The sequence below is a fragment of the Legionella waltersii genome, from assembly GCF_001468085.1.
Taxonomy (GTDB): Bacteria; Pseudomonadota; Gammaproteobacteria; order Legionellales; family Legionellaceae; genus Legionella; species Legionella waltersii.
The window spans coordinates 184,528-242,198 of the sequence record NZ_LNZB01000015.1 but is presented as its reverse complement, the minus strand read 5'-3'; the positions used below and the strand labels follow the sequence as shown (position 1 = coordinate 242,198).

Genomic DNA, 57,671 nt, shown 5'->3' with positions numbered 1-57,671 from the left:
TTTAGGGAATGGTTGTATCCGCTCCCTTACGGTCGTGGCTCTGTTGACAGGGTACTAACCGAGATGCGACCGTAAGGGAGCGGATAACGATACTAAATAATACTCCAAATTCAACCCGAAAATGCAACTGGAAACCCACTCCAACACTTCATATAATCCAATTGCCGTTGTGGATGATGCAAAGCCTGATCGGTAACCAACCAATAGTCCCGTGTTTCAAACATGAAAGCCAAAGAATCAATGTAGCTTGGCTTCAGTTCCTGATTGGCGGCAGCCTCATAAGAGTCAAAGTCAGGCCCATGTGGGGTCATGCAGTTATGAATGCTAATGCCACCAGGTAAAAAACCCTCCATTTTAGCATCGTAGTTACCGTAAACTAAACCCATTAACTCATTCATGTAATTTCTATGAAAATAGGGGGGTCTAAAAGTGTGTTCCGCTACCATCCACCTAGGAGGAAAAATAACGAAGTCTAGGTTGGCAATTCCTGGGCTTTCACTTTCTGAGGTCAGTACTGTAAATATAGATGGGTCTGGGTGGTCAAAACTAACGGTGTTAATCGTATTGAATAAACTGAGATCATAACAGTATGGTGCATAGTTTCCATGCCACGCTACAACATTGAGTGGAGAGTGCTTGCTTTCTGAAAACCATAGTTTATTCTGATTTTTGCATAAAACAATACAGTCAATTTCCTTGGTTTCAAATGCTGCTGTTGGGTACATAAAATGCCTAGGGTTAGCTAAGCCATTGGCTCCGATTGGCCCGAGTTGTGGTAGAGTTAATGGTGCTCCAGCGTTTTCACAAACATAACCAGCAGCTTCATCGCTCAGGATCTCTATTTTGAATTTAACGCCTCGGGGGATGACGGCTATCATTCCCGCTTTTAAATGCATAAAGCCAAATTCGGTAAAAAGGTTCAACTCTCCGAGATAAGGTACAAACAGTAATTCGCCATCGTAATTCGCAAGATATTTATTGTCCATCGATTGGTTACAAAAATAAGTGTAGGCATTGACGAAACGGCTACCAGCTATATGGTAGAGTCCATCAACAAAATCACAGTTTACTTGAGAGTATTTTAACGGTGACCATCTTAAGGGGTTCGGTGATTGCTCATTTGCGAAAGAACTGCTGATATTGCCTGCGTAAGGATAATAAGTCCCTTGGGCTACTGAGGGGAGTATTCGATATAGCCAACTTCTGTAATTACTATATCGTGGTCGGGTAAATGCTGTGCCACTGAGCTGTTCTGCATACAATCCAAGGCTACATTTCTGAGGTGAGTTTTGGTTGGGTGGCAAAGCTCCTGGTACAGCTTCACTGTGATGATAGTTACCAAATCCTTGCAAGTACACGACAAGTTCTCCTGTAAGATATTATTATCTGTCGCTAGAATAGACTATAAAAGTGAAAAATGTCGAGTACAGAATAGGGTTTAGACGTTCTTTTTGCTCCGAGAGCATTGTATAATCTATCCTAAAAATTTCGGTATTGAGGTGACAAATGGCTGGGCATAGTAAATGGGCTAACATTAAGTTTCGTAAAGGCGTACAAGATGCGAAACGAGGAAAAATCTTTACTAAATTAATTCGAGAAATTACCGTTTCCGCACGAATGGGTGGTGGTGATGAGTCAAGCAATCCTCGTCTAAGAGATGCTGTTAAGAAAGCATTAAATGCTAACATGAAGCGTGATACGATTGACAATGCTATTAAACGTGGAGTTGGTGGTCTTGATGGGCAAGACATGGTTGCAATGCGTTATGAAGGTTACGGGCCAGGTGGAGTAGCAGTCTTGGTAGATTGTTTATCTGACAACAAAAATCGTACTGTTTCTGAAGTAAGACATGCTTTTACTAAACATGGGGGAAACTTGGGTACCGATGGTTCTGTAGCCTACTTGTTTACTAATCAAGGTGAGATTTTAGTGGCAGCTGGCCAATCAGAGGATCAAGTGATGGAGGTGGCTATTGAAGCAGGCGCATCAGATGTACTTGTTGAAGATGGACAGGTTGAAGTAATTACTCCTGTGGAAAACTATCATAGCGTTTTAAATGCATTACAAGATGCTGGCTTGGAGGTAGAGCAGTCTCAATTAACCATGAGAGCTCAAACATTAGTATCAATCAGTGAAGACACTGCAGAGAGTTTAGTTAAAATGATCGACATGTTGGAAGATTTGGATGACGTTCAAGAAGTTTATAGCAATGCTGATTTTTCTGAAGATTTATTAGAATCAATGAACTAATGGCTATTATTCTAGGGATAGATCCGGGGTCACGGATTACAGGATATGGAATAGTTCATGAAACCAACAGTCGAATTGAATATATTGATAGTGGATGTATTCGCACTGATACTGATGGAGAATTAAAAGATAAATTACTGCAAATTTATAATGGGATTTGTCAGTTAATGGATGAGTATTCTCCTAATGAAGTGGCCATTGAGCAAATTTTTATGCACCAAAATGCAAGTGCTGCACTAAAACTAGGGCATGCAAGAGGTGTGGCTATGGTGGCTGCTGCATCTCACCGTGTTCCAATTAGTGAGTATTCTCCGCGAGAAATTAAACAAAGTGTCGTTGGATATGGTGCTGCTGAAAAAACTCAAGTTAGCCATATGGTTGTTCAACTTTTATTGTTGAATAAAGCACCGCAAAAAGATGCTGCTGATGCTTTAGCGATAGCCATCTGTCATAGTCATATGCGTAATGGACTTGTAGCACGTATAGGACAAAAGGGACTAAGAGGAAGGAGAACAAGATAATGATAGGTTGGTTGCATGGTCAAGTAGTCGATAAACATCAGCCTGGGAAATTAGTGATAGATGTTCACGGAGTGGGTTATGATGTGGAGACCTCTTTAAATACTTTTTTCCAAATAGACAGTCATGAAAAAGCTCTTGGACTTCATATCCATACCGTAGTTAGAGAGGATGCTCTGCTTCTTTATGGTTTTATTGATAAATTAGAGCGTTCTTTATTTAGAGCACTGATTAAAGTCAATGGAATTGGTCCTAAATTAGCGATGACTATTCTTTCTAGCATATCTCCTAATGAGTTCATTCAATGTATCCATCAAGAAAATGCGGCCTTGTTAACGAAATTACCAGGCATTGGTAAAAAAACAGCTGAACGCCTTGTTGTGGAAATGCGAGACAGCATTAAGCAACTTGGGGAGCCTAGCAGTGAAGTAGTTTCAAAATCAGGAACTATAAGTGTTCGGAACCAGGATGAGGCGGTTAGTGCGTTGGAAGCTTTAGGCTATAAACACCAGGAGGCCTTTAAAGTCGTTAATAAAATTGACGATGGATTAAAAACGTGCGAACAGCTAATCCGCGAAGCATTACAAATTCTAGCAGCCAGGTAAAGAGGATTGTGTCTTGCCCTGATATGCTTTATGCTACTTAGGCTGTAATTTGTGAGCGCCTCAATGAGTTATTTGACTAACCAATAGGAGAAAACATGAAACAAGTTATTGGTATTATCGCGACTTCCTTAGTTGCGTTCTCAGTAAATGCAACTGAAGTTCGAGTTAATGCTGCAGAAACAGCTGTTACACACTCAAAGGCAACTACAACTACTTCAATTGCTCAAGCAAATACTACAACTTCCAACAAACAATCTGCTCATATCAAAGCAGCTAAATCTCATGCATCGCAAGCTAAAGCCAATGCAGCTCACAGCAATATAGCACATGCTAATGCAACTCAAGCCCATGCTGCTCGTACCAATTCTGCTCACACAAACGCAGTCCAAGCTAACGCTGCTCAAGCTAACGCTGCTCAAGCTAACGCTGCTCAAGCTAATGCTGCTCAAGCTAATGCTGCTCAAGCTAATGCTGCTCAAGCAGCCGGACATCGTAGTGCTGCTAAACAAAACAGTACTGCTTCTCAAGAATCTCAAACTACAACCAGGAACACTAAAACAGATTCTGCAAGTTAATTTTGTACAGCTAGTTTGATAGGGGGCTTCAATTATCGGCCCCTTTCTCATTCCCGGATGCGCCAATTATTTTTGAGCTTGTAAGGGTTTTGATTTTAGGGTAAGAAAAATCAAGCCTTTAAGATAAATGCTTGTTTTTATGTTTAATGGGTAGATGTACTCTAATAATTAGCCCTGTTCCTTGTTTTGGTGAGTCAAGAGTAACGCGACCATTATGTAAAGAACTAATTTGCTGAACTATGGCTAGTCCAAGACCACTTCCCGTGCTCTTATTGCCTAAAACTCTAAAGAAGCGTTCAAATACTCTATTTTGAAGCTCTTTAGGAATACCAGGGCCATTGTCTGAAACCTCAAAAATGACTTCATCATTTTGACTGACTACACGTACTATCACTCTTCCATGTTCACTACAGTATCGTATTGCATTATCGACTAGATTTCGTATCAATATTCCTAGAGCTGTAGGATTTCCTTCTACTTTTGGTATTGACTCATCCGCTTCGAATTCTAGCTCAATTTGCTTTTCGAGTGCTGATGGTACCAGCATAGCTAGAGTTTCTCGGGTTAACTTACTTAAGTTAACTTCTTCCAGCTCATTTAACTCAATTGCTTCAGGGACCAGTTTGCTCATTGTTAAGAGCTGTTGAACAATATGAGTGCTACGATTTACACTAGCAATGAGTTTATGTAAGGCTTGGTTTTTTTCATTAACGTCATTCGTATTGAGTGCTACTTGCGCTTGAGCCTTAAGGGCTGCTAATGGGGTTCTTAATTCATGTGCAGCATCTGCAGCAAATCGCTTTTCACGTTCAAAACCTTCTTTTAGCCTAAAAAATAATTTGTTTAATTCATCGATAACTGGTTTTATCTCTTCTGGAACCTCCTTTAGATCAAATGGTTCCAGATGAGATGGAGCCCTGTTAGCAACTTCCTCGGCTACTTTTTCAAGGCTATCTAAACCTCGACCAATAATAATCCAAATCAATAAACCGGATAGGGGAAACGTAAGAAGCATAATATAAAGATCATCTTGGGCAATTTTATGACCTAACTCATTTCGTGTATCGTATCTTTCACCCAATACAGTTCGAATTCCGGCTTTATCATTGTAGGTTGTGAATACTCTCCAGTTTTGATCAGAAATAGTTTTGTCACTAAACCCATCTACTTCAGCGGTGAGGGGTATTTTAGGGGCGGAAGAGGAGTGTAATAGCAATTTTCCACCATTTGTCCAAACTTGAAAGTTAAATTTATCAAGGTAGGTTTCTTGGGACTCTTCATTCAAATACCGCTTTTGATAATAAGTATTTATTTTTTCAGGAATTGTATCTAACGCATCTTGCAATTTGACCAGAGGGCGTCTATGAAGATCATCCCCTAATAATGCTTGATAAGACAGTGCAGAGATTGCCATTAAGGTATCAAGATGATCTTGAATATCCTTTTGGTCCAAATAGTAGTTACCAATAGCAGTAAGAGTTGTCGTTATAGTAATTGCAAGCAATAAATTAATGAGTAGGAACTTTCTTATTGAGGACTTCACGATACACTAGAGCCTTCATTTTTTTCCGCCATATAACCAACTCCTCGTATAGTGCGGATAAAGTTCGCATTCAGTTTTTTGCGCAAATTATGGATGTGTACTTCGAGCGCATTACTATCAACGTCTTCTTCCCAGCCATAAATACTTTGCATGAGTTGCTCACGAGATAATACTTGCCCGCTGTTTTCCAATAGTTTTTGTAATAAGGCGAACTCTCTTCTGGGAACGTTCATTAATACATCGTCCACAAATACTGAATGTGCTGCAGGATCAAGAGTAATATTTTTATATTGGAGCACAGCGTCTGCTCGACCTTGTGAACGCCTTACTAAGGCACGAATTCTTGCGCTTAATTCATTTAAATCAAAAGGTTTAACAAGGTAATCATCAGCGCCACTATCTAATCCCTTTACCCGATCTTCAATAGAATCACGAGCCGTTAAAATAATCACTGGAGTGCTGTTGCCATCATTTCTTACATGTTGCAACAAGGCTAAGCCAGAAAGTTTAGGTAAACCAAGATCAAGAATAATTAACTCGAAGGACTCAGATTTAAGAGCAGCACGTGCACTTTCGCCATCTTTTAGCCAATCAACAACATACCCAAATTGAGTAAGACCGGCTTTTACTGCATCGCCTAGAAGCTCATCGTCTTCAACTAGTAATAGCCTCATTGTTGCTCCTACTTTATAATTCACCTCAAGCGGTGATGATTATGGTTATTGTTTCTCCAAACTTTTTTCATCCATATGTTTAGTTAAATAAAAGGCTTGGATCAAAACAAACAGAAAAGTAAAACCAACTCCACCAAATAATTTAAAATTAACCCACGCATCTGTATCAAAATTATAGGCAACATATAGATTTAATGCACCCATCACTATAAAGAATAACGACCAAGCGTAATTAAGTCTATACCAAATTTTAGAGGGTAATGTCACATTACTGTCCATCATTTTTTGGATTAATGGCTTTGTTCCTATGTAGGCTGAAGTATAAAATATTAAAGCGGATAACCAATAAATTCCGGTTGGTTTCCATTTAATAAACCACGGATTTTGAAAGAACAAAGTTGCTGCACCAAGCACTAAAATGATTGCCAAACTGATCAGGTGCATTTTTTCAAAATGTTGGAATTTGAGCCTGTAAAAAAGAACTTGGGTAATTGAAGCGACCATTGCAACGGCTGTAGCAATATAGATACCATATATCTTATATATGATAAAAAACAACACTATTGGAAAAAAATCGAACAGTAATTTCATGATCTTATTTCTATTAACAACCTAGTTTTATTATAACACATTTTTTATTTTTCTCTTGCAAGGTTTATACCTAAATTCATGTCTGAACCTAATTTTTAAATGACTTATGAAAAAAAACCATTTCCATGGTTAGAACTAGTATTTAGATCGGTCATTTAGTGCATCTAAACTCACTCATTAAAACCCCACTATCCTTTGACCAGGAATTCTTTTTAGCCTAGTTTTAGTGGGATAGGTTAGACATAGGTTCTTATGCAATTTGAATTTTTCGCCCTAACTTTAGAATAGTTGTTTTTTTAAGACCTGGATTCAGGCTAATAATGATTTTCACTTTTGTACGGTTTCGTTTAGCAATAGCGCTCAAGCTATCCCCTCGTTTGATGGTGTACAATTTCTTTTTTGTTGAACGTTGTTGATAGGAGTTTGTTCTATCCACATCAGGTTTTGTTGAGGGTTGGTCACTTTGCGCCAAAGCTACGATTCCTTGGCTTTTGGGGATCAGTATAGATTGATTTTGTTTAACGGTATTTCCAGTCAATTGATTGACACGCTTAAGCATGTTAACAGTCGTATTATAACGACCTGCAATACTATAGAGATTATCGCCCTTTTTAACGTGGTGTTTAGTCCATGTCGTTCGCTTATTTTCAGCTAGATTGGATAAGTTTAAATTAAAGCGTTTGACATTGTCTGCAGGAATCAGGAGCTTATAGGGTTTATGAGGAGGGGTAGTCCAGCGATTTAAGCCTGGATTTAATTTTTTTATTTCTTTATAACTAACTCCTGCAAGTTTTGCTGCGTGATTTAAATCAAGCTGGGTTCCAATATTGACCTCTTCAAAATAGGGTAGATAATCAATGCTTGGTAGGTTAATTCTATATCGCTTTGGATTATTAATTACCTCTGCCAAAGCCAATATGCGGGGTATATATAATTTGGTTTCTCTAGAAACAGGTAAATTCCAGAAATTCACAGGTCGTCCTGGACGTGTTGTCGTTTTGATCGCTCTCGCAATGGTTCCTTCTCCTGAATCATAGGCAGCAAATGCTAAGATCCAATTTCCATTAAAGAATTTATTTAAATACACAAGGTAATTCAATGCAGCATCAGTAGATGGCCTAATGCTCTTTCTACTATCCAGCCACCAATCCTGTTTTAAACCTAGATCTCTACCCGTTTTCGGCATGAGCTGCCATATACCAGCAGCACCTGCACCGGAATACACAAAGGGATCATAAGCGCTTTCAACCATAGGCAACAACGCGATTTCGCCAGGTAGTTTCCGTTTTTTTATTTCACCAATAACATGATAAATAAAAGGTTCAGATTGGCGACTCACTTTATCAATATAACTAGGATGGGCAACTAACCATCGAATTTGCTCTTGCACTTCAGGGCGAGTTACCTCATGACTTACTCGGAACTCTTTGCGTAAAACATCCCATACATTGGATGCTGCTCGTAAGGAATTGCTTGTTAACAACCCAAGTAAAATGAAACTATAAATTATAAAACCTTTTATTATGAATAAGTTATTTTTCAAAGGCAGTACCTATAATCCTAATTGGCCGCTCAGTTTACTAAAAAAAATTATTGATTTAAACCCTTTTTGATATTGAACGATACATTCTGAGTGGAATTGTGTCACAAAATCCCAGTATTAGAAGTTGTTTTTTTCGTGCCTAAGTACTTTAAATACTTCAAGGGAGTCGAGGGAGCGGGCACCATGCTGGCTGGCAAAGAGTTTTACTTCATCTGTTTGAGTCCTTAAAAAAGGATTAATTGCTAACTCTTTGGAGAGTATCGATGGAAGTGTACAGCTTGGTTTGTTTTTCTTAATTTGTGAGAGATAGGTGCTAACTTCCCTATTATTTGGCTCAACGGTGTGTGCGAATTTTAAATTTTGTAAGGTATATTCGTGCGCACAATATATTTTGGTGGAAGTAGGAAGTGATTTAAACAGCTGCATGGATTGATGCAACTCCTCAATAGTTCCATCAAATACTCTGCCACAACCGGCTGAAAAAAGAGTATCCCCACAGAATAACCATTCTTTTTGATCTTCATAGTAGCTAATATGACTAGAGGTATGTCCAGGGTTGAACATAACTTTGAAATTCAATGGGCCAATGGTTATTGTTTGTCCCAGCTTGACTCTGTTTGTTGCTATTGGAATCCTCTGATCTTCTGGGGCATAAATCAAGCAATGTGGCCATAGTTTTGATAGTTCGTCAACACCACCAATATGGTCATGATGGTGATGTGTCAATAAGATTGTTCTAAGCTTTAAATGATTAGAGCGAAGAAAATGGATAACGGGCTCTGCATCTCCTGGATCTACGCAATCTATGGTCTTTTGAGTATCATCCATAATTCCCCAGATGTAATTATCCAAGAAAGCAGGGATACAACAGACTTTCATGTCAGGTCCTTCATTCAAACTGAAAAATTATCGATAGTATAGTATGAGTCAACAGGATTAAAATAGGATTTTAATTGAGTTAATGCCGTTTTCATTTCTAGAGCAAAAGTATAGGGTGGGTTAATTACCCATAGACCGCACCCCGTCATTCCTTCATGAGTCATTGATCCTAAATTAAATTCTATTCTGAGGCAGTTTTTTGCTTTGATAGAATGAAGACCTCTGAGTAATTGATTGGTCCATGCTTTGTTGACTACTGGGTACCAAATACAAAAAACCCCAGTGGAGAAGCGTTTATATGCTTTCTCTAGAATCTCAGGTATTTCTTTGTATTCTTCTTTTTGCTCATAAGCAGGATCAATAAATATCAAGCCTCGTTTCTCTTGGGGAGGCAACAAGGATTTAAGTGCATCCAAACCATCTGTATTACTGTAATGAACCCTTTTGTTCCCCTGTGACAGTTTTGACAGTGCATCAAACTCTTTTGGATGTAATTCACAAAAATACAATCTGTCTTCATGGCGTAATAAATGAATAGCAAAATAGGGGGAGCCTGGGTACGATCTTAAAGCGTTTCCATGGTTAACTTGTGCAACGCATTTAAAATAATTCTCAAAGACTGTATCCAATTTGTTTCGATCTGGCCAAATTAGCTGAATACCCTCTTTATATTCCCCTGTTTTTTGAGCTTGTCTATCGTATAAATCGTAGAGTCCCTTTCCAGAATGCGTTTCTAGGTAAAAAAGAGGCTTTTCCTTTTGTATCAGGTAGCTTATAAGCCTTGTAAGTCCAATATGTTTTACAACATCGGCAAAATTGCCAGCATGATAACCATGTTGATAGCTAAGCATATAAGAAGAATATAATGAAATAACGTTGAATATTATTAGAATACATTATTTTAAATTTGTGCACTATACTTTTTTTAGAGGGGAACGAATTAGGAGATCAAAATGGGTTTGCATGAAGACTTTGAAGATCAATACTTTTCTGATTATAACTACGATGAAGAAGTCGATGATCATGTTGAAGATCTTGATCAAAAAAGAAAAGTTCGCCGAATGCTTGAAGAGAGGTTAGAGCGTAAGCGATTACGTGAAGAGTTTAAAGACGATTTTGATGAGCTAAATGGTGAGTTTGATTGGGACGAACTGGATAAGTAATTGCTATAGTTGTAATCCACTCGCCGACAACAATGTATTTTCAAGCAAGGTTACAATGGTCATTGGACCAACTCCCCCTGGAACTGGAGTTAACCAGGACACCTTATGAAGGGCTATCGAAAAATCAATATCTCCACGAATGCTTCCATCAGGCAATCGATGAACCCCTACATCAATGACTACCTGTTTTTGCTGAAGCCACTCAGCGTTTACAACATCCATTTTTCCGGTAGCAACAATTAAAAAATCTGCTTTTTCAACGTATTGCTGGAGATTTTGGGTAAACTTATGGCAAACAGTGACGGTAGCGCCTGCTAACAATAACTCAAGACTCATGGGTCTTCCGACTATGTTAGATGCTCCAACAACTACGGCATGTTTTCGTTTTACATCAAGTTTATAATGGCTTAGTAGATTCATAATGCCCAATGGGGTGCATGGTCTTAATAAGGGATTTCTCTGTGCCAGCCTGCCTATATTGTATGGATGAAAACCATCTACATCCTTTTTGGGGTTTATACGTTCTATAACTATACGTTCATTAATGTGTTTAGGTAATGGCAATTGAATGAGAATGCCATCAATGTCAACGGATTGGTTAAGCTCATCGATTAATTGCAGTAGTTCGCTCTGAGTGGTTTGGGCTGGAAGATCATAAGATTGCGACCTAATTCCTACCTCTTCACACGCTTTTCGCTTATTATTCACATAAATTGCTGAAGCGGGATCATCACCGATAAGGATCACAGCAAGTCCAGGGGCTCTATTGCCTTCGGTGGTATATTGTTCTAATCGTTTTTTTAAGTTGGCTCTACGTAGTGAAGCTACTGATTTACCATCAATCAACGATGCTGGCATAGAATTCTCAAACATCTTAAGATGATAAATTATGAATGACTGAAGATTTGATTGCAACAAGAGCTTTAAACAAAAGTCTACTAACTGGTGGCATCAGGATAATCAGGATAAGATTAATCCTAGTACTATTTAAAATCATTCAGGAAATAGGATTAAATGACAGACAAGAACGGGGGGCGCGCTTTGGGTAAGTACATCAAGGAGTTTTTTTTAGTGCATTACTAGTTTATTTAAACAGTTCATACAGTGCTAATGAGACTAAACCTATAGAGTTACTTATTAAGAAATATTCTGTAAAGGTTCATGGTAAAAACAGCAATTTAATTCGAATTGAACAACCAGATGGCACTTGGGGATTTAGAGGTGAAAAAGGACAGCTCTTTGATGCCATTGTGAAAAACACACTAGATGCTCCTACTGTAATTCACTGGCATGGATTAATTTTACCGAATAACCAGGATGGAGTACCTTATGTAACACAGCCTCCAATACCAGCTAAAGGCTCCTATCATTATCGTTTTAAACTTGTTCAGGCTGGAACTTATTGGATGCATTCTCATGCAGATTTACAAGAACAAAGGTTTTTATCAGCCCCTTTTATTATTAATGACCCGAATGAACACATAGCTGATAAAGAGGTTGTTATGATGATTGGTGATTTTAGCTTCAAAGAGCCAACTGTGATTCTCAAAGATCTCCGTAAAAGCAACAGGATGCCAATGAACATGTCTCAGGGCAAAATGTCTATGTCCTCTTCAATGTTAAAAAATTCGAAGTCTTCACAACCGGATTTGGTTGATGTGCACTATGATGCCTTTCTAACGAATTACAGGACGCTGCAAAACCCAGAAATCATTCCTGTAAAAGAGGGAGAGAAAGTTCGACTACGAATCATTGCGGGTTCTGCCATGACCAACTTTTTTATTCATACAGGCCAGTTAAATGCAGAGGCGATTGCAGTTGATGGCGAGAGAATTAAGCCCATTCTAGGAAATCAATTTCAGTTAGCAGTAGGACAGAGAATTGATTTATTAGTGACTATCCCAAAAGGAGAGGGTACATATCCAATTTTAGCCCAAGGAGAGGGAACGAATATGAGAACGGGTTTAATATTGGCCACTGAAAACGCTAAAATTGTCTTACCCAACGAAAAGATTGCAACTAAAGCTGGTGCCTTAAACTATGATCAAGAATTTAAGACAACGGCCTTACATCCATTGAGCCCTCAAAAGCCAGGGCAAACTCTTACTGTTACGTTGGATGGATCAATGGCCACTTATACTTGGCAGATCAATAAACAATCTTGGCCAATTGTTAACCCAATTGAGGTTAAACCAAATAAACGAATTGAAATGGTGTTTGTAAATAATACCGGCATGGAGCATCCAATGCATCTTCATGGACATGTTTTTGAGGTAACAGAGATTGATGGCAAACCACTTAAGCAAGGTGCAATGAGAGATACGGTTCTGGTGATGCCAAAATCAACTGTAAAAATTCAATTTGACACAAATAATCCAGGAAATTGGATGATGCATTGCCATATGCTCTATCACCAAGCAACTGGTATGATGACTTTTATCAATTATGATGGGGTGGACGTCCCGAGTTTAAAAGGACTTCAAGAAGGAGGAAGTGGCCAGAAGATGAATTAATCCTTATAAGGAAGTTTGTATCAAAATAATGCATAATTAAATGATTATTAAAGAATAATCATCGATTTTCTTGAATAGACCTGGATATAATGTTAATTTTTGTTATGTAACTTACTTATTACTGGTGCATGGAGCTCCAATTGAAAAAAACCGTACTGCATGCGGCTATACTTTCATTGACTATGCCATTCTCTTTATATGGTCTTGGATTAGGGGAAATGGTTGTTAAATCCTCCCTAGATCAACCTTTTTTAGCTGAGATTGAATTAGTTGATGTAGGAGGTAATTCACTATCAACCATTAAAGTGAGTGTGGCTGATCCGCAACAGTTTGAGGAAATTGGTCTTCAACGAGCAGCAATTTTATCCTTATTGAACTTTAAAATAGGGAAAAATTCACAGGGGAAGTCGGTAATCATCATTAAATCAGATGAACGGATGACTGAGCCCTATATGGAAATTGTCATTGATTTAGTTTGGCCAAGTGGACAACTCTATAAATCCTATACCGTTCTTCTAGACCCCCCTGGTTATAAGCTCGAAGAGAGTATCGCTCAAAGCAAGCCAAGCTACTATAAGAAAAAAACAACTACTTATGCCAACGAGCCTGGAGTAGTTGATAAACCAGTTCTAAGTACAGTAGATCATAATCCAGTTAACCTTAATGATGACAAGAAAAAGACAACTTATGGACCTACTGTAGCCAATGAAAACGTTTGGCAAATCGCGCAGCGTTATAAAACCTCTAATTTGATATTACCGCAAGTCGTTTTGGCGATTGTCGGTGCAAATCCTGAAGCATTTACTAATGGGAATTTAAATGGTTTAAAAGTTGGATCACGCTTAGCTATACCATCTACCGAAGAAATTGAAAAAGTGCCCTCTGATTTGGCTGTTGAAGAAGTGATGGCTCATGATAAGGCATGGACTGAAAAAACAGAAATCAACCATGTTCTAGCACCACCCTATGTCAATGCTCATAACGTTAATCCGGTATCTCAATCGAAAAACTCAGAAGTCCCTGCAGTTCCCAAACTGAATGAAACAAATGCCATTCCAAAGGATTCATTCCCACAAATTATTCAAAATATAACTGCAAATCCTATTAATACCAATACTCAGAACCCAAAACAAATCATTGTATCTCAACAAGCTGAGCAAGATGCTAAAACAAAAGCTGAAATATCTATAACTACTGCCGCTGTTGAAACCGTAAGAGAGTCCAATGCATTGTTAATGGAACAGTTGAGATTGCTGCAAGACCAAAATAAAAAGCTACAGGACAAACTGGATCAAAGAGATAAGGAATTAGAAACCTTAAGAAAGCAAATTCAAGTTATAATGAAAGAGCGACAATCTGTTGCTTCCCAGGCTAGCTCAAGTAAATCTGATGACGACTCAATGAGTGTATGGCCTTTTGTACTTTTATTTATTGTATTGGCTGGAGGAGGGTATGCATTTGCATACTGGTACTTTAGAGTACGAGAACAAAAAACAGAGGAACAAGGGCCAACTAGCACCGTTCCTGAGCCTAATGTACTACCAATAGAGCAAGAAACGCTTCAGCCTCAAGAGGTTACTAATGTCGTTAGAGCAGTAACCAGCATTGTTGAGCAAGGTTCACCAGAAAAATCAGAAGCCCCTAAAGAAGAGATGCACACGCCTATTGAAAAAGAACATCCAATCTTACCTGAAAGCACAGCTAAGTATAACCCTAAACATCCCAGACCACTGGCTTCAATTATCGCGGACAAATCGGTTGAAGGGCAATCTTCTGGAGTTGAAAATTCGTTTCTTCCAATGGATGAAGCAGAAATCACCTCATCAGATGAGTTGGAGTTTGAGCCAGATACACCGGATGAGGAGACAATAGAAGTTTCAGAGGTGTTGAAAGATCAGACTAAACCGGATACTAAAGATGTACAGCAAGCTCAGACTAAACCTGAGGAGACGGAAGTCATTGCATCACCGGTTGATGAACAGCTTGAAGTTTCTCCACCTGAAGAGATTGCATCAAATCTTGAAAATGCGACTGCAGAAAGTATTCAAAATGAAGCCGAAGTAAATCAAGACGATTTTATTGAATTTGAATCAAACGTCAAGGAGGAGCCTTCCAGTAAAGAGCTTACTCCTATTGAACTTCCTCTTTCTAAACCAGCTGAAGACAATGAACCTAAAAAGGAAGGAGAAGATAATGAAGAGTTAGGGGTTTTAGAGTTTGAAACTGGTCTTCATGAGGCAGTTAAGGAAGAGAGAAAGCCTTCCAAAAAAACCAAAGAGGTAGAACAGGAAGAAGAGCCTACAATGGACATTGAATTTGTCTCTCCTCTAACGACTGAAGGTGAACTATCAATTTCAGAAGATAAAAAAGAAGAACAGGCTTCAAATGAAGAAGTTTCTACAACAACCGAGACTGAATCTTTCTCTGAAATCAAAGATACACTCTCCCTAGAAACTGATTTATTTGCTACACCAGATGAGAAGAATGAGTCAGAAATTAGTAAAAATGCCGATGATAGTGCTATTCAATTTGACGCAGGGGAATCTACTGTAATTGAAACAAAAGATGAGGATAAGACAGCCAGCCCCTTAAAAAGTAAAAAAGCACTCGACACGCTCCTGGATTTGGCTAAAACATACATCAGCATGGGTGATATTGAATCCGCTAAAGGTTCATTAGAGGAAGTAATTGAGCATGGTAGTTCGGCTCAGAAAAAAGAAGCAAAGAAACTATTAAAGGATTTGTAATCTAGAAAGTATAGACAAAATATAAGCCGTGATATAAATTGAAGGTTTTATCAGGAAAATTCAATGCGTATTGCCTTAGTGGTTGAATACGATGGCTGCCGATACCACGGCTGGCAAGCACAAACTGGCTTACATACTATTCAACAGGCACTTGAAAACGCTCTTTCTAAAGTAGCAGACTGTGCCATATCCGTTGTGTGTGCTGGCAGAACAGATACAGGTGTCCACGCAACCAATCAAGTAGTCCATTTTGATTGTGAAAAAGAACGCACCATAAGGGCTTGGATACATGGTGCAAATTCATTCTTACCTAAAGACATTTGTGTTAAGTGGGGTAAGGAGATGCCTGACACTTTTCATGCGCGTTATTCTGCTATAAGCAGGCGATACAGATACGTCATATATAATAGTGCAATCCGTCCTGGTTTATTAAGAAGTAATGTTACTTGGCAATACAGGCAACTTGATCATCGACTAATGCATCAGGGAGCACAATTCTTGGTGGGTGAAAATGACTTCACCTCGTTTAGGTCCATAGAATGCCAATCGAATACACCCATGAGAAATATTCATGCTATTCAAGTGACTAGACACAATGATTTAGTACTGATTGATATTACTGCAAATGCGTTTCTCCATCATATGGTAAGAAATATTGCAGGTGTTTTAATTGCAGTTGGCTCTGGAAAACACCCAGTGAGCTGGGTTGAAGAGGTGCTTAAAGCTAAAGACAGGAAATTAGGTGCAGAAACTGCGCCATCGTACGGGCTTTATTTAGCACAGGTTAACTATCCCTCCGAATTTGGCGTGTATCAATCTCACCCTGGTCCTATATTCATGTGGGAGAAATAAGTGAATTCATCGCATACGCACATCAAAATGTGTGGAATGACTCAGATTCAAGATGTAGAATATGCCTTAGAATTGGGTGTTGATGCTTTAGGCTTTATATTTTACTCAAATAGCTCTCGTAATATTTCGATTGAAAAGGCCAAGAAGCTCACTCAAAACATACCTGCTTTTGTCGATGTGGTTGCTGTCCTGGTTAACTCTGAGAAAGAGTTTATTCATCGTTTGGTAAATGAACTATCGATTCAGTATTTGCAATTTCATGGGGATGAAGACGTACAGTTTTGTAATCAATTTAATAAACCTTATATTAAAGCCATTCGTCCTCTATCCGCAGAACAAATACAGCAAAGTGCACTGGAATTTAGTCAGGCCAGTGCGATACTTTTAGACACACCTTCGCAACAGGCACGTGGCGGTACAGGAGAAACTTTTGATTGGCAAATCATCCCGAAAGAAGTTAATAAAGCTTACATTTTGGCTGGTGGTTTGAATGAAAACAATGTAGTAGATGCGGTGAAGCTTTGCAGACCACATGCTGTTGATGTATGCAGTGGAGTTGAAATATCGCCGGGTATTAAAGATCATCAAAAAATGAGCCGCTTTGTTAAAGCGCTATGGGGATAGTATGGGAAAAAAAGAACTTCCAGATGAGTTTGGGCATTTTGGTCCGTATGGTGGAATGTTTATAGCAGATACATTGGTTCATGCTGTTAAACAACTAGGGGATGCCTACGCCAAATTTCGCAATGATCCTGAATTTCTTGCTGAACTACGCTTTGAATTGAAGGACTTCGTGGGACGACCCAATCCATTGTATTATGCAGAGCGTTTGAGTAAAGAAACTGGTGGTGCACAAATCTATCTTAAGCGAGAGGATTTAAATCATACTGGTGCTCATAAAATTAATAACACAATAGGTCAGGCGCTTTTAGCAAAACGAATGGGAAAAACACGAGTTATTGCTGAAACTGGCGCTGGTCAACATGGTGTAGCAACTGCCACAGTTGCAGCAAAATTTGGATTTAAATGTGTTGTTTACATGGGTTCTGAAGACATTAAACGCCAATCAAGCAATGTCTATCGAATGAAATTATTAGGAGCAGAAGTAATCCCAGTAACCTCTGGATCAAGAACTCTGAAAGATGCACTCAATGAGGCCATGAGAGACTGGGTAAGCAATGTTGACGATACCTTTTACATCATTGGTACGGTTGCTGGACCTCATCCCTATCCGCAAATGGTTAGAGATTTCCAAACGGTTATAGGTCATGAAGCAAGGGCTCAATGTCTTGAAAAGACAGGGCAATTACCTGATGCATTAGTAGCATGTGTTGGGGGCGGCTCAAATGCTATTGGTTTATTTTACCCCTTTTTAAATGACCAATCTGTTGCTATTTATGGTGTGGAAGCCGCTGGTAAAGGAATAGAAACAGGAGAACACTCCGCTTCTTTGCTTGCTGGAAAACCAGGAGTATTGCATGGAAACAGAACCTATTTATTGTGCGATGAGCATGGTCAAGTGATAGATACTCACTCTGTCTCTGCTGGATTGGATTATCCTGGAGTTGGTCCTGAGCATGCTTATTTGAAAGACACAGGTCGAGTCATTTATCAGGCCATTAATGATACTGAGGCTCTTGAAGCATTTCGTTCTTTGACTCGGGTAGAAGGGATTATTCCTGCATTAGAGTCTAGCCATGCGATAGCTTATGCAATAAAACTAGCTAAAACCATGTCTCCAGATCAAACTATAATAGTTTGTTTATCTGGACGTGGAGACAAGGACATGCATACAGTAGCCGCAATAGATGGAATTAATGTTTAATGCATGAATAAATTTTACATACTTCTCAGGTAGAACATGAATCGAATTGATAAGACTTTAGCAAATCTAAGTATGAGTGGACGGAAAATGCTCAGTCCATACATCACGGCAGGTGATCCTCATCCTGAGCTAACCGTCCCTTTGATGCATGAATTGGTGAAAGCAGGGGCTGATGTTTTAGAACTTGGAATACCATTTTCTGATCCTATGGCTGAAGGGCCCGTCATACAGCGTGCTATGGAGCGAGCTCTAACTCATTCAATTCATTGTGAAAGCGTGTTGGATATGGTGAAGGAGTTCCGCCAACAAGACAACGATACACCTATTATCGTGATGGGGTACTTAAATCCCATAGAACAATATGGCTACGATTTATTTGCTCAGCACGCGATTGAAGCTGGAGTAGATGGTACCATATTGGTTGATTTACCACCCGAAGAAGCAGAAGGCGTTGTGAGAGTGTGGAACAAACATGGCCTGTATTGCATATTTTTATGTTCACCAACAACCACAGATGATCGGATTGAACTAATAAATCGACATGCGAACGGGTACTTGTATTATGTTTCCCTTAAAGGGGTTACCGGCTCTAACGCCCTAGACCTGACGAGCTTGCAGGAACAATATCAACTGAAAAAGCGCTTATCCAAATTACCAATGATGGTAGGATTTGGAATTAAAACACCTGAAATAGCTGCTAAAGTTTCTCAGTTTGCTGATGGCGTTATTGTTGGAGCTGCTTTGATCGAGAGAATCATTGAGGCCTACACTGCAAAAAAAGATCCGTTACAAGCAGCGCATACCATAATCCATTCTATGCGAGAGGCGATTGACAACATTGGAATTAAAGCATGACAGAACAAATTGAAAAACGCGCACATTTTATAAGACAACTCATTACTGATGAGTTAGCAAGCGGTAAACATCAATCGGTTGTAACCCGTTTTCCACCGGAGCCAAATGGGTATTTGCACGTAGGGCATGCAAAATCAATTTGTTTGAATTTTGGCTTGGCTGATGAATTTCAAGGAAAATGTTTTTTACGCTTTGACGATACGAATCCCATAAAGGAAGAAGAAGAGTATGTAAATGCTATCATCGAAGACGTTCGCTGGTTGGGGTTTAATTGGTGCGACATGACCCACTCCTCAGACTACTATCATGAACTCTATGATTTGGCGGTGCTTTTGATAAAAAAGGATATGGCTTATGTAGATAGTCTAACAATGGAAGAAATAAGGGCATATCGTGGTACATTGCAAGAGCCAGGTAAGGATAGTCCTTACAGAAATAGACCAATAGAGGAGAGCCTAGATCTCTTTGAGCGTATGAAAGCTGGAGAATTTCCTGACGGTAAATACGTTTTGCGGGCTAAAATAGATATGAAATCAGGAAATGTGAATATGAGAGATCCTGTTTTATATCGTATTCGTCATGCAAGCCATCAAAGAACAGGGGATGAATGGTGTATTTATCCAATGTACGATTATGCGCATCCAATTTCCGATGCTTTGGAGAAGATTACCCATTCTTTGTGTACACTTGAATTTCAGGATCATAGGCCATTATATGACTGGTTAGTCGATAATTTACCTCTGCCTGCAAAACCTGTACAGACTGAATTTGCTCGGCTAAATCTATCACATACAGTGACTAGTAAGCGTAAGTTGCGTGAATTAGTAGAGAAAGAAATTGTAAGTGGTTGGGATGATCCTAGACTACCTACTTTAAGGGGTATGCGTAAACGCGGTTATCCCCCTGTTGCGATTCGTCAATTTTGTGAAATGATTGGAATTTCACGGAGCGATTCTGTGATAGACATGACACTTCTTGAAGAATGCGTCCGAGATGAATTTAACCGAACTGCTAAACGTGCCTTATGCGTAATGGACCCCATAAAAGTTATCATTACTAATTATCCCGAGGGCAAAGTGGAGCAGATTAACGCTAATTTTAACCCGCATCAACAGGATTCAACGAGCAGTCGATTATTACCATTTTCCCGAGAAATATATATTGAAAAATCAGACTTCATGGAAGACCCACCCAAAAAGTATTTCCGATTATCACCAGGAAATGAAGTAAGACTGCGGCATGCCTATGTCATTAAATGCGAAAGTGTGATAAAGGATGAACATGGTCAAATAAAGGAGCTTCACTGTACTTATGATGAAAAGACCTTAGGAAAAAATCCAGAGGATCGAAAAGTAAAAGGAGTCATTCACTGGGTTTCTTGTCATCATGCTCATCCAGTGAAAATCCATCAATACGATAGATTATTTAATGATCCTAACCCTGCCCGCGAAGAGGATTTTTTACAATTCCTAAATCATGATTCATTACAAACTACGCAAGGATATTGCGAGCCCGCTCTAAAAGATCAAGCGGTTGGTGAAGTATTCCAGTTTGAGCGATTGGGTTATTATTGCGTCAATGAATCGATAGAGGGGAATGTGTGTGCATTTCATCGTGTTGTTGATCTTAAAGATACTTGGGGAAAATCCAGTTAAGGGGCTGAAATGTTGTATATATATAATTCATTAACTCGATCAAAAGAAAAATTTGTACCTCTAAACCCAGGTAAAATAGGGATGTATGTTTGTGGAATAACTGTTTATGACCGTTGTCATATTGGCCATGCCCGCTCGATGGTTTCCTTTGACGTTATCGTTCGGTATTTACGTTCTCAAGGTTATCAAGTGAATTATGTGAGAAACATCACTGATATAGACGATAAGATTATTAATCGCGCCAATGAACGGGGCATAAGTATTGATTCTTTAACGGAACAGTACATTAAAGCGATGAATGAAGATGCTGAGGCATTAAATATTTTACCTCCAGATATCGAGCCTAGAGCTACAGGGCATATCGATACTATCGTCGGATTAATAAAACGATTACTGGATAAAGGGAACGCTTATGTTAGCGATAATGGGGACGTGTGCTATCAAGTCGATACTTTTGCCGAATATGGTAAGTTGTCGCATAAAGATTTAGAAGGGTTGGTAGCTGGTTCTCGTGTCGAAATTGTAAAAGAAAAAAAATCACCTTTAGATTTTGTACTATGGAAAAAAGCAAAGCAAGGTGAACCCAGTTGGCCTTCTCCCTGGGGCGATGGGAGACCTGGTTGGCATATAGAGTGCTCTGCGATGGCAATGCATGAATTAGGTGAGCAATTTGACATCCATGGCGGTGGTTTAGATCTACAATTCCCACACCATGAGAACGAAGTTGCCCAAAGCGAAGCAGCTACTGGAAAGCATTTTGCAAATTATTGGATGCATGTTGGTATGCTGCAAGTTAATGGTGAAAAAATGGCTAAGTCTGTTGGAAATTTTTTCACGATTGAAGATGTATTAACAAAACATCATCCAGAAGTCATTCGATATTTTTTGCTCAGTAGCCATTATCGAAGCCCCTTAAATTATTCTGAGGAAAATTTATTAAACGCTCAAAAAGCATTGACTCGTTTGTATCAAGCAATAAAAGATGTCCCTGCGCTCAATGATAAAGACATAGACTCTAAGTGGGCGAATGAATTCAATCAGGCTATGAATGATGACTTCAATACTCCTATTGCATTGTCTGTGTTATTTCAGTTAGCTCATGAAGTCAATAAGAGTAATTCACCACTATTAGCCAGCACTTTGAAGTACTTAGCTAGTATCTTAGGTCTTCTACAAGAGGAACCTGAGTCATTCTTACAGTCAGGTTTGGATGAGATTGACAAAGCAACCATTGAGCAATTGATTTCTGAGCGCAATCAAGCGCGTAAAGATAAAAATTGGGATAGAGCAGATCAAATTCGATCGGAGTTGCTCAATCTTGGAATAGAGCTTGAAGATGGTTCTGGAGGAACTGGTTGGCGTAAGGTGTAAGGCTCTGAATTTTTATCCGCTCCCTTACGGCCCCGGCGCAGTTGGGACTGTACAACACCGAGCCGCGAGCGTAAGGGAGCGAATATCTCTAATTATAACCTTTCATCTAATTTTGCGTAGTAACCCTCAAAATTTCTGCTAATGAAGTATCTCCAGCAAGAACTCGCTTAAAGCCATCATCCCGAATACTTGGAGATTTAGGTCTTATGTAATTCTCTATAGTTTGAAGATTGTCATTACGATGAATCATTCCGCGAAGCTCTTCATCAATTGTGATAAGCTCATAAATACCTGTTCTTCCACGATACCCAATTTGATTGCATTGATCACAACCTTTGGGCTCGCATACTTTAGAAATATCTGTTTTTGCAGTTAAGCCCATTAATTCAATTTCATCGTCTCGTAATGCATGTGGTGTTTTACAATGAGAACATAAACTTCTTACTAGTCTTTGAGCGATTAAGCCTACAATACTTGAGGATAGTAGAAAGGACTCCACTCCCATATCACGGAGTCTCGTTAATGCGCCTAAGGCACTGTTAGTATGTAAAGTGGAGAGCACAAGGTGGCCTGTTAAACTAGCTTGAACTGCGATTTCAGCGGTTTCAAGGTCTCGAATTTCACCTATCATCACTACATCAGGATCTTGTCGAAGTATGGCTCGAAGGCCTTTTGCAAAAGTCATTTGGACTTTGGTATTCACTTGAGTTTGCCCAATACCTTCTAAATCGTATTCGATGGGATCTTCAATCGTTAAAATATTTCGATGCACTTGATTCAATTCAGTGAGCATCGCGTATAATGAAGTTGTTTTACCAGAGCCAGTCGGTCCAGTAACAAGAATTATCCCGTGCGGTTCGGATATCATTTTGCGGAGTGTGGTTAAATTGGATTTTGGCATCCCTAATAAACTGAGATCCAATTGAGCTGCTTGTTTATCGAGTATCCTTAAAACCACGCGCTCACCATGATTAGAGGGTAGGGTTGATACCCTTACATCGATATTATGACCACCAATGCGGAGAGAAATTCGTCCATCTTGAGGAATACGCTTCTCAGCAATGTCTAATTTTGCCATTACTTTAACTCTTGAAATAACAAGTGGTGCTATGGCTCTTTGAATTTCAAGAACTTCTTGTAATACACCATCGATTCGGTTTCGGACTAGAACTCTGTCCTCGTAAGTTTCAATATGGATATCAGACGCTTTTTGTTTTATTGCCTGAGTAAATAGGGCATTAAGTAAGCGAATTATTGGGGCGTCATCTTGATTTTCCAACAAATCTTCACTGACAGGGAGTTGACTTGCTAACTGCGACAAGTCCATGTCTTCCTCCATGCCCTCGGCGGCATCTAATATGGACGATTTTGATTGGTAAATATTGGCTAAATGTTGCTGAAAAGTACTCTCATCGACTTGTTTAAAATCCATCTCGCGTTGCAAAATACGTTTGATTTCAGCAAAGGCTTGCAAAGGTGTTTCGGGCATATGATAAATTAATGCATGATCCTCGCTTATTTCTGCAACCAAAATACGATTGCTTTTTGCAAAACTATAAGGGACCTTAGGGGATCTGTCATCTGTTACCATGGTTTATTTCGTCATTTGGGAGTGGGTTGGCAAAGAGTTAAAGGGTATAGGCAATGTTCCTTGAGTTAGTGGTGGTAACACTGTTTCATCATTGGATTGAGTAAATGCTTCTTGTGACTTCAACCAGTCAAGTTGATATTGTCGAGTACTATTGTATTTTTCACCCGTAACATGCAAGTTATCTCGCTCATTATGAAGAATAATTGGTTTGATAAAGACCATTAGAACCCGTTTATCGCGGTTACGGATATTGTGCTGGAATAAACGTCCAATACCTGGGATATCGCCTAAAATTGGTAATCTATTATTTTCATTTCCAATACTGTCCTGAGTTAAACCACCTAAAACAACGACATCACCACTTTCAACATGAACGGAAGTCACTATGCTACTTATTTTGAATGTTGGATTGTTGGCACTGTCTGTAGTACTGGCGGGATCTAAGGTATCATTTCCTTGATCAATTTGTAATTGTATCCCTTGACCTCGGGTAATCTGTGGTCTTACATACAAATGCAAAGCAACATTGACTCGGTCAAAAGTAGTGTATGGGCTAGCAGTAGTTGTTCCACCTGCATTATTAGGATAGCTGGTTGATGCTACTGAAACTTGTTTACCTACAAGAATTTTAGCTTGGCGGTTATCCAGCACCACTACCGATGGTGTTGAAAGTATATTTGCTTTTTGTTCCCTTGCCAGTGCGTAAATTTGGGCTTGAAAATCATCTATTTGTGTTTTGCTATTAATAATAGCAAATCCTGGTCTAAAATCTTTTTGTGCATTACCCGTTTGTTGATCAGAGCCCCACTCTATACCTAAATTATTAATATCCTTTTGGTCAACTTCAGCAACCATCGCTTCAATCAGGAGCTGAGCAGGTCGAATATCCAATTGTGAGATAACTGATTTTAGAATGCGGATGATCGATGCTGGGGCATTCAGAATAATTGAGTTGGTATTGGGTTCAGCAATAATTTGCACTGTGGGTTTAGTGCTCCCTTCATTCCTTGTACTGGCAGAAGTCGTATTTGAAGTAGCTGCAGAGCTGTTTAGAGAAGGTTGCGATGGGTTGCTGCTGGTTAATCCACCACCACCACTTTGGTCACTTGAAGAATTATTCGCGAGGTTAGATGCTGGGTTTGTGCTGTCTAAGGCTGGACGAGTAATCGTTCCAATAGTTGTTCCTACATTCCCACTGAAATTTGCTTGTGCAATACCAGCAAGGATTGGAACTATATCTTCAGCTCGTAAATAGTTAAGATAAACGACTTGAGTATTCTGATTAACTCCTTCTGAGCTTTTTCTATCCAATTTCAGAATCAACATTCTTAGGCGAATTCTGTCCGTTTTACTTCCACTCACTAAAATTGAATTAGAGCGATCATCGGCGGCAACAGTAATTTGAGTACGACTCCCCATGCCTGGTTGTGTTTTAACGAGATCTTTTAAAGTATTTGCAACGTCCATAGCTAAAGCATGACGCAAGCTAACCATGTCAATACCATTGGCCGAAGAGCTGTCTACTTGTTTAATAATGTCTGTTAAGCTTTTGATGTTGTTGGCTCTTCCTGAAAGGATCAACATGTTGGAGGGAGCATAAGCAGATATGCTACTCCATTGTGGCATTAAAGGTCTAAGAACCGGGACAAGTTGCTCAGAGGGTACGTAATGAACAGGTACTACAGAGACCATCATGTCATCTCCTCTAGGAGGTGAAGACATCCCACTAATTAAATCTGGGGATTGAGTTTTAGCATCTATATTCGGAATGATTTTTATAATTTTCCCATTAGGAATCGCTGCATAACCTGACACTTGAAGCACAGAGAGAAACACTTGATACAGTTCTTTGTTTGATAGTGGTGTTGAGGAAATGATGGATATTTTCCCTTGTACTCTAGGGTCGACAACAAAATTTTTGCCAGTAATTCTGGATACTTCCGCAATCACTGCACGTACATCTGCATTACGAAGATTCCAAAGTTTGCTCGCTGCTTGTGGTTGGGGCGACTCATCAACTTGTGGCAAGAGTTGATTGCTTTCTAGCTCAGGGGGATTAGGACTTTTTACTTCTGCAATAAGGTTATTGGAGTTTTGTGACAATTTGTCCTTGAGCTGTCTAGCAGTTTGATAGTCCTCAATTGGACCTATTTGGACTAAATAAAGGTGTTTATCAGAAAGATTTTTAATTTCAACGGATTGGCTGACTTGTTTGGAAAGCTCTTCTTGGCGAAGTTTTGCATCTTTTTCGAGGTTAAAAGCGCCAGCTTGAAGGTAGAAAATGGTGTTCCCATCTCTGCTCACTGTAGAAATATTTACATCATTGGCGTAAACCAATGACAAGCAGATGAGGGCTAAGAGTACTATTACTAACGAACGCATTTATAAACCGTTGAATGATTAGTTCTAACATAATAACCAAAATTCACGTCTTGCCATAGCCTTTGGACGTGATTATTTGCAGAAAGTCTATTGTAAAGAGAGGAATCATTGCATACCTCTTTATCCGCTAAAAATACCTGATAAATGCGCCAGTTAATCACTTCACGCTTTTGCAACAAATAACAACATAATGCTGACTATGCTGTGCACAATGATCATAATAGGGTTTTAAAGTAAAAAAAAGATGCATTCTATACAGAAATAAGTATAATTCGCTTCCTGGTTGCCATGTGCCAAATGCATCAAACCGACAGATAAAATGTCAAAATGATATAATTTGGACATGCAGCCCAATTCATTTTTACCTCTTGGATTAAGGAACATTCATAATGTTTTCTATGCAGCATATTCAAAATGAGCTTGATATTCAGAATCAAGTAGGACTCCAAACACACAAAGCATCATTCAGATATACCGAGTTAGATATTGAAGGTGAAAGCAAGGCACCTGATTTTACTGGAAAAAAAGCGTTATTATTCATTAGTGTAGGTCAAGCATATCATGAGCAAGGTAAGTTTCTGGCAACAATTGAGTTAGTCAACAAATATGCTTTTCAACAATGTGACATAGTAATGGCCGATACTCTCCAACGCCACAATCATATCGGTCGAATGGGAGTAGAACAAGCGGCTATTTTTTCTAAAGACGCGGGTGACCTTTGGTTAAAGAGAAGTGAATATGCATTAAATAAACTCAATGTTCCTCACACCATCATTCGCTGGGATGAGTTTCTTTTACATAACGAATACGATGCTTTAAAACAAGAGATTGTAACCGCTTATAATGAAAATGAAGACTACAAATCTGCTATTGACGCGAACGTTATGACGTATATAGAAAGACTTTCATTAATCAATCCGGCAACTGATGTAGATACATTGTTTAAACATGGTTTGAATTACCTTATTGAAGAATGTCCTATTGTAATCCCTCTTTGGGCAAAAATGGGATATGACTACATTATCTATCCAAAGCCTTTAACCATTGGTATGGCTAAGACAAGAGAGCTTTTTTTACCTAAAGATCTTAGTGATAAATGCCAATGGATTTACTTACGATTTAAAAAGAAATAGGTGAAAATTGTGTGGTTTCAATGAGAGCATCGATCCAACAAGGCAAGTCACAACTAGCAAGTAGAGGTTTTAATGTCCAGTATTTTTTTAAAGCAAGATGATCAAACTATTTTGTGTGAACGATTTACAAAATTAGTTGAATACGTAGTCAGTAACTTTTCATTTTACAAAGACCATTATCAAAACTTGCTACAAACTAAAGTGAATTCTTTGCAGGATTTAGCCAAATTCCCTCCAATTGATAAAAATACAGACAAAATTGACTTATTGGTTGATCAGGTTCTTAATGATAATCCTCCATCGTATTTTGAAACCAGCGGTACCTCAGGGAATCCTTTTCCTGTCATACCAGATTTAGGCCCAGAGCGTGGAGGAGAGTTTGCAAACTTTATTTTTGACTGGTTATGTTTAGATAAAGATGAAGTCAAAAGGGCGATTATAGCGTTGCCTTTTGAAATGAATCCTATTGGAATCAAATATTTTGCGGGATTAACCAAAGCTGGCATAACGGCGATTCCAGCCGGAGTAAAAACATTGGTTTGCATGCCGCAAAAAGTCATCGATCTTTTTGTGCGATTGAAACCGGAGCTGCTTATCGGTAGACCGTTAGAAACGTTACGTTATGCCCAAGCCATGAGAGAGCAGGGGATTGATCCAAGCCAATCTTCAATTAAAAAGATCATACTAACGGGTGAAATTATTTCTCAAGCTAAGTTTAAACGTATAAGTCAGGAATATGGAAATGCATCGGTGCATGGGGTCTATGGTTTGACGGAGCTTGATAGTGGGGGCTTAGTATCTTGTAGTAATCATCGTTATCACTTGCCTTCAAATCCATATCTGGTTGTTGAACTGCTTAAAGATGATTTTATCACCCCAGTAAAAAATGAAGGTGAAGTGGGCAACATTGTATTAACCAATACAAATATAAATTATATGCCACTCCTTCGATACAAGACAGGGGACTTTGGTACCCTAACTTTAAATTGTGGTTGTGAATACGATACGCCTGTTATCAATGTGCTTGGACGGACTGCAGATTTAGTAACCTGTCCTTCGACTGGTAAACATGTATTTCCGATACAAATTGAAGATATTTTATTTCAACATCAAGAACTAAGCTGTGAGTATCAAATTATTTCTCGAGAAGGATCGATTGAAATTCGAGTTGAATTAGTTTCAAACATGGATGAGTCTGCCAAATTCTCATTGATAGAGCGCTTGAAGACGTCAATCCAAAGTCAATTAGGAATAGAAATAAACTCTATACTTTTATTCAACCCTAATAAGCTTGCCTCCAAACTCGGTGTTGCAAAAACAAAAGCTGGCACGCTCTACAAATTAGCTGGTTTGACGAAGGAAGAAGAGGAAGAGAAACTAAAGATTAATTTTTAACAGTTTGTCTCTGCTAAAAACAAAACGAATCAATAGATCTATTAAACCATTGACTTTTATAGGTGGCCTAAGCGAATGATTAATTGGGAAAAATACAGGAATCTCTTTCCAGTTGTAGCTCAACAAACTTACTTTATGACTGCGGGTGGAGGAGCTATTTCTCAACCTGTCCTTGATGCAATACAAAGCAGATATCAAACAGTTGCTAATATGGGAGGACGGGCATTTGGTGAAAATATACAAATCATGGAAAGATGTCGGGAAAAAATTGCCAAGTTGATTAATGCTGAAAAGGAACATATTGCGTTTATTCCTCATGTTTCTTTCGGAATGAATGCTTTAGCCAACTCTTTGCCAAAGACTGATTCTGTTTTAATAGCAAAAAACGACTTTGGATCATCGGTCATACCATGGACTCAAAGCGGACACACAATTCAGTGGGTTGATTCTTTAAAGGCAATGTTGGATGCATTACAAAACAATACCTTGGATGATGTATCAACGATTGTTGCCAGCTCTATTCATTTTGGTAATGGCTATAAAATGCCAATAGATAAAATTAAGGAAAGCAAGCCTGATGTAAACCTAATAGTCAATGGAACTCAGGGTATAGGTGCTTTTCCAATCGATGTTAAAACGCAAAAAATCGATGCCTTAGTGTGCTCTTGTTACAAATGGATGGGATGTGGCGAAGGTATTGCATTTATGTATATACATCCAGATCTCTTCAAACAACTCAAGCCAAATTTAATAGGTTGGCGTAGTGTTGAAGGTGCAATGAATTTTGATGGGACTTGTAAATTTTATGATTCAGCTCGGATTTTTGAACTAGGTTGGGATAACTTAACCATATTCGCAGGATTTGATGCAGCTCTGGATCTTATTGAGGAAATAGGAATTGAAAATATAGGAAGACGAATCCTCAGTTTAACCAATTATCTAATGGCTCAATTAGAGCAACATAATATTCCTGTTCTATTCAAGCAAGAAGAGCATTATCGCTCGGGAATTACGCTTTTAGGACCTTTTGATAATTTGGGCAGTATAATGAGCTTATTGGAAGAACATAATGTATGGGTAACGCAAAGAGAAGGGGGCATAAGAATATCTTTGCATTACTACAATAATGAGCAGGACATCGATCGTTTAATCGAAGTGTTAACCTCTGTTGTTTAACCCGTTTCTTTAACTTCGCTCTCCTTGCAAAAGTCTTGGGGAGGGGGTGAATAGTCAATTCGTCAATCAATGAGTGGTCATTAACACGCAGTGCAGGTGTTTGAAGTAAGGTTTTTTTGTCAGTCCTGTAAATAGAAAAAATGCTGGAATGGATCTGTAAGACAAAAAATGAACATGATGATCTAAAAGTAATTTCAATTTTTAAAAGTATTAAAATAAGACTGTTGGAGATTCAATTTATCTAATATTTTTTGTGTTTATAAGATATAGTATCAGTAACTAGTGTTGGATGGTTTTAGCGGTATTGGCCTAGAGAAATGAAACTCACAAATGGATTTATAATTCAATGAACACGCATTTTTTTTTGAAGCAAAACATGAACATCAATTTAAACATCATCAAACTTACATTGATTTTGTTTTTTTTGTGTTCAGCCAATCTTGTTAGCGCTTCGATGCAAACAGATATACAAAAGCGCATCAGTGCTATTGAAAAGAGTTCAAATGCTATCATCGGCGTCACAGCTATATATGTTGAAAAGAATAAAGTGATTAGTCATAACGGAAGCCAACGATTTTTTATGGCAAGTACCATCAAGTTACCTATCGCAATTGCTTTATTGCATAGAGTGGATGAAGAAAAGGAGTCATTAAACCGCATAGTCAAATTAAATGCTAAACACTCAGTACCCGGGTCAGGTGTTTTACATTATATGTTTGAAAAAAATGAACTTCGTATCTCCATGAAGCAGATTCTTAAATACATGCTTATTAACAGCGATAATAGTGCCAGTGACGTTGTCTTACAGGCAGCTAAAGGTCCAAGTGCAGTCACAAAGCGTATGTATGCTCTTGGTTTTAAAAACATTGTTATTAATCGTTCAATTATACAAATGCTCATGGATACTAATCATGTTGATCCCGCTTTGTCAAAAAGACCAAGAACGGTTAGTTCATGGAAAAAAGCGTTTAATCAAGTTCCGCTGAAAGAGAAAGCACAAGCTTGGAAGCGGTTTCAAAACGATGTAAGAGATACTACAACACCGGATGATATGGCGAAACTGTTAGTAAAACTTTATAAAGGGGATGTGCTCTCTGAATCAAGTACGAATTTACTATTAAACATAATGGAAAGTTGTCGAACCGGACGCAGTCGTATTCGCGGTTTGCTACCTCCTAGAGTAAAAGTGGCTCATAAAACGGGAACATGGGGCATAGACGAACGAAATTACATTAGATACCCAGGTTCTAAACAGCTTTATCGGTTTACGAGCGATGTAGGAATAATCACCTTACCGAATAAAAAAGGACATATTGCAATTGCCGTTTATATTAAATCCAAAGCAGTAAGCGACTATCCACGAAGTAGGGCAATTGCTCAAATCAGCAAAGCAATCTATGACCATTTTATGAAAGTCTAAACGATTTAGTTATCTATACCTCGATAGATCAACAAGCTTAACCTTGCCTATACTCCACGTCGTGATTCGAGAACTAATCGATAAACAAGCATTGGTTGAGCCAAGAGCTTATCCACGATCGCTGTTTCAAAAATGGTATATAATTATTACTACATATAATCTATGTTTGGAGATCATGATGATCAATCCATTAACCTATACTCCAAAAGGTGATAAGCAAAACTCATCCTATTTCAATGAATACAAGTCAAAAATTTTCGAGAGAAGGATTTCGTCAGGACTTGAAGAGTTATATGGTGATATGGCGGGAGTAGTTGTTCAGGTACAAACTGGTGATGCTCTACCTTATATTAGAGAATTGTATTTTATGACGCCCTATCGTTATGCCAGGAGTTATATCAGTGAAACTCATAAAATCTATTGTTTAATAAATACTAAAGAGAGCCCTGTTTTTATTGTTTTAGAGCCCTTAGATCCCAATTTTAAAGATGATATTACGCGTATCAATAAAATGTATCCTAATTCAAGGGAAAAATACAATGCTCGTTACGTAGGAGAAATCTATAATTGCAAAGACAAAAATGCGATAAAATCCATTCTACAATCCCATGATTTTAATTTTCATGATGAATCATCTGCCGAAAACAAATTTTACAGCGCTAAGCACATTAATTTTACTCGTCTTTCGGATCATACATACAATAGTGTCGGATATATTGACTCTCCTATTTATGATTTTGATGCTCTCGAGCTGGGGCAGCGTTTTTATTTAACTAAAGAGCAACAAAAGCAATTAGATGAGGAAGATCAAATCAGTATAGATAATGGGACTAAACACTTACTAAAAGGTATTGATCACATGGCTACACGGATTTTGGCCGGTGAGCGCGAAGATGCCATTTTAGAATTCTTGTGCCTATCTAAGTATTATTTTTGGGGTGCTTACAACATCATGGATATGAATTCATCGACCAACGTGAATAGAGTTCCACATGGTCATGATATTAAATCTCCTGCAAAGGTATTTACGGCAAATAATACCCCGTTCATGGTCAACTCCTTTGAAAATCTCCCTATGCCAACAGAAGCATTCGTAAGAAACTATGGTCGCAGAATGCATCATATCGCCTATGAAGTAAAAGATGGGGATCATTCTTCAGGACAAAAGAACATTGATTATGTCGTTAGTACTTTACGTGACAAATTCTCTATTGAGTTTCTGGCTAAAGTGTTTGGTTCATGTGGTGACTCACCTGATCTAAAACAAATCTTTTCTAAACATTCAAAATATTCGATCTTAATCACAGAGTATGTAGAGCGCTGTCACAAATTTGATGGATTTTTTACTAAGGACAATGTGGCTGCTCTTACTGAAGCTGCTGGTTTGGATGAAGGCGTTAAGGACCACCGTAGTAAAGGTGGTGGCGTAATTGGTGATTAACAAGGGATATTACATATTGTGTAGATGGTGGCTATGGGTGGACTCGAACCACCGACCTCAGCATTATGAGTGCCGCGCTCTAACCGGCTGAGCTACATAGCCACTGGAGGCGTGATTTTGTCTTTTTCAGGACATTCTGTCAAGACTGTTTTAACAGATTTTTAATTAATTTTTCAATACGATGATTTTTAAGAATAATAAACTGGGCATCAGCAAGTGATACCCAGTTTAAATGGGTTAGATAATTAGCAAATACATTGCACCAGGACCACGCAATACTTGAACTAAAAGCTCTTTGTTTTTTTGTAGAGCTAAGTTTTGTAATGATTTGATGTCTTTTACTGGATGCTTATTGGCTGAAATAATAATATCGCCAGGTCTTAATCCTGCTCTCCATCCTGCGCTTGTTTCTGAAGCACCTACAATTTGAACTCCGATCACATTTCCATGAGGAGGAGATTCTTGTTCAAAATTACGTAAAGACAAGCCATATAGGAATGGATTACTTGATTGCAGCTTTTGCTCATGCTTTTTGATGTCAGTAACTTCAACATTCAGTGTCAGCGGTTTATTGTCCCTAACTATTTGAATTTTAGCGGTCGATCCTGCACGTAAAAGACTAATTGTTGTTTTAACCTGAGTTGCTTGTAAAATTTTGGTGTCGTTGATCTGAGTAATAATATCACCGGCTTTTAAACCAGCAACTTGGGCTGGGGAGTTTTCATTGACTTGAGATACGAGTGCACCTTGAAAGTCTTCAGCATATCCCATTGATTGAGCTAACTCTGGAGTTAAATGCTGTACAAAAATACCCATTAAACCGCGATGGATTGAGCCAAATTGAATAATTTGCTGTGCGACATCCTTTACCATATTGACAGGTATAGCGAAGCCTATACCCACGTTACCGCCATAGGGGGATAAAATCGCAGTGTTGATACCGATGAGTTCACCTTTCGTATTCACTAAAGCCCCACCTGAATTACCTGGGTTTATTGCGGCATCGGTTTGAATAAAGTTTTCTACGCCTTCAATGTTTAGGTCGCTTCGTTTTAAGGCGCTGACAATACCAAAAGTTGCTGATTGGCTATTTCCAAAGCTGTTTAAGCCAAATGGGTTTCCGATTGCGACTACGTAATCACCTACTTCCAATTTGTCTGAATCGCCAATCGGCAGAGACTTTAAATTGGTGGCATCTACTTTTAGTACTGCTAAATCAGTTTCACTGTCGCCGCCTATCAATCGTGCTTTCAATCTTCTACCATCTTGAACAGTGATTGTAATCAAGTTGGCATTACGGATAACGTGATCGTTTGTTATGATAATCCCATTTTTAGGATCGATAATCACTCCCGAGCCAATACTCTCAAATTTTCTACCTTTTTCAGCATTACGAGGAGGTTGCTGAGGCTTGTTATCCTGTTCGTCTTCGCCATTACGCCCTAAAGCTGTAGCATCATTGGGCAAGTAACCTTGTACAGCGACGTTGACTATAGCAGGCATAGTTTGTTTAAGCATGGGGGCAAGGCTTGGCATGCTCTGGTCTTGTGCAGCAAGAGTTACTGTACTAAAAATGAACGCAATCATTGCTATAAGTAATCTGATATGCTTGATCATAATGATTAATCCCGAGGTTGATCGTTAATCCAAATTAAAGTTCCTATTCTACCCGTTTGTTGTTCTCTACGATAGGAAAAAAACTCATTTTTTAACTCAAAAGTACATAAATTTGACTGAAATACATCAGATATCCCATTTTTATTTAATATTTCTTCGGCCATTTTGGGTAAATTGGCTAGCCATTTGTTGTTTTTCGGGGAAAAAGCATTTTTTGTTATCGGGTATTTGTTTGTGAAAGCATCAAAAACTTCGCTGCCCACTTCATAACATTGTTGGCAGATGGCTGGTCCAATCCAAGCCATTAGATCTTGTGGATTACTGTGCATTTTGGATAGGGTGTTTTCTATAATGCCATTGAACAAACCTTTCCAACCAGCGTGAATTGCTGCTACCTCACTTCCATTTGTATTACATACTGTAATTGGTAAGCAATCTGCAGTTAGGATGACTAATGGTTTAAGCGGTACACGAGTAATTGCTGCATCAGCATCTCTGTTAGAATCGATATCAATTTCCACACATACTGTACTGTGAGTTTGCTCTAGCCAGAAGGGCTCAACAGGAAGCTGGAGAAATTGTCTTAACTCGTTTCTATTTGCTAGAACATGTTCGTCCTTGTCTCCAACATGCAAACCTAGATTGTTACCGTGGTAGGGGGCTTGGCTAAAACCATCCAATCTTGTCGTGCATAAAGCGGTTACATTTTGAGGTGCATTCCAATCAGCTTTTCTTATTTTCATAATCTTCATCCATAGTCTTTAGCAGCGTACTGAAATCATCAGGTAAGGCTGCTGTAAATATCAATTTTTTATTGTTTGCGGGGTGTATAAACTCGATCTTTGCAGCATGTAATGCTTGTCGTTTAAATTGTTGTAATGCAATGATAAGCATTTGACTTGCTTGTGCAGGAAAACGAACCCGACCTCCATACAGTGGGTCTCCAACAACAGGGTGTTTGATGTAATTAAGGTGGACTCTGATTTGATGCGTTCTGCCAGTCATCAACTGAACATCCAGCAAAGTGAAATCAAAGTATTGCTTATTGATGGAGTAGTGGGTAATCGCCTCTCGCCCATGATCACAAACGGTCATTTTAAGGCGATTTTTAGGATGTCTTCCAAACCCAGTTTCAATGGTGCTACCAGAAATAATATGCCCATAGACCAGCGTGATGTATTGTCGATTTATCTCTCTGGCTTGCATTTGCTGGGTCAATGAATTGTGGGCTTTCAAATTCTTAGCCACAATGAGTAAGCCAGTAGTGTCTTTATCCAGTCTATGAATTATACCTGCTCGAGCAAGATGCTGGAGAGATGGAGCATGGTGAAGTAATGCATTAACCAGAGTGTGCTCTCTATTGCCGGCTCCAGGATGTACAACCAATCCAGCTTGTTTGTTTATCACTAAAACATCATCATCCTCATAAACAATGTTCAGTGGGATGTTCTCAGGTTTGCATACGTTAAAATCAGGGTTGATTGGCTCAAATTGAACATTGATGCTGATTCGATCTCCTTCCTGAGCCTTATCCTTTGGTTTGTAAGGCTTCTCATTCACTAGGATTGAGTTGCTTTTAATCCATGAGCTAATTTGGGAACGTGAATATTCCGGCATTAGTTCTGACACAACAACATCTAGTCGTTTATTATGCAAGTCTCGGGTTACAGCAAATTGCTTCTGTATATGTTCAATCATTAGATAACGAGCATGTCCACTTCAAGTAGCCGTCCTCTCAGTGAGTTAGGCAGAGCATCAGTAATCTGAACGTCTATAAATTGTCCTATTAAATCTTCTGGGCCTTCAAAATTAACGACTCGATTACATTCGGTGCGTCCTGACAGTTGCTTGCTGTCCTTTTTAGAGAAGCCTGTTACAAGTATGCGCTGTTTACTTCCTATCATGGACTCACTGTAACGTGAAGCATTTATAAGAAGGCGATTTTGTAAGATTTGCAGGCGTTGCTTTTTAACTTCCAATGGTGTGTCATCTGGAAGATTGGCCGCTGGTGTACCAGGTCTTGGACTGTAAATAAAGCTAAAGGAGGTATCAAATCCCATATCATGCACAAGATCCATCGTATCTTGGAAGTCTTTATCGCTTTCGCCAGGGAAACCTACTATGATATCAGTGGATAGACGAATATCAGGACGAACTTTACGAAGTTTGCGAATTTTAGATTTATATTCTAATCCAGTATATCCTCTCTTCATTAAACCTAGAATGCGATCGGAACCACTTTGAACAGGCAAATGCAAATGATTTGCAAGTTCTGGTACTTCCGCAAAGGCATTGATCAAATTATCTGAGAAAGCGAGCGGGTGGGATGTGGTGAATCGAATTCTTCCTATTCCTTCAATCGCTGCTACATAATGGATGAGTAGTGCTAGATCAGCGATATCGCCATTATCCATTTCGCCTCTGTAATCATTGACGTTTTGGCCCAGTAAATTAATTTCTCTGACCCCTTGGCTAGCTAATTGATAACATTCAGCCAGGACATCATCAAATGGTCTACTAATTTCAACCCCTCTTGTGTAGGGTACTACGCAAAAACTGCAATATTTACTACAACCTTCCATAATGGAAACAAACGCTGTTGGACCGTCTGCGCGTGGAGCAGGTAAATGATCAAATTTTTCGATTTCAGGAAAACTAATGTCTACTACTGCTTTTTTCTTTTGCTCTCTTTCTCGGAGTAAGTCAGGCAGTCTATGTAAAGTTTGTGGCCCAAAAACGATATCAACAAAGGGGGCTCTTTTGACAATATCAGCACCTTCTTGACTTGCTACACATCCACCAACACCGATAATCACGTGAGGATTTTTCGCTTTATACTCTCTCCATTGACCGAGTTGTGAAAACACCTTTTCTTGCGCTTTCTCGCGAATAGAACAAGTATTCAATAGTATCACATCAGCCTCTTCAACATTGTCTGTTTTTACGAGACCATGAGAAGCCTGCAATACGTCTGCCATTTTAGTTGAATCGTATTCATTCATTTGGCAGCCATTTGTTTTAATGTATAATTTTTTAACCATATTCTATATTCTATCTTCTGTGCAAATGGCGTTATTATTCCATTAATTAACGCTTTGGCAATAAGTTTCTTTAATTTTTGGCAAAAGCAACAAGGCTACTAACATACCTAATGGTAATATAGAGAGGGCAGTGGTGTAAGCCTCTATTGGGTAATACCTTACTGGACCTACCATTTTTCCATCCCACATTTTATCCAGTATTAATCCAATTAATGGTTGACCAAGTGCGATTCCAATCATGTTCATCATGTTCATGAAGCTCAAACCAGTAGCAACGTATTTTTTATTACATAGTTCTTTAGCAACCGAAAATGCTGGTAAAAATCCCGCAGAAAAAATTCCAAAAAAGAACAGCAATAACTCCATAGCGATTGGAGAGGTAATCGGGGCAAAAATAAAGCCTAAAGAACACAGCAATGCACCTATACAACCTATAAGCATAGGTGGCTTTCTAAGTCCAATACGATTGGAAAAAATACCCCACAGAGGGCTTGCTATAGCCCATCCAATGAATACTAGAGAAATAAAATTTGCGGCTGTTGATTTTTCAATCATCATTTTATTCATCAGGAACGGAACCCCCCAAAGACCACAAAATATAGGGGTAGCCATGTACATTAGCCCACCATAACTAGCAACCAGCCATAATTGTTTATTTTTTATCAGCGCCATGAGACTGGGTATTAGTTGCTCTTCTTCGACAGGATGTACATGCACAGAGGGCTTATAATTTTTGGGTGTATCTCTTGCAATGAGGATCAATAAACCAGCCAATAAAATACCAATGCTGCCCATAATAATCATGCTTTCACGCCAGCCAAAGCTATCGATTAATAGAGCTAGAGGCGCTTCACCACCGATAGCACCTAACATACCAATGGTTACCATGAGTCCTGTCAGTAAAGCAAATTTTGTGGAGTGAAACCAGTTTGCTGCTAATTTCATAGTTCCTACAGCTGCGAAAGCTGATCCAAATCCAATCATTAGTCGTGCAAGGCAGGCCATGAAGAAATTGTTCGTCATTCCAAAAGCAATTGTGCTAATAGCACAAACAAAGGTAGCTATAGTCAGTAAGCGCTGTGGACCAAAGTAATCCATTAGTACGCCACCAGGAAGCTGCATGGCTGCGTAGGAGTAGAAGTATATGCCTGATAAAATCCCAAGGGTTTGGCTTGTTACGGAGAAATCTTTCATTAATTCATGACTCATCACGCTAGGAGAAACTTGAAGTAGACACTCATAAAAGTAGAATAAACATCCTAGGCCCCAAACCACCCATGGCATAATGCGGTCAATATTCGATTTATGTACTGATTGGGTTTGGGTGTTGTAATGACTCATAGTGTTGTTTTTCTCCATATTAGCTCATTTTGCCAGAATCATTAAATCTTGCTAAATTCATGCAAAAGCTTGTTGTGAGAGATTCATTGAAGATGGAATTGTAATTCATCCGGCATAAGTGCGGTATTTTTACTCACAACGTAACTTTGCAGATTACCATATCAATCTATAAAATGCACCATTTAAAATATTAACATTTTGTTTATAAATTGTCTACTTTGGTTGCTTTAATGGGGCTATTTTAGAACTATAGAGATTTGCATTTTCTGCCCCCTTATGGTCGCAGCTCAGTTGATATTGCAATACCGGGCCACGATCGAAGGGGGATAATTAGTGTTCTTTAGGATCATCAGGAGCATCAAGAATCACTAAAGTACCTTTAAATCCACCGCCTGGAACCTCAATAAACTCTTCATTCAACCAGCGTGCATCTTCAATAAACATGCGCACGCATCCATGACTAGCTCTATATCCGGGCACTTCATAACTACCATGTAGTGCATAACCTCTGAAGAAGTGCATGCAGTAGGGCATCAGTGCGCCTCCACTTTCCCCGTTTGCTCTTCTTGGGAATACGGTGGAAATACAATCGATATCTTGTTTACGAATTATTCTAAACTCCCCTGTGGGAGTTGAACAACCACCAGTAACATTACATTGACCAATTCCTGATGAAATAGGTCCCCACCACAGCAACTCACCATCTTCATCGTAGGCTCCCCAAGCGAGTTTCTTTTGGCTAACGTAGATTGTTTTTTCACCTGTTGGTTCAATATAGCGAGGAAATGGTGAGACATCATAGATGGTTAATCGTTCAATGTTTTTAGGAACAGCAATTATCATTCCGGGCTTTAGTCGGATGTTCATGCGATTAATGCGTCGAACAATATCTCGCTCCTCAATATTAGGAAACAAGGATTCCCAACTATCATTATTCTTTGTTTTCATGCAAAAGTAATCGGTGGTATTGCATAGGGTTTCGCCATAACGAGTTTGTGCATAGGAAGTATGCATTTGGAAGAGTAAATATGAAATCATTATTGTAGTTATTCGTTTCATAATGAACCCTATTTGTTCATTTTATAGTATTATCGTCTTTTTTTACCTAAACTTTATTGATTCATAACTGATATAAAGTTATTCCTCTTCTTCCCTTTGGGTGTTAATTGCTTGCCATGCTTGATGAACTTCTGCGAGCAAAATGTTCGCTTGAGCAAGTAGATCTGGATCATTATTTAAATTAGCCTTTAATAAAATGTGCTGTATGTAGTCATACAATTGCTCCAAGTTAGTCGATATTTCTGCTCCCTTCTCATGGTTAAGACTAATTTTTAAACCTTCTATAATACTGATCGCTTTGCCGATATGTTCCCCTTTCTCTTTGACTTGATTTCGTTGAATACTACCTTGAGCCGTTGCAATATGCGATCTTGCGCCTTGAAGTAATAATTCAATAAGTTCATGAGGTGAGGCTGTTTCAATTCGAGTTTGTAATTCGATTGATTTGTATTGGTTAGACGCTTCAAGATATGGATTTTTCATGGTAAGCACCTCTTTTTACTTACTCTTAGATTGGGGTAAATTAGCTAATTGCTGCGTTAAATAGCTACTCGTGCTCTGCATTGATGTTAATAAAATATCAAGAGCGGTAAACTGAGATAAAAAACGACTTTGTAACGTTTTTGTTCGTGCATCAATATCATCTTGTACTTTGCTGAGGCTTTTGACTTGATTATTCAATTGGTCAGTTCGCTGATCAAGGTCACCTTTTGTATCCATGTAGGTTTTTAAAAGTGTATTCAATTGAACGGCGATTCCGTCAGTAACTACAACTTGTCCTCTAGTACCAGTTGATCCCGATAGGATGTTGACCGACAGTCCACTGAGACTGCCACTTCCTGTTAAGGTTACTCCGTCGGTAGATGAGGCAGATAATCCACCGATAGTCCCACTCATGCTTACTCCAGGAGTATATGCAGACAACACCAGACTATAGCTACCTGCTTTTACTGTAGAGTTCACTGAATTTACAACAACTCCAGAGTCAGATGCTTTTGCTGTTTTTGCAAAAAGATTCCCGATGCTTTGGTAGTTATTAGTGAGCGCGGCATTTAATTTGTCTTGCTTCACTTCAAGTAAGCCTTGTTTATTAGTGACTATCCCTAAATCTGCCAAGGAATTAATAGCTCCATTATTCGTGGCTAATTGAGAGGTGGCTAATTTGGTGATGTTCATTTTAAGATTTCTAAATTGTGGGTCTCCTTGAAATACTCCACCTTGTTTTGTCGTCGTATTATAACCCGTTAAATTGGTTAGGAAGGTAACAGTATCATTGTATTGTTTGACAAACTCATTGATTAAAGAGGTCATTTGATCTTTATTGTCATCAACAGCAAATGAAATGGTTTTACCAACCTCGGCCTTTTTTAAATTCAACGTAACACCACTTATCGCATCTTTTACTTGGTTCGTGCTTTGGCTGATAGTGAGTCCATTGATTTTTACTAAACTATTCTGAGCACCAAGGGTTTCAGTTAATGCATTAATTCCAGTTGTTGGATCATAATTTAAGGAGGCAACGGTTCCACTGATCTTCATGGAATAATTTTCGCCTGATTTATTGGAAGTAATTGTAAGCTTTGAGCCCGAGCTGTCCTGTACAATGCTGGCAGTAACTCCTGAATTAGTAGCATTAATGGCATCTCGAACAGCGGCTAAACTATCGTTTCCAGGAGCGATTGTGACATTTATTGCAGCTTCAGAAGCATTCGGAGTAAAGGTGGTTTTCCCGGCATTGTAGGTACCAAATTGTATGGTTAAGGTACCACTTCCAGTATTAGTCATTGTTGTGCTTGCTAAGCTTTGTTGCTGTGCTAATTTTTGAACTTCTACCTGATAGGTTCCTTTAGCAGCCTCTGAACTTAACGTTGCAGATAAGTAGTCTGGATCACTAATGGTTGATTTATAGGTGTAAAATTTACTGAAATCAGATAACTTCGCTAAGGACGCCTGAAAATTAGATAAATAGCTTCTCAATTGACCAACAGCGGATAGGCTAGTATTCACATCTTTTAAGCGATTATCATGTCTTGTTTGCATAGGAGTTATTTCAGCTTGTACTAATGCAGTTACAAGTGATTTTACGTCAAGACCTGATCCTATTCCTGCTGCTGATAAGTCCATCATCTTCCTTATTCGTCGAGTTATTATTTAAAATTAAGCACATAAGTTACAAAATAACAACTAAACTTGTTTGTTTATTGATCCGCTAATAATTTCATCGAGTAAACCTAGTAAATTCAAATATTCGTCAGGTGGCATTTTACGAAGTACTTTATCAGACATTTTATCCGTTACTATGGTTTGTAAAAGGCCGGTGGCTTTATCAAGAACTTGCTTTGTTTCTGCATCAAGAAATGAATGTGACACAGAAATGGGTTTACTGCTTTCACTCGTTTCCTCAGATGAACTAACTGGCTCTGTTTGAGTCACCTGATTGATGGGTTGGATCCTATCTATGTTCATTTCATTACTCCTTATTTATACCCAGAACAGTCCTAGGTATAAATGAATCGAAGTGCAGCTATTGCTGCACTTCGATTGCCACATCCTACCTACCTAACAATGAGAGCACGGATTGGGGAATACTATTTGCCTGTGCCAACATTGCTGTACCAGCTTGTTGTAAGATTTGGTTTTTAGTTAAATTAGCCATCTCCGCAGCGTAGTCAGCGTCTAATATACGACTTCTTGCAGAAGACAAGTTGTCTGATACGTTTTGTAAGTTGGCTATTGTGCTTTCAAAGCGGTTTTGCAAAGCACCCATGTTTGCGCGGTTTGAGTTGATGCTATCAAGAGCCGCATCGATTCTCTTAATCGCTGTGTTAGCTCCACTTGCTGTACTGATGTCTATAGAGTCGACGCCGAGTGAGTCTCTAGCAATGCTAGCAGCAAGACCTATCGTTGCTACTGTACCGCCAATTGTAATTGAGTTTGAAGCACTAACAGTTAATGTACCGCGTAATGCACCATCAAAATCACCCCCAGTTACAGTTAGACCATCTGTACCAGCTGTGAAACCAGTACCACTCTCTGTAACAGTGATGTTTCTACCATCAGCGGCGGTTAATGTCATATCACCACCGTTTAGAGAGGCAATAACACCAGTCTGGTTGCTTACCCCGTTGATGGCATCTCTTAAAGCAGAGTTGCTTAATGCAGTGGCTACGTCTTCGTTGGTGAAGATTGCAACACCGTTAATGGTTAAGTTATAAGTATCTCCAGCTGTACCTCCGATTGCTCCAACAGTTTGATCGCCAGTTGTTGATGCAGTCACTGTTAAACCAGCTACGTTTGCATCATTAATTGCTCTAGCCTTAGCATAAGCAGATGTTGCATCCTGGCCGTTTAATGAGCCAGTGAAGCCAGCTGATGAGTTCACAGTAGTTGCGGCACCACCACCTATTGCTATGGTAATGTCAGTTGCAGCAGCACCAGTCACTTCGTTACCTGTGGATTGTGCAATTCCTCCAATTGAGGATGCTTTAATGCTACCTATACTGAAGGTAATTGTTTGGCTTGCATTAGCACCTACTTGGAAACTAGCATTGGAGAATGAACCATCAAGTATGCGTTGACCGTTAAATTCAGTGTTTTGTGAAATACGGTCTAACTCACTTTGTAATTGTATTACTTCTGCTTGCAATGAAGCACGGTCAGAAGAGTTATTGGTTGAGTTTGCAGACTGTACAGACAATTCACGCATACGTTGCAGAATGTTGGTACTTTCTTGCATAGCACCTTCAGCAACTTGCGCTAGAGAAATACCGTCGTTAGCGTTTCTGACAGCTTGGTTCATACCTCTGATTTGTGAGGTCATGCGTGAAGAAATTGCAAGCCCTGCAGCGTCGTCTTTAGCACTGTTAATTCTTAAGCTAGAAGACAAGCGTTGAATGGAGGTTTGCATTGCACTACCTGACATATTTAAATTACGTTGCGCGATTAACGACGAAACGTTGGTATTAATTACTTGAGCCATTATAAGTCTCCTCAGACCTGAATCCCTGGTTGGGACATTTATTATCCAGTCAATTCATTGTTGTTATGAATTCACTGTACCCAACTCAGTTATCGGATATGGAAAAAAAAACTTTAGACTTGATCTTGATTTTTTCACAAAAGAGGACTTTGAAAACTTTAACGGCAATATGTAGAGAGAGTATGGAATTAAACGTTTAATAATGAGAAAATACCTGCATTTGCAATAAGATAGGTTTCACAGTATGAGTTGGCTAAAAAAATTACTACCCTCCAGAGTGAGAACAGAAACTACTCAAAAAAAAGGGGTTCCTGAAGGTCTTTGGGTCAAGTGCTTAGGATGTAACGAAGTACTCTACAGCACTGAACTTGCAAAAAACTTAATGGTTTGTCCTTCTTGCAGTTTTCATCATCGAATTAACGCCAGATTGCGTATTGCACAATTTCTTGATGAGACAGGGCAAGAGGAAATTGCTGCTCATCTTGAGCCCATTGATCGATTAAAATTTAGAGACTCCAAAAAATACAAAGATAGAATTTCTCAAGCTCAAAAAACCACTGGTGAAAAGGAGGCTTTAATCGTTGTTAAAGGGACTCTCATGCAACAGCCGGTCGTTGTGAGTTCATTTGAGTTTAATTTTATGGGTGGCTCGATGGGGGCTACCGTGGGTGAAAAATTTGTTAGAGCCATTAACATTGCGACGGCTGAAAAACGCCCATATATTTGCTTTACAGCAAGTGGTGGAGCTCGAATGCAAGAGGGTTTATTCTCGCTTATGCAAATGGCAAAAACTTCCGCTGCCCTGGCGAAGTTTTCCGAAACAGGTCTGCCTTTTATTGTTGTGTTAACAGACCCTACTATGGGTGGTGTTTCAGCTAGTTTTGGTAGCCTCGGGGATGTAATTATTGCTGAGCCCAATGCTTTAATTGGATTTGCAGGCCCTAGGGTTATTGAGCAAACGGTTAGACAATCATTACCTGAAGGTTTTCAAAAAAGTGAGTTTTTGTTGGAACATGGTCATATCGATATGATAGTGGACCGTAAAAACCTAAGACCAACCATTGCTGAATTAGTGTCTAAACTCACTCATCAAGTATTAGGGAATGCTGTAGCCTAAAATGCAAAAAAAGTGGGTGGTTAGTGACTGGTTAAAGTACCTTGAAACTCGTCACAGTCAAGAAATTCAACTAGGATTAGACCGTATTCGGAAGGTGGCTGAAAATCTTGGTTTAAATCACCCAACAGCTAAAGTAATTACTGTTGCGGGAACAAATGGTAAAGGTTCTACAGTTTCAGCACTAGAGGCGGTATACACCCAAGCTGGTTATCATGTTGGTGCCTATACTTCACCCCATTTGCTCGTATTTAATGAGCGAATTCGCGTAAATACTCAGATGATCTCTGATGAGGAGCTTTGTCAAGCATTCCTGCATATAGAACTCAACCGTAAAGATACTCCACTCACTTATTTCGAAATGACTACCTTAGCCGCATTATGGCATTTCAAACAATGTGATTTGGACCTTGTTATTCTTGAAGTAGGACTTGGGGGTAGGTTGGATGCTACGAATATTATTGATAATGATCTTGCGATTATTACAACCATCGATTTTGACCATCAGGAATTCTTAGGAAATACGATTGAAAAAATTGCCAGCGAAAAAGCCGGCGTCATAAAAATGGGTAAGCCAATTATTTATGCTGATGAGAGCCCTGCTAAGAGCATCCTCGAGGCAGCACAGCAAATGAAATCAAAACTCTTAGTGTATAACCAAGATTATTTTATTGAGGAGGGAGATGCTGATTGGGGCTATAAGTACTGCGAGACGGTGTACGAGCAGTTACCTAAACCAAACATTCAGTTAAAGTCAGCTGCTGCAGCACTTTCAGCGGTAAATTTGTTACAAAATGACCTGCCCATTGAGCAAAAACACATAACAGCAGCATTAAAGTCATTGTCTGTTCCTGGACGCTTGCAATTCGTTAAAGGAGAAGTGAGTTATTTATTTGATGTATCGCATAATGCCCAATCAGTTCGATTATTGGCAGAAAAACTCACTGGCTTAAAGTGGCCTAATAAAATTCATGCAGTGTTTTCAGCGTTAAAGGATAAAGATCTGCCTTCTTTAATTTTTCCTTTAAGGGATTGTGTTGATCACTGGTATCCTGCACAATTAGATAACAAACGAGCTGCTAGTCCGGAGTCTATATTGGCCGCTTTTAAAGATGCAGAAATTGTAGTAAAAACTTGTTATAATAGCCCAACTTCTGCTTTTGAATTTGCGTTACACCAAGCAGTCAGGGGGGACTTGATTGTTATTTATGGTTCATTTTATACGGTAAGTCAGGTCATGACAGCACAAACAGAATTTATGGGGTAAAGGAGAATCAATGAAACTAGTAATGGATGAAAAAGTGAAACATCGCTTGGTTGGTATAGCCGTTATTATTTCATTGGCAGCGATTTTTGCTCCTGCCTTGATAAAAAAATCCAATCAGGGTCCTGAAGGTAACTTTTCGGTCAATGTTAAACTACCGCCGAAGCCGTTGCCACCAGATGTTGTGGTTACAGATGAACAAGAAGTTTTCAAAACCATAAAGGTGTCCAAGGCGGAGATCCCTTCGGAGGGGCAACATGACGAGCTTCCAAGATTGGTCAGTGCTGAGCCAATTAGTACTGCTCCTGTTAGAGCAAGCAGTACCAAAGCATTAGCTGAAGAAAGGAATATCAAGAAAACTGTTTTTTCTTCAAGTTCCAGTACATTAGCAATTAATACTGCCGCAAAATCTAAGGCAAAGCAAACTGTTGCAATAGCAGCTAAAAAAACTACAACACCAAAAAATATTGTGGCTAAAGTAGATAAACCTAAACCAGTGGCTAAGGTAAGCAAGGCAGCATCAAAATCGACTCCTAAGCCAGCTAATAGAGCTTTAGCTAAGCAGGACGTTTATGCCTTACAGTTGGCCTCATTTTCACAAGTTGCTAACGCACAATCGCTAGTGAATAGATTGCGAAGCAGAGGTTATAAAGCGAGCTTCATTAAAACGACTAGTAGAACAGGTCCTATGTACAAAGTCTTCGTAGGCCATTCTCCTGACAGAAACCAAGTTCTAAAATTAAAAACTCAATTGTCTCAAGCCATGCAATTGAATGGCTTTATTGTGAACACCGGAGTTAGTTAATTATGCCATTGCAATGGGTTGATATAGCTATTGTCTCTGTAATTGCTTTGTCTGTATTGACTGGACTATTTAGGGGCTTTGTTAAAGAGCTAGTCGCATTATGTGTATGGATTTTAGCGATTTGGTTAGGCTTTCACTACTCGCAAAGTCTTGATCCATGGCTCAGTGCATATGTTGAAGAAAAATCAATTAGAACAGCTATAGCATTTATCATTATTTTGTTTGGTACTTTGCTAGCGGGTGGTATCGTTAATGCTTTTTTAAGCTTCATTTTAAAACGCGCAGGTTTGAGTGGAACGGACAGAACTCTGGGTATGGGGTTTGGTTTCCTGCGAGGCGTTTTTATCGTTGCATTAATTATGGTTGCCGTGAAAATGACCTCATTGCCGTACCAGGAATACTCTCAAAAATCGAAACTCTATGCGCGTTTTGATCCTGTTGTGGACTTGCTCTATAGTCATTTACCTGAGTTTATTAAGCAAGTTAAAGCAGTGGATCAAACAGAGAATATTATTGATACAGTCCCTGCAACTTAATGTAATCATGTACTTCTTTGGGTATTTCGTAAGACACTAAATCAGCATTAGATTTTAGTAAATGTCTAATCGCTGAAGAAGATAGATCATAGTTCCCAGCATCATAAAACTGAATGATACCTGATTTTGATTCCACTATGTTCGCAAGATCGTCTTGCCTGTGATTCTTTAAAAGAATTTCTAATTTTTCAGGTAATTTTTCGTTAGAATACTGATTACGATTGATGACTAAGAGATTAGCAAGCGAGATTAATGCCTCCCATTGATGCCATTTTGGTAAACTTAAGAAAGCATCATAACCAACTATTAACGTTAGTGAGGCATCCTGATGGTCATCTCTAAAACTAGTTAAAGTGTCAACCATGTAGGAAGGTGAGGAGCGTTCAATTTCACGCGTATCAATTTTGAATTGAGGATAGGGTTTGATTGCTAAATCGAGCATATCAAGTCGTTGTTGGGGAGAAGCTATGGATTCTGCTTTAATAGTTGGGCTTTTACAAGGAACAAAAAAAAAGGCATCGAATTGATAATGTGACTGAACAGAAAGGCTTGTTTTGATATGTCCATTATGGACTGGATCAAAAGCACCACCAAAAAGAGCTATACTGTACATGCATCACCTATTAGCTTACCCATACAAAGAGAAAGAAATAAAACGTCCAAACCATTCCACACTTGCTGACCATGACCAGACTTAATGCGATTATCAAGAATGCAGCAATAATGGTGTAATTGCCGTAAAGTAGACATATTTAGACGTTGCAAAGCTATCTGGTAAAGATTTATGCGTTGAGTCCATATATTCAATTCACCACAGGCTTTACGAAAATCCATTGACCTCTTTGTTGTAAGGAATTGCAATTGCATAAGAGTTCTAATTTCTTGTGTAAAAAGCCATAGGACAAGTGTAGCTTCAGTTTTGTTGTTTGCTGATTGTTTTAAAATAGGAATACCTTTGTCTACTTGACCTGCTAAGCAGATTTCGACTAGCTCAAAAAGGGAATAATCGCATTGGTCTGCCAACTGCTCCGAGGTCTCCTTGAGCGTAAGCATGCAGTTCGAGTTATGAGCCAAGGATAGTCTTTCGATAACCTGTGCAGCAGCATGCATGTTGCCCTGTGTGTATTGGTGGATTAGTTCAGGTACATTGTTTTCAAATTGAAATGTTTTCGCTAATAACTCTTGGCTAATCCACTTTTTCATGGCATCTGGGGACAAGGATTGTGCAACAACGACTAATACATGATTGTTATTTGCTAGCCATGATAATTGCTTTGAATTTAGGTTGACAGCTTTTAGGATAATAGTGCAGCGCGGGTTGATAGAGTTTAGGTATTCATTAATTTGCTTTTTACCCGAACTATCAAGAGTCTTTTTATCGTAGTTAGCGATGATAATAACTTTGTCATAAAACAAGGAATAATGATTCGCTTCTTGCACAAGATTATTCCAATCTTCTGGCGACTGAATGCTTAGGTTTTTTACATCACAGCTCGCTAATTGATGTAGGGTAGATTTTAAAGTAACAATTGATTCTTCAATAAGATAAATATCCTGGCCTATGATAATATTCACAGGGTATATCTTCTTCTGTAGGTGAGACCTCAGCATTTGCTGATTTATTTGCATTATTTTAGCGGCTCAAACGATTTAAAATTTGAATCACAGCATCTCTTCGCATTTCACTTACCAAAATCATTTCCTCCTCATTTGAGCCTAAGATACGATCGTTATTTACAGTAAGTTGTCGGTTTATAATAACATTTCGTCTAGGTTTTATTATGTCACCTTTAGGGGTTTGTAATAAATACCCAACGGTTAAAATGAGCTGATATTGCCTTGGATTGGTGCTTGCGCCTACACTAACAATTTGTTGTTGTACACTGACATTGCTAATGACCAACCAATACTTTGCAGTGGCTGGATCTGGGTTAACTTCAATGTTATACCCTTCAAGAATGGTATTGAGTAAAGAGATAAGCTCTTTATTCCCATCGTTTGAAATAATAGTGATGTTATTCAACCACTGCGGAATTTCTGAAACCCCACGTAGATGATATCCACACCCAACAAGAAATAGAAGCAGTGGGGATATCAATAGGGCTACAAAACGTTTCATTTAACCAATAACCAAATTGATCAATTGCCTGTGTTGCACAACAATTGCCTTTTTAATGGTTTGATTCGCTATAAAGTTATGAGCATGTTTTTTTGCTTCAGCGATTAGTTCGTCTTCGGAAGCATCTACACTTGCAGTAAACTGAGCTCTTAACTTACCATTGACCTGTACCACAAAATCCACTTCGTCTGTCTTAAGCGCGCTCTTATCTACTTTAGGCCATGGTGTATCAATTATAATCTTCTCAAAGCCCAATTGTTGCCATAAATGATGACAAATATGAGGCGTAATTGGAGCTAGAAGCCTTAGCAAGATGCTAATGCTTGAATGAATAAAAAATTTATCGGTTTCCGTTTCAATCGAATAGTCTGTTATTTCATTAAATAACTTCATGCAACCTGATACGACTGTATTGAATTGATTTCGCTCATAATCGTGGCTTGCTTGAGCTAAAATTTGATGCACGATATGCCTTGATTTTTTTAAACGAGCATCTGTGTTTTGCCAATCCACATTGCCATTACCACTGAGTATGCAATCATTAATGTCAATAAGCATCTCTAAGTGCTGATGACAGAACGCCCAAATTCGCTTAAGAAAACGATGTGCACCTTCTACTCCTGAATCCGACCATTCCAGGGATTGATCAGGCGGTGCTGCAAACATGACGAATAGGCGAGCTGTGTCTGCACCATAGGTATTGATGAGATTATTAGGATCAACCACGTTACCAACTGACTTGGACATTTTATGTCCATCTTTTAGAACCATGCCTTGTGTTAAGAGAGCTGTAAATGGTTCATCTGAATTCACCAATCCTTCATCGCGCATTAATTTATGAAAAAAACGAGCGTACAATAAATGCATCACTGCGTGCTCAATACCTCCTATGTATTGATCCACAGGAGTCCAGTATTTTGCTCTATCATCTAGCATTGCATTTTCTTGTCCTTTGCAGGCGAATCGGGCGTAATACCAAGATGATTCAACAAATGTATCAAAAGTATCTGTTTCCCTAGATGCATCTTGACCGCATTTTGGACAAGAAACATTAACAAATTCTTTGCATTGAGCTAGTGGTGATCCAGAGCCGGTAAAATCAACGTTTTCAGGTAGAATAACGGGTAAGTCTTCATCAGCAACTGGCACCGTACCACACTGTTCGCAAATAATCATCGGAATCGGAGCACCCCAGTAGCGTTGTCTGGATACCCCCCAATCGCGAAGACGATAATTGATCGTTGCTTTTCCTGAATCGTGTTCTTCAAGGTAATTGGTTATGGATTCAATTGCCTGCATGGAAGTTAAGTCATTAAATTGTTCCGAATTAATCAGTGTTCCTTCACCAGTGTATGCGGATTTATCAAAGTCATGATCAATTTCTAGCGGTTTTATCACTTGAATAATGGGTAACTGATATTTTTTAGCAAATTCCCAGTCCCGTTGATCATGTGCTGGAACCGACATTACTGCTCCAGAGCCATATTGCATCAAAACAAAATTGGCTACCCAAATAGGTATCTCTTTACCTGTTATTGGGTGGATAGCCAATAAATCTGTAGCAATCCCTCTTTTCTCCATGGTTGCAAGTTCAGCTTCAGCCATTTTTGTACCTTGGCAACTATCCAGAAAAGCTTGTACGTCAGCGTTTCTTGACGCGGCTTCTTTAGCCAATGGGTGATCTGTTGCTACAGCAAGATAGGTAGCTCCGAATAAAGTATCGGGTCTTGTTGTGTAAATTTTAAGTCTTTTTGAGTGTTTTTTAACATTAAAATAGATTTCAGTACCTATGGATTTTCCAATCCAATTTCTTTGCATTTGTTTGACTTGGGCTGGCCATTCATCCAATAAATCTAATGAGCTTAATAACTCATCGGCGTAGGCGGTAATTTTAATAAACCATTGCGCAATTTCTTTACGCTCGACTAAAGCACCAGATCTCCATCCTCTACCATCTACAACTTGCTCATTCGCTAAGACAGTTTGATCAACGGGGTCCCAGTTTACAATAGAGTTCTTTTTATAAACCAAGCCCTTTTCAAATAAACGAATAAAAAACCATTGTTCCCAACGATAATATTCGGGGTCACAGGTAGCAATTTCACGTTTCCAATCATAGGCATTTCCTAGCCGTAGAAATTGCTCTTTCATTGCTGCAATATTCTTTTTAGTCCATTGTGCCGGTGGAATTTTATTTTTAATTGCTGCATTTTCGGCAGGTAGTCCAAAAGCATCCCAACCTATAGGTTGCAGAACATTTTTTCCTAGAGCTCTTTGATAGCGAGCAATAACATCACCCAATGTGTAATTTCGAACATGCCCCATGTGCAATGTTCCACTTGGATATGGAAACATGGATAAACAATAGAATTTTTCTTTGTTTAGATCTTCAGTAACGCTAAATGATTGTTTTTTATTCCAATATTGTTGAGCTTGTTCTTCAACTTCTTGGGGGCGATAGATATTATCCATAGTCCAAATAAATTAATAACACAGAATCGCTAAGAATACCGCCTCTTGTCCCTGCCAGCAATAGATTATTTCTTTGTGAGTGCTTTAAAATGCAAAAAAAGTATAAAAACAAGAAAAAAAGAGCAGAAAACATACGATGGTGTTTCATTCCATATTGTCCATGGAGTTGAACCAACATAAGGGTAAATTGTTGCTTTTAATATTCCTGAATGAAAAGCGGGGAGGCTATCTACAATAGCACCTTGATTATTAATAACTGATGATAAGCCATCGTTGTTTACAACCACTTGGTATCGACCACTTAATAATGATAGCATTTGAGCCATTTGAAGTTGCTGGTAGCTAGCTAGTGATTTTCCGAACCATCCGTTATCACTAATTGAAACAATCCATTGGGCTAAGGGCAGTTGCTTTCTGATGATCTTAGGGTATGCAATTTCATAGCAAATTAAACTAGCAATAGGATGAGGGCCTACATGGATTAACGGTTGGCTCGCTTGACCTTTCACAATATTTGGCTCGGGTAAATTGAGCCATCGATTGATTGAAACAAATGGTTGTGGAATGTATTCCCCGAAAGGAACCAACTGACGCTTAAGATATTCTCCTCTTGCCTTGCCTAAACTAATAATTGAATTGTAAAAGCTGCTTTGTTCTGAATTGGCTGGCTTAAGGATACCTAATAAAATCGAGCTTTTCGATTTTATAGCACGGTAGTTCATTTTTGCTAAATAATCCTCAAGATAGCTTGCTGGTAGGGGTATAGCCGACTCGGGTAGTATAATTAGGTGAGTACCTAGAAGATGGTTAGTGGTGTTTTCATAAAATTTTAATAAATTCCAAAACAACGCTTCATCCCACTTATCCCGCATGGATAAATTCGGCTGGATAACTCCCACAGAAATCGGATTATTTTTAACTTGAGTCCATTGAATATTTTTTAGAGCAGAGGGTGCAATTAAGATCAAAACAAACAGGCACAAGTAGATATAGCGTTTAGTGGAATTTTCTTTTATGGCATAACAAAGTAGGGTTGCTGCAAAGCAACATAGCAAACTTAGCCCAGACAATCCAAATATAGGTGCTAATGAGCGTAAGGGGGTATCGATTTGAGTGGTCCCAATAATTAACCAAGGGAATCCGGTAAACAAGTTTGAACGAAGCCATTCACTACAACACCAAAGCACACTGAAGAGTAACATTGATACAATTGGAGCAGCATTTACCGATAATCGTTTGAATAAGAAAGACACACAAGCTGGGTAAAATGAAAGATATGTAATAAATAAAAGAGTTATGAATCCCGATGCTAAATAGTTTAACCCACCATAATCATGGATACTGACAATAACCCATGAAACACCAAATCCAAAATAACCTAACCCAAAGAAGAGTCCGTTCATTACTGCTTGTTTGGTGTTGCTTGAAAGCAACGTAGCAAATAAAAATGCTAAGCTGAGAATGGTTAGTCCAGGTAAATGAAACGGTGCAAATCCTAAAGCGCTAAGTAAACCAGAAAGAAATAGATAATTTAGTAAACCGCTTCGTATCACAGTTTTATGTGCATAGGAGGTACTTACAGCGGTTTGTGTCATTTATATATCTGTATCTTAATAGTAAATAGGTGAAGATAATGGAGTATTGTCATTGGGTCAATATTTATTACATCAGAAGTCATGCATAAATTGAGCGGAGTGAAGAGTGGTATCGTTGGGTAGTGGAAAATGGAGCGTAGAAACGGCGACGGCCCCATTGGGGACCGTCCCCTAGATAGTGTTCCCTTCGACTATGGTTTCCATTTAGCTCTATCCAACCTTAAATATTTTGTGTAGCATGATCGGGTTTTACAATGGAGACGGAATGTATGTATAACGTAATGATAACTGGTGCGGGAAAAATTGGAAGTTTAATAGCCTGTTTATTGGCAAATAGTGGTTCCTATCAAGTACACCTGGCAGATGTCGAATTTAATGGTTCAGATGTAAATAGGCTCTTAAAAGCATTGCCTGAGATTAAAACGGTAGCTTTAGATGTCAAAGATGAGCAATCTACACAAGCGTATTTACAAAAACACAATATCATCGCTGTAATTTCAAGCCTTCCTTATTTTTTAAACGTTCATGTTGCAAATGCAGCGAAATCTGCAAAAGCACATTACTTTGACTTGACTGAAGATACTTCAGTTACAGAGGCAGTGAAACAAATTGCACAAAATGCGGAAACAGCCTTTGTACCACAATGTGGTTTAGCTCCTGGGTTTATCAGCATTGCAGCAAATAGTTTAATGCAAGAGTTTGACAAATGTTATCACGCTCAATTGCGAGTAGGTGCACTGCCTCAAAGAGCAAATAACGCACTCCATTATTCACTAACTTGGTCAACTGACGGAGTCATCAATGAGTATGGCAACCCTTGCTACGCTATAGAAGGGGGTAAGGATGTTGTAGTTGCTCCTTTAGAAGGTCTAGAGTCCATTCAAATAGACGGCTGTGAATATGAGGCGTTCAATACTTCCGGTGGATTAGGAAGTCTTGGTGAATTGTATGCTGGTAAAGTGCAGTCTATGAACTACAAAACGATGCGTTATCCAGGACATTGCGAAAAAATGCGTCTATTAATGAATGACTTGCGTTTGAATGAGGACAGACCCACTTTAAAGAGGATTTTGGAGAAAGCTATTCCTAAAACTTACCAAGACATCGTCATAGTTTACGTTACAGTTGAAGGACTTAAACAAGGTGAGTTAAGTGAAAAAAGTTATGTGAAAAAAATATACCCTGAAATCATTCGAGGACTTGAATGGTCTGCAATTCAAGTAAGTACCGCATCTGGGGTATGTGCCGTAGTCGACTTGGTACTAGGTCAAGAAAATGAATACAGAGGACTAGTCCTTCAAGAGAACTTTAAGCTATCCGATGTTCTGGCAAACCGCTTTGGCCAATATTACGCTTAGGAGTAGTCCATGGAATTATTAACTCGATTGCATATCAAATCACTCAACCCGGGTGCATTCAGTGGCCAGGGTTGGCATAGTGAAAATCATAATCATACACTCAGTTCATTTTCGCCAAGTTCTGGCGAAAAACTAGCAGAAATTGCAACATGCACTATGGGTGATTATCAAGAGGTTATGCGCCGTGCAGAACTTGCAGCCCAAGAATGGAAAAAAATTCCTGCGCCAAAACGAGGGGAAATTATAAGACAAATCGGCCAGGCATTGAGAGACAAAAAGGATGCACTTGGAAGCCTTGTATCTCTGGAAATGGGTAAATCAAAACAAGAAGGTGATGGCGAAGTTCAGGAAATGATTGATATAGCAGACTTCGCTGTGGGTCAGTCTCGAATGCTTTATGGTAACTCTATGCATTCAGAAAGACCAAATCATAGAATGTATGAACAATGGCATCCCTATGGGATAGTGGGAGTCATTTCCGCTTTCAACTTTCCTGTAGCAGTTTGGGCTTGGAATGCTTTTCTATCCGCAATTTGTGGAAACATTACCTTATGGAAGCCCTCGGCTAAAACTCCATTGTGTGCTGTAGCTGTTCAGCATATTTGTAACGAAGTATTAAAACAAAACAATTGCCCTGAAATTTTCGGTTTGATTATCCCACATGACCATGATGTTGCAGAAGCGATGGTTAATGATACTAGGATACAATTAATTTCATTTACAGGATCGACTGCTGTTGGAAAACAGGTTGCCTCTAAAGTTGCTGCTAGGCTTGGTAAAAGTATATTAGAACTGGGCGGTAACAATGCCATTGTTCTTGACGAGTCAGCGGACCTACGTTTGGCAATTCCGGCGATTGTATTTGGAGCTGTTGGAACCGCGGGTCAACGTTGCACCACAACTCGCCGATTATTTGTTCATGAATCTAAATATCAAGATGTTGTTAAAAGACTTCAACATGCTTATGAACAAATCACTATTGGTGATCCACTAGACACAAGAAATTTAATGGGACCATTGATAGACCAACAAGCTGTTGAACAATTTAAAAAAGCCATTAGTCGAATACGTGAAGCTGGTGGACAAATTGTTTATGGTGGTGAGGTCTTAAATCAACCCGGGTCATTTGTTCAACCCACTTTGGTTTGTGATGTAAAAAATGACTGGGCCATCGTTCAAGAAGAAACATTCGCACCTATTTTATATGTGATGACTTATCGTTCTGTGGATGAGGCTATCCAATTAAACAATGGTGTTCCACAAGGATTATCTTCTGCCTTATTTACTCAAAACTTAAAAAGTGCTGAATTGTTTTTAAGTGCTTGCGGAAGTGATTGTGGAATTGCTAATGTTAATATTGGTACCTCTGGTGCTGAAATCGGTGGCGCATTTGGTGGTGAAAAGGAAACTGGTGGGGGACGAGAATCTGGATCAGACTCTTGGAAGGCCTACATGCGGCGACAAACTAATACCATCAACTGGGGGGATGAATTACCGTTAGCTCAAGGTATACGGTTTAATCTATCTTAATGGATGTATGAGCCAAGTTAAGTTTGGCTCATTAATTCTTTTGAACAATCAATCCAATGTCTTAAATTAACAAGAGGGTATAATAATGCAGGAGCCTTTTGTCATCAAAAAAGTTGCAGTATTAGGAGCAGGGGTAATGGGAGCACAAATAGCTGCTCATTGTCTCAATGCAGGCATAGACACCTTGTTGTATGATTTAGCTGGGAAAGAGGGACCTAAAAACCAAATTGTTGATAAAGCAATAGCAAATTTAAACAAGCTTAAACCAGCTCCTTTAGCGTCTGAACAATCTTCAGCATTATTAAAAGCTAGAAACTATGACGAAAACCTGAGTGAACTCTCTTCTTGTGATTTAATTATTGAAGCGATTGCTGAAAGAATGGATTGGAAGGAGGATTTATACAAGCGGATTACTCCTTTCCTGACTAAGCATACTATTTTAGTGAGCAATACCTCAGGATTAAGTATCAATACTTTGTGCGATGTATTACCTAATGAGCATCGTGAGAGGTTTTGTGGTGTACACTTTTTTAATCCTCCAAGATACATGCATTTGGCTGAACTAATACCTGCTAATACAACCTCTACAGCTTTACTTGATCATCTAGAGTCATGGTTAACCCGTTATTTAGGAAAAGGTGTAATTAGAGCAAAAGACACTCCTAACTTTATAGCCAACCGCATTGGAGTATTTTCTTTACTCACTATCTTACATCATACCATGTCTATGGATATGGGCATTGATGAAGTGGATGCATTAACTGGCCCTCTATTAGGTCGACCAAAATCAGCTACTTTTCGTACAATGGATGTAGTTGGACTGGATACCATGCAGCATGTTATCCATACCATGCAATCTCAACTAGCTCATGATCCTTGGCATCCTACTTTTAACCTACCAGGATGGTTAACAGGCTTAATTCAGTCCGGCCATTTGGGTCAAAAAACAGGGCAGGGTATTTATCGTAAAAAGGGTAATGTCATAGAAGTCTATGATTTACAGACCAACAATTATCGAACTTCAAAATCTGAGATCTCTAAAGAATTACTGGACATTTTGCAATTAAGAGATCCAGTTGCAAGAATGAAGGGCCTAATTGCCTCAACAAATAAGCAGGCAAAATTTTTAGCGGCTTGTTTTAGA

General features: G+C 38.9%; 51 protein-coding genes and 1 tRNA gene (2 of these 52 only partly in view). 26 read left to right on the top strand and 26 right to left on the bottom strand.

What is annotated here, in order from left to right:
• On the top strand, nt 1-5 hold the end of the coding sequence (rpoS, locus tag Lwal_RS04310) for an RNA polymerase sigma factor RpoS (protein WP_058479686.1). 1,024 nt of this gene lie to the left of the window's left edge; only the last 5 of its 1,029 coding nucleotides appear in the window; its start codon lies off the left edge, out of view; the stop codon is at nt 3-5.
• A 105-nt stretch (nt 6-110) separates the two neighbouring features.
• On the opposite strand, the gene hmgA is transcribed toward rpoS, so the two are convergent.
• Nucleotides 111-1,358 carry a homogentisate 1,2-dioxygenase gene (hmgA, locus tag Lwal_RS04305; RefSeq protein WP_058479685.1) on the bottom strand — a complete coding sequence of 416 codons (1,248 nt, stop codon included), beginning with the start codon at nt 1,356-1,358 and terminating at the stop codon, nt 111-113.
• 148 nt (nt 1,359-1,506) lie between these two features.
• On the opposite strand from hmgA, the gene Lwal_RS04300 reads away from it, so the two are divergent.
• The 4 genes from Lwal_RS04300 to Lwal_RS04285 all read left to right on the top strand — a co-directional run bounded on the left by Lwal_RS04300 (nt 1,507) and on the right by Lwal_RS04285 (nt 3,948).
• A complete protein-coding gene (locus tag Lwal_RS04300) occupies nt 1,507-2,250 on the top strand; it encodes a YebC/PmpR family DNA-binding transcriptional regulator (RefSeq protein ID WP_058479684.1) in 744 nt (247 codons plus the stop codon).
• Nucleotides 2,250-2,771 (top strand): crossover junction endodeoxyribonuclease RuvC, encoded by a 522-nt coding sequence (gene ruvC, locus Lwal_RS04295; protein WP_058479683.1) that lies wholly within the window; start codon nt 2,250-2,252, stop codon nt 2,769-2,771. Before Lwal_RS04300 ends, ruvC begins: the two co-directional genes overlap by 1 nt.
• Complete coding sequence (gene ruvA / locus Lwal_RS04290; RefSeq protein ID WP_058479682.1) at nt 2,771-3,373, top strand: Holliday junction branch migration protein RuvA; 603 nt, start codon at nt 2,771-2,773, stop codon at nt 3,371-3,373. Before ruvC ends, ruvA begins: the two co-directional genes overlap by 1 nt.
• Before the next feature lie 95 nt (nt 3,374-3,468).
• Nucleotides 3,469-3,948, top strand: coding sequence for a hypothetical protein (locus Lwal_RS04285; protein ID WP_058479681.1), 480 nt, complete (start codon nt 3,469-3,471; stop codon nt 3,946-3,948).
• 118 nt (nt 3,949-4,066) lie between these two features.
• Here the strand turns inward: Lwal_RS04285 and Lwal_RS04280 are convergent, their stop codons facing one another.
• From Lwal_RS04280 to Lwal_RS04255, 6 genes are all read right to left on the bottom strand, one after another.
• A complete protein-coding gene (locus Lwal_RS04280; RefSeq protein ID WP_058479680.1) occupies nt 4,067-5,491 on the bottom strand; it encodes an ATP-binding protein in 1,425 nt (474 codons plus the stop codon).
• On the bottom strand, nt 5,488-6,165 hold the full coding sequence (locus Lwal_RS04275; RefSeq protein WP_058479679.1) for a response regulator: 678 nt from the start codon (nt 6,163-6,165) through the stop codon (nt 5,488-5,490). The genes Lwal_RS04280 and Lwal_RS04275 overlap by 4 nt, the downstream gene beginning before the upstream one ends.
• Nucleotides 6,166-6,210: 45 nt before the next feature.
• Nucleotides 6,211-6,756, bottom strand: coding sequence for a septation protein A (locus tag Lwal_RS04270; protein ID WP_058479678.1), 546 nt, complete (start codon nt 6,754-6,756; stop codon nt 6,211-6,213).
• Between the two features lie 250 nt (nt 6,757-7,006).
• Nucleotides 7,007-8,299, bottom strand: coding sequence for a LysM peptidoglycan-binding domain-containing protein (locus tag Lwal_RS04265; RefSeq protein ID WP_058479677.1), 1,293 nt, complete (start codon nt 8,297-8,299; stop codon nt 7,007-7,009).
• Nucleotides 8,300-8,416: 117 nt separating this feature from the next.
• The gene (gloB, locus tag Lwal_RS04260) at nt 8,417-9,178 is read right to left on the bottom strand and encodes a hydroxyacylglutathione hydrolase (RefSeq protein ID WP_058479676.1); all 762 of its coding nucleotides are present in this window, start codon (nt 9,176-9,178) and stop codon (nt 8,417-8,419) included.
• A gap of 14 nt (nt 9,179-9,192) precedes the next feature.
• The gene (locus Lwal_RS04255; RefSeq protein WP_058479675.1) at nt 9,193-10,029 is read right to left on the bottom strand and encodes a 23S rRNA (adenine(2030)-N(6))-methyltransferase RlmJ; all 837 of its coding nucleotides are present in this window, start codon (nt 10,027-10,029) and stop codon (nt 9,193-9,195) included.
• Between the two features lie 102 nt (nt 10,030-10,131).
• On the opposite strand from Lwal_RS04255, the gene Lwal_RS04250 reads away from it, so the two are divergent.
• On the top strand, nt 10,132-10,341 hold the full coding sequence (locus Lwal_RS04250) for a PA3496 family putative envelope integrity protein (protein ID WP_058479674.1): 210 nt from the start codon (nt 10,132-10,134) through the stop codon (nt 10,339-10,341).
• 3 nt (nt 10,342-10,344) lie between these two features.
• Here Lwal_RS04250 and folD read toward each other — a convergent pair whose 3' ends face one another.
• Nucleotides 10,345-11,199, bottom strand: a complete 855-nt coding sequence (gene folD / locus Lwal_RS04245; RefSeq protein WP_058479673.1) for a bifunctional methylenetetrahydrofolate dehydrogenase/methenyltetrahydrofolate cyclohydrolase FolD — start codon at nt 11,197-11,199, stop codon at nt 10,345-10,347.
• Nucleotides 11,200-11,465: 266 nt separating this feature from the next.
• On the opposite strand from folD, the gene Lwal_RS04240 reads away from it, so the two are divergent.
• From Lwal_RS04240 to cysS, 8 genes are all read left to right on the top strand, one after another.
• The gene (locus Lwal_RS04240) at nt 11,466-12,854 is read left to right on the top strand and encodes a multicopper oxidase domain-containing protein (RefSeq protein WP_083500034.1); all 1,389 of its coding nucleotides are present in this window, start codon (nt 11,466-11,468) and stop codon (nt 12,852-12,854) included.
• A gap of 140 nt (nt 12,855-12,994) precedes the next feature.
• Entirely contained in the window at nt 12,995-15,601 is a 2,607-nt protein-coding gene (locus Lwal_RS04235; RefSeq protein WP_058479672.1) for a FimV/HubP family polar landmark protein, read from the top strand.
• A gap of 63 nt (nt 15,602-15,664) precedes the next feature.
• Nucleotides 15,665-16,453: a tRNA pseudouridine(38-40) synthase TruA gene (gene truA, locus Lwal_RS04230; protein WP_058479671.1), complete on the top strand. Its 789-nt coding sequence runs from the start codon at nt 15,665-15,667 to the stop codon at nt 16,451-16,453.
• Nucleotides 16,454-17,077, top strand: coding sequence for a phosphoribosylanthranilate isomerase (locus tag Lwal_RS04225; protein ID WP_058479670.1), 624 nt, complete (start codon nt 16,454-16,456; stop codon nt 17,075-17,077).
• Between the two features lies 1 nt (nt 17,078).
• Complete coding sequence (trpB, locus tag Lwal_RS04220; RefSeq protein ID WP_058479669.1) at nt 17,079-18,278, top strand: tryptophan synthase subunit beta; 1,200 nt, start codon at nt 17,079-17,081, stop codon at nt 18,276-18,278.
• A 36-nt stretch (nt 18,279-18,314) separates the two neighbouring features.
• Nucleotides 18,315-19,133, top strand: a complete 819-nt coding sequence (gene trpA / locus Lwal_RS04215; RefSeq protein WP_058479668.1) for a tryptophan synthase subunit alpha — start codon at nt 18,315-18,317, stop codon at nt 19,131-19,133.
• On the top strand, nt 19,130-20,788 hold the full coding sequence (locus Lwal_RS04210; protein WP_058479667.1) for a glutamine--tRNA ligase/YqeY domain fusion protein: 1,659 nt from the start codon (nt 19,130-19,132) through the stop codon (nt 20,786-20,788). The genes trpA and Lwal_RS04210 overlap by 4 nt, the downstream gene beginning before the upstream one ends.
• Before the next feature lie 9 nt (nt 20,789-20,797).
• Nucleotides 20,798-22,159 carry a cysteine--tRNA ligase gene (gene cysS / locus Lwal_RS04205; protein ID WP_058479666.1) on the top strand — a complete coding sequence of 454 codons (1,362 nt, stop codon included), beginning with the start codon at nt 20,798-20,800 and terminating at the stop codon, nt 22,157-22,159.
• A gap of 106 nt (nt 22,160-22,265) precedes the next feature.
• On the opposite strand, the gene lspE is transcribed toward cysS, so the two are convergent.
• Nucleotides 22,266-23,750 (bottom strand): GspE family T2SS ATPase variant LspE, encoded by a 1,485-nt coding sequence (gene lspE / locus Lwal_RS04200; protein ID WP_058479665.1) that lies wholly within the window; start codon nt 23,748-23,750, stop codon nt 22,266-22,268.
• A 3-nt stretch (nt 23,751-23,753) separates the two neighbouring features.
• Nucleotides 23,754-26,132: a GspD family T2SS secretin variant LspD gene (lspD, locus tag Lwal_RS04195; RefSeq protein WP_058479664.1), complete on the bottom strand. Its 2,379-nt coding sequence runs from the start codon at nt 26,130-26,132 to the stop codon at nt 23,754-23,756.
• A 389-nt stretch (nt 26,133-26,521) separates the two neighbouring features.
• Here lspD and Lwal_RS04190 point away from each other — a divergent pair, with 389 nt between their 5' ends.
• The 5 genes from Lwal_RS04190 to Lwal_RS04170 all read left to right on the top strand — a co-directional run bounded on the left by Lwal_RS04190 (nt 26,522) and on the right by Lwal_RS04170 (nt 32,697).
• Nucleotides 26,522-27,265, top strand: coding sequence for a hypothetical protein (locus Lwal_RS04190; protein WP_058479663.1), 744 nt, complete (start codon nt 26,522-26,524; stop codon nt 27,263-27,265).
• Between the two features lie 72 nt (nt 27,266-27,337).
• A complete protein-coding gene (locus Lwal_RS04185; RefSeq protein WP_058479662.1) occupies nt 27,338-28,660 on the top strand; it encodes a phenylacetate--CoA ligase family protein in 1,323 nt (440 codons plus the stop codon).
• A 75-nt stretch (nt 28,661-28,735) separates the two neighbouring features.
• Nucleotides 28,736-29,836 carry an aminotransferase class V-fold PLP-dependent enzyme gene (locus tag Lwal_RS04180; protein WP_058479661.1) on the top strand — a complete coding sequence of 367 codons (1,101 nt, stop codon included), beginning with the start codon at nt 28,736-28,738 and terminating at the stop codon, nt 29,834-29,836.
• Between the two features lie 346 nt (nt 29,837-30,182).
• Nucleotides 30,183-31,256 (top strand): class A beta-lactamase, encoded by a 1,074-nt coding sequence (bla, locus tag Lwal_RS04175; protein WP_193787210.1) that lies wholly within the window; start codon nt 30,183-30,185, stop codon nt 31,254-31,256.
• A gap of 178 nt (nt 31,257-31,434) precedes the next feature.
• A complete protein-coding gene (locus Lwal_RS04170) occupies nt 31,435-32,697 on the top strand; it encodes a hypothetical protein (protein ID WP_058479660.1) in 1,263 nt (420 codons plus the stop codon).
• Between the two features lie 25 nt (nt 32,698-32,722).
• On the opposite strand, the gene Lwal_RS04165 is transcribed toward Lwal_RS04170, so the two are convergent.
• The 11 genes from Lwal_RS04165 to Lwal_RS04115 all read right to left on the bottom strand — a co-directional run bounded on the left by Lwal_RS04165 (nt 32,723) and on the right by Lwal_RS04115 (nt 43,734).
• Nucleotides 32,723-32,799 (bottom strand) — tRNA-Met (locus tag Lwal_RS04165).
• A gap of 135 nt (nt 32,800-32,934) precedes the next feature.
• Complete coding sequence (locus tag Lwal_RS04160) at nt 32,935-34,314, bottom strand: Do family serine endopeptidase (protein WP_058479659.1); 1,380 nt, start codon at nt 34,312-34,314, stop codon at nt 32,935-32,937.
• Between the two features lie 5 nt (nt 34,315-34,319).
• Nucleotides 34,320-35,057: a peptidoglycan editing factor PgeF gene (gene pgeF / locus Lwal_RS04155; protein WP_058479658.1), complete on the bottom strand. Its 738-nt coding sequence runs from the start codon at nt 35,055-35,057 to the stop codon at nt 34,320-34,322.
• On the bottom strand, nt 35,038-36,012 hold the full coding sequence (gene rluD, locus Lwal_RS04150; protein WP_058479657.1) for a 23S rRNA pseudouridine(1911/1915/1917) synthase RluD: 975 nt from the start codon (nt 36,010-36,012) through the stop codon (nt 35,038-35,040). Before rluD ends, pgeF begins: the two co-directional genes overlap by 20 nt.
• A complete protein-coding gene (gene miaB / locus Lwal_RS04145) occupies nt 36,012-37,355 on the bottom strand; it encodes a tRNA (N6-isopentenyl adenosine(37)-C2)-methylthiotransferase MiaB (RefSeq protein ID WP_058479656.1) in 1,344 nt (447 codons plus the stop codon). Before miaB ends, rluD begins: the two co-directional genes overlap by 1 nt.
• Before the next feature lie 42 nt (nt 37,356-37,397).
• Nucleotides 37,398-38,696 (bottom strand): MFS transporter, encoded by a 1,299-nt coding sequence (locus Lwal_RS04140; RefSeq protein ID WP_058479770.1) that lies wholly within the window; start codon nt 38,694-38,696, stop codon nt 37,398-37,400.
• 330 nt (nt 38,697-39,026) lie between these two features.
• Nucleotides 39,027-39,755, bottom strand: a complete 729-nt coding sequence (locus Lwal_RS04135) for a L,D-transpeptidase (protein ID WP_058479655.1) — start codon at nt 39,753-39,755, stop codon at nt 39,027-39,029.
• A 78-nt stretch (nt 39,756-39,833) separates the two neighbouring features.
• A complete protein-coding gene (gene fliS, locus Lwal_RS04130) occupies nt 39,834-40,238 on the bottom strand; it encodes a flagellar export chaperone FliS (protein ID WP_058479654.1) in 405 nt (134 codons plus the stop codon).
• Nucleotides 40,239-40,253: 15 nt separating this feature from the next.
• The gene (gene fliD, locus Lwal_RS04125; RefSeq protein WP_058479653.1) at nt 40,254-41,879 is read right to left on the bottom strand and encodes a flagellar filament capping protein FliD; all 1,626 of its coding nucleotides are present in this window, start codon (nt 41,877-41,879) and stop codon (nt 40,254-40,256) included.
• A 60-nt stretch (nt 41,880-41,939) separates the two neighbouring features.
• Nucleotides 41,940-42,221, bottom strand: coding sequence for a hypothetical protein (locus Lwal_RS04120; protein WP_058479652.1), 282 nt, complete (start codon nt 42,219-42,221; stop codon nt 41,940-41,942).
• An 85-nt stretch (nt 42,222-42,306) separates the two neighbouring features.
• A complete protein-coding gene (locus Lwal_RS04115) occupies nt 42,307-43,734 on the bottom strand; it encodes a flagellin N-terminal helical domain-containing protein (RefSeq protein ID WP_058479651.1) in 1,428 nt (475 codons plus the stop codon).
• 244 nt (nt 43,735-43,978) lie between these two features.
• Here Lwal_RS04115 and accD point away from each other — a divergent pair, with 244 nt between their 5' ends.
• From accD to Lwal_RS04095, 4 genes are read left to right on the top strand one after another with little or no spacing between them, the layout of a single operon-like run.
• The gene (accD, locus tag Lwal_RS04110) at nt 43,979-44,851 is read left to right on the top strand and encodes an acetyl-CoA carboxylase, carboxyltransferase subunit beta (RefSeq protein WP_058479650.1); all 873 of its coding nucleotides are present in this window, start codon (nt 43,979-43,981) and stop codon (nt 44,849-44,851) included.
• A 1-nt stretch (nt 44,852) separates the two neighbouring features.
• A complete protein-coding gene (folC, locus tag Lwal_RS04105) occupies nt 44,853-46,115 on the top strand; it encodes a bifunctional tetrahydrofolate synthase/dihydrofolate synthase (RefSeq protein WP_058479649.1) in 1,263 nt (420 codons plus the stop codon).
• Between the two features lie 10 nt (nt 46,116-46,125).
• Entirely contained in the window at nt 46,126-46,917 is a 792-nt protein-coding gene (locus Lwal_RS04100; protein WP_058479648.1) for an SPOR domain-containing protein, read from the top strand.
• Nucleotides 46,918-46,919: 2 nt separating this feature from the next.
• Nucleotides 46,920-47,453, top strand: coding sequence for a CvpA family protein (locus Lwal_RS04095; protein WP_058479647.1), 534 nt, complete (start codon nt 46,920-46,922; stop codon nt 47,451-47,453).
• Here Lwal_RS04095 and nadD read toward each other — a convergent pair.
• The 5 genes from nadD to lnt form a co-directional block, all read right to left on the bottom strand.
• Nucleotides 47,428-48,066 (bottom strand): nicotinate-nucleotide adenylyltransferase, encoded by a 639-nt coding sequence (gene nadD, locus Lwal_RS04090; RefSeq protein ID WP_058479646.1) that lies wholly within the window; start codon nt 48,064-48,066, stop codon nt 47,428-47,430. The two genes, Lwal_RS04095 and nadD, sit on opposite strands and share 26 nt — an antisense overlap.
• Entirely contained in the window at nt 48,054-49,028 is a 975-nt protein-coding gene (gene holA, locus Lwal_RS04085) for a DNA polymerase III subunit delta (RefSeq protein ID WP_231951033.1), read from the bottom strand. Before holA ends, nadD begins: the two co-directional genes overlap by 13 nt.
• 58 nt (nt 49,029-49,086) lie before the next feature.
• Nucleotides 49,087-49,572: an LPS-assembly lipoprotein LptE gene (locus Lwal_RS04080; RefSeq protein WP_058479644.1), complete on the bottom strand. Its 486-nt coding sequence runs from the start codon at nt 49,570-49,572 to the stop codon at nt 49,087-49,089.
• Nucleotides 49,573-52,044: a leucine--tRNA ligase gene (gene leuS / locus Lwal_RS04075; RefSeq protein WP_058479643.1), complete on the bottom strand. Its 2,472-nt coding sequence runs from the start codon at nt 52,042-52,044 to the stop codon at nt 49,573-49,575.
• A gap of 65 nt (nt 52,045-52,109) precedes the next feature.
• Nucleotides 52,110-53,639, bottom strand: a complete 1,530-nt coding sequence (lnt, locus tag Lwal_RS04070; protein ID WP_058479642.1) for an apolipoprotein N-acyltransferase — start codon at nt 53,637-53,639, stop codon at nt 52,110-52,112.
• A gap of 269 nt (nt 53,640-53,908) precedes the next feature.
• Here lnt and Lwal_RS04065 point away from each other — a divergent pair, with 269 nt between their 5' ends.
• The 3 genes from Lwal_RS04065 to Lwal_RS04055 all read left to right on the top strand — a co-directional run.
• Nucleotides 53,909-54,997: a saccharopine dehydrogenase family protein gene (locus Lwal_RS04065; protein WP_058479641.1), complete on the top strand. Its 1,089-nt coding sequence runs from the start codon at nt 53,909-53,911 to the stop codon at nt 54,995-54,997.
• Nucleotides 54,998-55,006: 9 nt separating this feature from the next.
• Nucleotides 55,007-56,527 carry an L-piperidine-6-carboxylate dehydrogenase gene (gene amaB, locus Lwal_RS04060; RefSeq protein ID WP_058479640.1) on the top strand — a complete coding sequence of 507 codons (1,521 nt, stop codon included), beginning with the start codon at nt 55,007-55,009 and terminating at the stop codon, nt 56,525-56,527.
• Between the two features lie 85 nt (nt 56,528-56,612).
• On the top strand, nt 56,613-57,671 hold the 5' end (the start) of the coding sequence (locus Lwal_RS04055) for a 3-hydroxyacyl-CoA dehydrogenase/enoyl-CoA hydratase family protein (protein ID WP_058479639.1). The gene runs 1,308 nt beyond the window's last position; 1,059 of the gene's 2,367 nt are visible here — the first part of the coding sequence; its start codon is at nt 56,613-56,615; its stop codon lies beyond the right edge, outside the window.

Excerpts from the sequence above, each read along its gene's own strand:
- Lwal_RS04300 (WP_058479684.1), top strand. The coding sequence starts at position 1,507 with ATGGCTGGGCATAGTAAATGGGCTAACATTAAGTTTCGTAAAGGCGTA.
- ruvC (WP_058479683.1), top strand. The coding sequence starts at position 2,250 with ATGGCTATTATTCTAGGGATAGATCCGGGGTCACGGATTACAGGATAT.
- ruvA (WP_058479682.1), top strand. The coding sequence starts at position 2,771 with ATGATAGGTTGGTTGCATGGTCAAGTAGTCGATAAACATCAGCCTGGG.
- Lwal_RS04285 (WP_058479681.1), top strand. The coding sequence starts at position 3,469 with ATGAAACAAGTTATTGGTATTATCGCGACTTCCTTAGTTGCGTTCTCA.
- Lwal_RS04275 (WP_058479679.1), bottom strand. The coding sequence starts at position 6,165 with ATGAGGCTATTACTAGTTGAAGACGATGAGCTTCTAGGCGATGCAGTA.
- Lwal_RS04270 (WP_058479678.1), bottom strand. The coding sequence starts at position 6,756 with ATGAAATTACTGTTCGATTTTTTTCCAATAGTGTTGTTTTTTATCATA.
- gloB (WP_058479676.1), bottom strand. The coding sequence starts at position 9,178 with ATGAAAGTCTGTTGTATCCCTGCTTTCTTGGATAATTACATCTGGGGA.
- Lwal_RS04255 (WP_058479675.1), bottom strand. The coding sequence starts at position 10,029 with ATGCTTAGCTATCAACATGGTTATCATGCTGGCAATTTTGCCGATGTT.
- Lwal_RS04250 (WP_058479674.1), top strand. The coding sequence starts at position 10,132 with ATGGGTTTGCATGAAGACTTTGAAGATCAATACTTTTCTGATTATAAC.
- folD (WP_058479673.1), bottom strand. The coding sequence starts at position 11,199 with ATGCCAGCATCGTTGATTGATGGTAAATCAGTAGCTTCACTACGTAGA.
- truA (WP_058479671.1), top strand. The coding sequence starts at position 15,665 with ATGCGTATTGCCTTAGTGGTTGAATACGATGGCTGCCGATACCACGGC.
- trpB (WP_058479669.1), top strand. The coding sequence starts at position 17,079 with ATGGGAAAAAAAGAACTTCCAGATGAGTTTGGGCATTTTGGTCCGTAT.
- trpA (WP_058479668.1), top strand. The coding sequence starts at position 18,315 with ATGAATCGAATTGATAAGACTTTAGCAAATCTAAGTATGAGTGGACGG.
- Lwal_RS04210 (WP_058479667.1), top strand. The coding sequence starts at position 19,130 with ATGACAGAACAAATTGAAAAACGCGCACATTTTATAAGACAACTCATT.
- cysS (WP_058479666.1), top strand. The coding sequence starts at position 20,798 with ATGTTGTATATATATAATTCATTAACTCGATCAAAAGAAAAATTTGTA.
- lspE (WP_058479665.1), bottom strand. The coding sequence starts at position 23,750 with ATGGTAACAGATGACAGATCCCCTAAGGTCCCTTATAGTTTTGCAAAA.
- lspD (WP_058479664.1), bottom strand. The coding sequence starts at position 26,132 with ATGCGTTCGTTAGTAATAGTACTCTTAGCCCTCATCTGCTTGTCATTG.
- Lwal_RS04190 (WP_058479663.1), top strand. The coding sequence starts at position 26,522 with ATGTTTTCTATGCAGCATATTCAAAATGAGCTTGATATTCAGAATCAA.
- Lwal_RS04185 (WP_058479662.1), top strand. The coding sequence starts at position 27,338 with ATGTCCAGTATTTTTTTAAAGCAAGATGATCAAACTATTTTGTGTGAA.
- Lwal_RS04180 (WP_058479661.1), top strand. The coding sequence starts at position 28,736 with ATGATTAATTGGGAAAAATACAGGAATCTCTTTCCAGTTGTAGCTCAA.
- bla (WP_193787210.1), top strand. The coding sequence starts at position 30,183 with ATGAACACGCATTTTTTTTTGAAGCAAAACATGAACATCAATTTAAAC.
- Lwal_RS04170 (WP_058479660.1), top strand. The coding sequence starts at position 31,435 with ATGATCAATCCATTAACCTATACTCCAAAAGGTGATAAGCAAAACTCA.
- Lwal_RS04160 (WP_058479659.1), bottom strand. The coding sequence starts at position 34,314 with ATGATCAAGCATATCAGATTACTTATAGCAATGATTGCGTTCATTTTT.
- pgeF (WP_058479658.1), bottom strand. The coding sequence starts at position 35,057 with ATGAAAATAAGAAAAGCTGATTGGAATGCACCTCAAAATGTAACCGCT.
- rluD (WP_058479657.1), bottom strand. The coding sequence starts at position 36,012 with ATGATTGAACATATACAGAAGCAATTTGCTGTAACCCGAGACTTGCAT.
- miaB (WP_058479656.1), bottom strand. The coding sequence starts at position 37,355 with ATGGTTAAAAAATTATACATTAAAACAAATGGCTGCCAAATGAATGAA.
- Lwal_RS04140 (WP_058479770.1), bottom strand. The coding sequence starts at position 38,696 with ATGAGTCATTACAACACCCAAACCCAATCAGTACATAAATCGAATATT.
- Lwal_RS04135 (WP_058479655.1), bottom strand. The coding sequence starts at position 39,755 with ATGAAACGAATAACTACAATAATGATTTCATATTTACTCTTCCAAATG.
- fliS (WP_058479654.1), bottom strand. The coding sequence starts at position 40,238 with ATGAAAAATCCATATCTTGAAGCGTCTAACCAATACAAATCAATCGAA.
- fliD (WP_058479653.1), bottom strand. The coding sequence starts at position 41,879 with ATGGACTTATCAGCAGCAGGAATAGGATCAGGTCTTGACGTAAAATCA.
- Lwal_RS04120 (WP_058479652.1), bottom strand. The coding sequence starts at position 42,221 with ATGAACATAGATAGGATCCAACCCATCAATCAGGTGACTCAAACAGAG.
- Lwal_RS04115 (WP_058479651.1), bottom strand. The coding sequence starts at position 43,734 with ATGGCTCAAGTAATTAATACCAACGTTTCGTCGTTAATCGCGCAACGT.
- accD (WP_058479650.1), top strand. The coding sequence starts at position 43,979 with ATGAGTTGGCTAAAAAAATTACTACCCTCCAGAGTGAGAACAGAAACT.
- folC (WP_058479649.1), top strand. The coding sequence starts at position 44,853 with ATGCAAAAAAAGTGGGTGGTTAGTGACTGGTTAAAGTACCTTGAAACT.
- Lwal_RS04100 (WP_058479648.1), top strand. The coding sequence starts at position 46,126 with ATGAAACTAGTAATGGATGAAAAAGTGAAACATCGCTTGGTTGGTATA.
- Lwal_RS04095 (WP_058479647.1), top strand. The coding sequence starts at position 46,920 with ATGCCATTGCAATGGGTTGATATAGCTATTGTCTCTGTAATTGCTTTG.
- nadD (WP_058479646.1), bottom strand. The coding sequence starts at position 48,066 with ATGTACAGTATAGCTCTTTTTGGTGGTGCTTTTGATCCAGTCCATAAT.
- Lwal_RS04080 (WP_058479644.1), bottom strand. The coding sequence starts at position 49,572 with ATGAAACGTTTTGTAGCCCTATTGATATCCCCACTGCTTCTATTTCTT.
- leuS (WP_058479643.1), bottom strand. The coding sequence starts at position 52,044 with ATGGATAATATCTATCGCCCCCAAGAAGTTGAAGAACAAGCTCAACAA.
- lnt (WP_058479642.1), bottom strand. The coding sequence starts at position 53,639 with ATGACACAAACCGCTGTAAGTACCTCCTATGCACATAAAACTGTGATA.
- Lwal_RS04065 (WP_058479641.1), top strand. The coding sequence starts at position 53,909 with ATGTATAACGTAATGATAACTGGTGCGGGAAAAATTGGAAGTTTAATA.
- amaB (WP_058479640.1), top strand. The coding sequence starts at position 55,007 with ATGGAATTATTAACTCGATTGCATATCAAATCACTCAACCCGGGTGCA.